Origin of the sequence: Vogesella amnigena, from assembly GCF_042648905.1 — a bacterium.
Lineage (GTDB): Bacteria > Pseudomonadota > Gammaproteobacteria > Burkholderiales > Chromobacteriaceae > Vogesella > Vogesella amnigena.
In genome coordinates this window covers 56,210-110,531 of the sequence record NZ_JBHRYH010000046.1, presented here as the reverse complement: position 1 = coordinate 110,531, position 54,322 = coordinate 56,210, and the positions used below count along the sequence as shown (strand labels likewise).

General features: G+C 62.1%; 56 protein-coding genes and 1 other RNA gene (2 of these 57 cut by a window edge). 25 read left to right on the top strand and 32 right to left on the bottom strand.

Annotation, left to right across the window (positions count from 1 at the left end):
* The 4 genes from waaF to glnE form a co-directional block, all read right to left on the bottom strand.
* On the bottom strand, window positions 1-593 hold the 5' portion of the coding sequence (gene waaF / locus ACFOKJ_RS16220; RefSeq protein WP_390281537.1) for a lipopolysaccharide heptosyltransferase II. Its footprint begins 451 nt before the window's first position; only the first 593 of its 1,044 coding nucleotides appear in the window; it begins with the start codon at window positions 591-593; its stop codon lies beyond the left edge, outside the window.
* A gap of 62 nt (window positions 594-655) precedes the next feature.
* On the bottom strand, window positions 656-862 hold the full coding sequence (locus tag ACFOKJ_RS16215; RefSeq protein WP_390281536.1) for a zinc-finger domain-containing protein: 207 nt from the start codon (window positions 860-862) through the stop codon (window positions 656-658).
* A 58-nt stretch (window positions 863-920) separates the two neighbouring features.
* On the bottom strand, window positions 921-1,844 hold the full coding sequence (locus ACFOKJ_RS16210; protein ID WP_390281534.1) for a branched-chain amino acid transaminase: 924 nt from the start codon (window positions 1,842-1,844) through the stop codon (window positions 921-923).
* A gap of 77 nt (window positions 1,845-1,921) precedes the next feature.
* Window positions 1,922-4,594, bottom strand: a complete 2,673-nt coding sequence (glnE, locus tag ACFOKJ_RS16205; protein WP_390281531.1) for a bifunctional [glutamate--ammonia ligase]-adenylyl-L-tyrosine phosphorylase/[glutamate--ammonia-ligase] adenylyltransferase — start codon at window positions 4,592-4,594, stop codon at window positions 1,922-1,924.
* A 28-nt stretch (window positions 4,595-4,622) separates the two neighbouring features.
* Here glnE and ACFOKJ_RS16200 point away from each other — a divergent pair, with 28 nt between their 5' ends.
* The 3 genes from ACFOKJ_RS16200 to tldD are packed head-to-tail and all read left to right on the top strand — an operon-like array spanning window position 4,623 to window position 10,738.
* Window positions 4,623-8,462 (top strand): YhdP family protein, encoded by a 3,840-nt coding sequence (locus ACFOKJ_RS16200; protein ID WP_390281529.1) that lies wholly within the window; start codon window positions 4,623-4,625, stop codon window positions 8,460-8,462.
* Window positions 8,463-8,474: 12 nt separating this feature from the next.
* Entirely contained in the window at window positions 8,475-9,284 is an 810-nt protein-coding gene (locus tag ACFOKJ_RS16195) for a carbon-nitrogen hydrolase family protein (protein ID WP_390281528.1), read from the top strand.
* A gap of 11 nt (window positions 9,285-9,295) precedes the next feature.
* Window positions 9,296-10,738, top strand: a complete 1,443-nt coding sequence (tldD, locus tag ACFOKJ_RS16190) for a metalloprotease TldD (RefSeq protein WP_390281878.1) — start codon at window positions 9,296-9,298, stop codon at window positions 10,736-10,738.
* Here tldD and ACFOKJ_RS16185 read toward each other — a convergent pair.
* A complete protein-coding gene (locus ACFOKJ_RS16185; protein ID WP_390281525.1) occupies window positions 10,735-11,853 on the bottom strand; it encodes a YbdK family carboxylate-amine ligase in 1,119 nt (372 codons plus the stop codon). The genes tldD and ACFOKJ_RS16185 overlap by 4 nt on opposite strands.
* A gap of 49 nt (window positions 11,854-11,902) precedes the next feature.
* Here ACFOKJ_RS16185 and ACFOKJ_RS16180 point away from each other — a divergent pair, with 49 nt between their 5' ends.
* The gene (locus ACFOKJ_RS16180) at window positions 11,903-12,385 is read left to right on the top strand and encodes a MarR family winged helix-turn-helix transcriptional regulator (RefSeq protein WP_390281523.1); all 483 of its coding nucleotides are present in this window, start codon (window positions 11,903-11,905) and stop codon (window positions 12,383-12,385) included.
* Window positions 12,386-12,424: 39 nt separating this feature from the next.
* Here the strand turns inward: ACFOKJ_RS16180 and ACFOKJ_RS16175 are convergent, their stop codons facing one another.
* Together ACFOKJ_RS16175 and ACFOKJ_RS16170 are read right to left on the bottom strand one after the other, a co-directional pair.
* A complete protein-coding gene (locus tag ACFOKJ_RS16175; RefSeq protein ID WP_390281521.1) occupies window positions 12,425-12,988 on the bottom strand; it encodes a DUF1415 domain-containing protein in 564 nt (187 codons plus the stop codon).
* A gap of 86 nt (window positions 12,989-13,074) precedes the next feature.
* Complete coding sequence (locus tag ACFOKJ_RS16170) at window positions 13,075-13,278, bottom strand: cold-shock protein (protein ID WP_088967529.1); 204 nt, start codon at window positions 13,276-13,278, stop codon at window positions 13,075-13,077.
* Window positions 13,279-13,575: 297 nt separating this feature from the next.
* Here ACFOKJ_RS16170 and ACFOKJ_RS16165 point away from each other — a divergent pair, with 297 nt between their 5' ends.
* Together ACFOKJ_RS16165 and ppnP are read left to right on the top strand one after the other, a co-directional pair.
* Window positions 13,576-14,679, top strand: a complete 1,104-nt coding sequence (locus tag ACFOKJ_RS16165) for an HD-GYP domain-containing protein (RefSeq protein WP_390281519.1) — start codon at window positions 13,576-13,578, stop codon at window positions 14,677-14,679.
* Window positions 14,680-14,779: 100 nt separating this feature from the next.
* Window positions 14,780-15,091, top strand: coding sequence for a pyrimidine/purine nucleoside phosphorylase (gene ppnP / locus ACFOKJ_RS16160; RefSeq protein WP_390281517.1), 312 nt, complete (start codon window positions 14,780-14,782; stop codon window positions 15,089-15,091).
* Window positions 15,092-15,325: 234 nt separating this feature from the next.
* Here ppnP and ACFOKJ_RS16155 read toward each other — a convergent pair whose 3' ends face one another.
* Together ACFOKJ_RS16155 and ACFOKJ_RS16150 are read right to left on the bottom strand one after the other, a co-directional pair.
* Window positions 15,326-16,342, bottom strand: a complete 1,017-nt coding sequence (locus tag ACFOKJ_RS16155; protein WP_390281515.1) for a potassium channel family protein — start codon at window positions 16,340-16,342, stop codon at window positions 15,326-15,328.
* 122 nt (window positions 16,343-16,464) lie between these two features.
* Entirely contained in the window at window positions 16,465-16,779 is a 315-nt protein-coding gene (locus ACFOKJ_RS16150) for a DUF2249 domain-containing protein (protein ID WP_390281513.1), read from the bottom strand.
* 203 nt (window positions 16,780-16,982) lie between these two features.
* On the opposite strand from ACFOKJ_RS16150, the gene ACFOKJ_RS16145 reads away from it, so the two are divergent.
* Window positions 16,983-18,236: an Hsp70 family protein gene (locus tag ACFOKJ_RS16145; RefSeq protein ID WP_390281512.1), complete on the top strand. Its 1,254-nt coding sequence runs from the start codon at window positions 16,983-16,985 to the stop codon at window positions 18,234-18,236.
* A 9-nt stretch (window positions 18,237-18,245) separates the two neighbouring features.
* Here ACFOKJ_RS16145 and msrB read toward each other — a convergent pair whose 3' ends face one another.
* The 4 genes from msrB to ACFOKJ_RS16125 form a co-directional block, all read right to left on the bottom strand.
* Window positions 18,246-18,647, bottom strand: coding sequence for a peptide-methionine (R)-S-oxide reductase MsrB (gene msrB / locus ACFOKJ_RS16140; protein WP_390281510.1), 402 nt, complete (start codon window positions 18,645-18,647; stop codon window positions 18,246-18,248).
* Window positions 18,648-18,676: 29 nt separating this feature from the next.
* Window positions 18,677-19,315, bottom strand: a complete 639-nt coding sequence (locus ACFOKJ_RS16135; RefSeq protein ID WP_390281508.1) for a histidine phosphatase family protein — start codon at window positions 19,313-19,315, stop codon at window positions 18,677-18,679.
* Window positions 19,316-19,390: 75 nt separating this feature from the next.
* Window positions 19,391-20,263: an AEC family transporter gene (locus ACFOKJ_RS16130; RefSeq protein ID WP_390281505.1), complete on the bottom strand. Its 873-nt coding sequence runs from the start codon at window positions 20,261-20,263 to the stop codon at window positions 19,391-19,393.
* Window positions 20,264-20,376: 113 nt separating this feature from the next.
* Window positions 20,377-21,741, bottom strand: coding sequence for a deoxyguanosinetriphosphate triphosphohydrolase (locus ACFOKJ_RS16125; RefSeq protein ID WP_390281502.1), 1,365 nt, complete (start codon window positions 21,739-21,741; stop codon window positions 20,377-20,379).
* Window positions 21,742-21,899: 158 nt separating this feature from the next.
* Between ACFOKJ_RS16125 and ACFOKJ_RS16120 the strand changes: the two genes are divergently transcribed.
* Entirely contained in the window at window positions 21,900-23,129 is a 1,230-nt protein-coding gene (locus tag ACFOKJ_RS16120) for an MFS transporter (RefSeq protein ID WP_390281500.1), read from the top strand.
* Between the two features lie 231 nt (window positions 23,130-23,360).
* Here ACFOKJ_RS16120 and ACFOKJ_RS16115 read toward each other — a convergent pair whose 3' ends face one another.
* Window positions 23,361-24,236, bottom strand: coding sequence for a hypothetical protein (locus tag ACFOKJ_RS16115; protein ID WP_390281497.1), 876 nt, complete (start codon window positions 24,234-24,236; stop codon window positions 23,361-23,363).
* A gap of 310 nt (window positions 24,237-24,546) precedes the next feature.
* Here ACFOKJ_RS16115 and ACFOKJ_RS16110 point away from each other — a divergent pair, with 310 nt between their 5' ends.
* The gene (locus tag ACFOKJ_RS16110; RefSeq protein ID WP_390281496.1) at window positions 24,547-25,041 is read left to right on the top strand and encodes an AtaL-like protein; all 495 of its coding nucleotides are present in this window, start codon (window positions 24,547-24,549) and stop codon (window positions 25,039-25,041) included.
* Between the two features lie 448 nt (window positions 25,042-25,489).
* The gene (locus ACFOKJ_RS16105) at window positions 25,490-26,554 is read left to right on the top strand and encodes a DNA-binding protein (RefSeq protein ID WP_390281494.1); all 1,065 of its coding nucleotides are present in this window, start codon (window positions 25,490-25,492) and stop codon (window positions 26,552-26,554) included.
* On the opposite strand, the gene ACFOKJ_RS16100 is transcribed toward ACFOKJ_RS16105, so the two are convergent.
* The 5 genes from ACFOKJ_RS16100 to ACFOKJ_RS16080 all read right to left on the bottom strand — a co-directional run bounded on the left by ACFOKJ_RS16100 (window position 26,534) and on the right by ACFOKJ_RS16080 (window position 30,402).
* Window positions 26,534-27,019: a GAF domain-containing protein gene (locus ACFOKJ_RS16100; protein WP_390281492.1), complete on the bottom strand. Its 486-nt coding sequence runs from the start codon at window positions 27,017-27,019 to the stop codon at window positions 26,534-26,536. The two genes, ACFOKJ_RS16105 and ACFOKJ_RS16100, sit on opposite strands and share 21 nt — an antisense overlap.
* An 88-nt stretch (window positions 27,020-27,107) precedes the next feature.
* A complete protein-coding gene (gene phbB / locus ACFOKJ_RS16095) occupies window positions 27,108-27,845 on the bottom strand; it encodes a beta-ketoacyl-ACP reductase (protein ID WP_390281491.1) in 738 nt (245 codons plus the stop codon).
* Between the two features lie 126 nt (window positions 27,846-27,971).
* Window positions 27,972-28,838 carry a ribosome small subunit-dependent GTPase A gene (gene rsgA, locus ACFOKJ_RS16090; RefSeq protein WP_390281489.1) on the bottom strand — a complete coding sequence of 289 codons (867 nt, stop codon included), beginning with the start codon at window positions 28,836-28,838 and terminating at the stop codon, window positions 27,972-27,974.
* Window positions 28,835-29,161, bottom strand: coding sequence for a 4a-hydroxytetrahydrobiopterin dehydratase (locus tag ACFOKJ_RS16085; protein WP_390281487.1), 327 nt, complete (start codon window positions 29,159-29,161; stop codon window positions 28,835-28,837). The genes rsgA and ACFOKJ_RS16085 overlap by 4 nt, the downstream gene beginning before the upstream one ends.
* A complete protein-coding gene (locus ACFOKJ_RS16080) occupies window positions 29,158-30,402 on the bottom strand; it encodes a M48 family metallopeptidase (RefSeq protein ID WP_390281486.1) in 1,245 nt (414 codons plus the stop codon). The genes ACFOKJ_RS16085 and ACFOKJ_RS16080 overlap by 4 nt, the downstream gene beginning before the upstream one ends.
* 64 nt (window positions 30,403-30,466) lie before the next feature.
* Between ACFOKJ_RS16080 and orn the strand changes: the two genes are divergently transcribed.
* The 7 genes from orn (at window position 30,467) to ACFOKJ_RS16045 (ending at window position 38,208) form a co-directional block, all read left to right on the top strand.
* Complete coding sequence (gene orn / locus ACFOKJ_RS16075) at window positions 30,467-31,012, top strand: oligoribonuclease (protein WP_390281485.1); 546 nt, start codon at window positions 30,467-30,469, stop codon at window positions 31,010-31,012.
* 117 nt (window positions 31,013-31,129) lie between these two features.
* Complete coding sequence (gene pgi, locus ACFOKJ_RS16070; protein WP_390281483.1) at window positions 31,130-32,779, top strand: glucose-6-phosphate isomerase; 1,650 nt, start codon at window positions 31,130-31,132, stop codon at window positions 32,777-32,779.
* Complete coding sequence (locus ACFOKJ_RS16065) at window positions 32,772-33,257, top strand: CinA family protein (protein ID WP_390281481.1); 486 nt, start codon at window positions 32,772-32,774, stop codon at window positions 33,255-33,257. The genes pgi and ACFOKJ_RS16065 overlap by 8 nt, the downstream gene beginning before the upstream one ends.
* A gap of 248 nt (window positions 33,258-33,505) precedes the next feature.
* Window positions 33,506-34,507, top strand: a complete 1,002-nt coding sequence (locus ACFOKJ_RS16060) for a BMP family lipoprotein (RefSeq protein ID WP_390281479.1) — start codon at window positions 33,506-33,508, stop codon at window positions 34,505-34,507.
* A gap of 124 nt (window positions 34,508-34,631) precedes the next feature.
* Complete coding sequence (locus tag ACFOKJ_RS16055; protein ID WP_390281478.1) at window positions 34,632-36,155, top strand: ABC transporter ATP-binding protein; 1,524 nt, start codon at window positions 34,632-34,634, stop codon at window positions 36,153-36,155.
* Window positions 36,152-37,249, top strand: coding sequence for an ABC transporter permease (locus ACFOKJ_RS16050; protein WP_390281476.1), 1,098 nt, complete (start codon window positions 36,152-36,154; stop codon window positions 37,247-37,249). The genes ACFOKJ_RS16055 and ACFOKJ_RS16050 overlap by 4 nt, the downstream gene beginning before the upstream one ends.
* Window positions 37,250-37,260: 11 nt before the next feature.
* Window positions 37,261-38,208, top strand: coding sequence for an ABC transporter permease (locus tag ACFOKJ_RS16045; protein WP_390281474.1), 948 nt, complete (start codon window positions 37,261-37,263; stop codon window positions 38,206-38,208).
* Between the two features lie 48 nt (window positions 38,209-38,256).
* Here the strand turns inward: ACFOKJ_RS16045 and xerC are convergent, their stop codons facing one another.
* From xerC to ACFOKJ_RS16025, 4 genes are all read right to left on the bottom strand, one after another.
* Window positions 38,257-39,153 carry a tyrosine recombinase XerC gene (gene xerC, locus ACFOKJ_RS16040; RefSeq protein WP_390281471.1) on the bottom strand — a complete coding sequence of 299 codons (897 nt, stop codon included), beginning with the start codon at window positions 39,151-39,153 and terminating at the stop codon, window positions 38,257-38,259.
* Complete coding sequence (locus ACFOKJ_RS16035) at window positions 39,153-40,004, bottom strand: AAA family ATPase (RefSeq protein ID WP_390281468.1); 852 nt, start codon at window positions 40,002-40,004, stop codon at window positions 39,153-39,155. The genes xerC and ACFOKJ_RS16035 overlap by 1 nt, the downstream gene beginning before the upstream one ends.
* A gap of 76 nt (window positions 40,005-40,080) precedes the next feature.
* Window positions 40,081-40,497, bottom strand: coding sequence for a hypothetical protein (locus tag ACFOKJ_RS16030; protein WP_390281465.1), 417 nt, complete (start codon window positions 40,495-40,497; stop codon window positions 40,081-40,083).
* Entirely contained in the window at window positions 40,494-40,940 is a 447-nt protein-coding gene (locus ACFOKJ_RS16025) for an acyl-CoA thioesterase (protein ID WP_390281463.1), read from the bottom strand. The genes ACFOKJ_RS16030 and ACFOKJ_RS16025 overlap by 4 nt, the downstream gene beginning before the upstream one ends.
* A 124-nt stretch (window positions 40,941-41,064) precedes the next feature.
* On the opposite strand from ACFOKJ_RS16025, the gene ACFOKJ_RS16020 reads away from it, so the two are divergent.
* The gene (locus ACFOKJ_RS16020) at window positions 41,065-41,517 is read left to right on the top strand and encodes a universal stress protein (protein ID WP_390281461.1); all 453 of its coding nucleotides are present in this window, start codon (window positions 41,065-41,067) and stop codon (window positions 41,515-41,517) included.
* A 71-nt stretch (window positions 41,518-41,588) separates the two neighbouring features.
* On the opposite strand, the gene ACFOKJ_RS16015 is transcribed toward ACFOKJ_RS16020, so the two are convergent.
* Window positions 41,589-41,915 (bottom strand): helix-turn-helix domain-containing protein, encoded by a 327-nt coding sequence (locus ACFOKJ_RS16015; RefSeq protein ID WP_390281459.1) that lies wholly within the window; start codon window positions 41,913-41,915, stop codon window positions 41,589-41,591.
* 232 nt (window positions 41,916-42,147) lie between these two features.
* An RNA gene (ffs, locus tag ACFOKJ_RS16010) (signal recognition particle sRNA small type) lies at window positions 42,148-42,246 on the bottom strand.
* A 145-nt stretch (window positions 42,247-42,391) separates the two neighbouring features.
* Between ffs and argE the strand changes: the two genes are divergently transcribed.
* From argE to ACFOKJ_RS15990, 4 genes are all read left to right on the top strand, one after another.
* The gene (gene argE, locus ACFOKJ_RS16005) at window positions 42,392-43,573 is read left to right on the top strand and encodes an acetylornithine deacetylase (RefSeq protein WP_390281457.1); all 1,182 of its coding nucleotides are present in this window, start codon (window positions 42,392-42,394) and stop codon (window positions 43,571-43,573) included.
* A gap of 127 nt (window positions 43,574-43,700) precedes the next feature.
* Entirely contained in the window at window positions 43,701-45,089 is a 1,389-nt protein-coding gene (locus ACFOKJ_RS16000; RefSeq protein WP_390281455.1) for a sodium-dependent transporter, read from the top strand.
* Between the two features lie 18 nt (window positions 45,090-45,107).
* A complete protein-coding gene (locus tag ACFOKJ_RS15995) occupies window positions 45,108-45,587 on the top strand; it encodes a hypothetical protein (protein ID WP_390281453.1) in 480 nt (159 codons plus the stop codon).
* Between the two features lie 11 nt (window positions 45,588-45,598).
* Window positions 45,599-45,955 (top strand): cupin domain-containing protein, encoded by a 357-nt coding sequence (locus ACFOKJ_RS15990; protein WP_390281451.1) that lies wholly within the window; start codon window positions 45,599-45,601, stop codon window positions 45,953-45,955.
* A 72-nt stretch (window positions 45,956-46,027) separates the two neighbouring features.
* On the opposite strand, the gene ACFOKJ_RS15985 is transcribed toward ACFOKJ_RS15990, so the two are convergent.
* From ACFOKJ_RS15985 to ACFOKJ_RS15955, 7 genes are all read right to left on the bottom strand, one after another.
* A complete protein-coding gene (locus tag ACFOKJ_RS15985; RefSeq protein ID WP_390281450.1) occupies window positions 46,028-46,312 on the bottom strand; it encodes a hypothetical protein in 285 nt (94 codons plus the stop codon).
* Window positions 46,313-46,406: 94 nt separating this feature from the next.
* Entirely contained in the window at window positions 46,407-47,495 is a 1,089-nt protein-coding gene (locus ACFOKJ_RS15980; RefSeq protein ID WP_390281448.1) for a TRAP transporter substrate-binding protein, read from the bottom strand.
* 102 nt (window positions 47,496-47,597) lie between these two features.
* Window positions 47,598-49,088 (bottom strand): TRAP transporter large permease, encoded by a 1,491-nt coding sequence (locus tag ACFOKJ_RS15975; protein ID WP_390281445.1) that lies wholly within the window; start codon window positions 49,086-49,088, stop codon window positions 47,598-47,600.
* On the bottom strand, window positions 49,085-49,639 hold the full coding sequence (locus ACFOKJ_RS15970) for a TRAP transporter small permease subunit (protein WP_390281442.1): 555 nt from the start codon (window positions 49,637-49,639) through the stop codon (window positions 49,085-49,087). Before ACFOKJ_RS15970 ends, ACFOKJ_RS15975 begins: the two co-directional genes overlap by 4 nt.
* 158 nt (window positions 49,640-49,797) lie before the next feature.
* Window positions 49,798-50,385 (bottom strand): hypothetical protein, encoded by a 588-nt coding sequence (locus tag ACFOKJ_RS15965; RefSeq protein ID WP_390281440.1) that lies wholly within the window; start codon window positions 50,383-50,385, stop codon window positions 49,798-49,800.
* The gene (locus tag ACFOKJ_RS15960; RefSeq protein WP_390281437.1) at window positions 50,385-50,885 is read right to left on the bottom strand and encodes a C40 family peptidase; all 501 of its coding nucleotides are present in this window, start codon (window positions 50,883-50,885) and stop codon (window positions 50,385-50,387) included. Before ACFOKJ_RS15960 ends, ACFOKJ_RS15965 begins: the two co-directional genes overlap by 1 nt.
* Complete coding sequence (locus ACFOKJ_RS15955; RefSeq protein WP_390281876.1) at window positions 50,882-52,798, bottom strand: ATP-binding cassette domain-containing protein; 1,917 nt, start codon at window positions 52,796-52,798, stop codon at window positions 50,882-50,884. Before ACFOKJ_RS15955 ends, ACFOKJ_RS15960 begins: the two co-directional genes overlap by 4 nt.
* Window positions 52,799-52,946: 148 nt before the next feature.
* Between ACFOKJ_RS15955 and ACFOKJ_RS15950 the strand changes: the two genes are divergently transcribed.
* The 3 genes from ACFOKJ_RS15950 to folC form a co-directional block, all read left to right on the top strand.
* On the top strand, window positions 52,947-53,303 hold the full coding sequence (locus ACFOKJ_RS15950) for a hypothetical protein (RefSeq protein WP_390281435.1): 357 nt from the start codon (window positions 52,947-52,949) through the stop codon (window positions 53,301-53,303).
* Between the two features lie 7 nt (window positions 53,304-53,310).
* Window positions 53,311-53,769 (top strand): protein YgfX, encoded by a 459-nt coding sequence (locus ACFOKJ_RS15945; RefSeq protein WP_390281433.1) that lies wholly within the window; start codon window positions 53,311-53,313, stop codon window positions 53,767-53,769.
* A gap of 67 nt (window positions 53,770-53,836) precedes the next feature.
* Window positions 53,837-54,322, top strand: the 5' end (the start) of a protein-coding gene (gene folC, locus ACFOKJ_RS15940; RefSeq protein WP_390281875.1) for a bifunctional tetrahydrofolate synthase/dihydrofolate synthase. It continues 768 nt past the right edge of the window; 486 of the gene's 1,254 nt are visible here — the first part of the coding sequence; it begins with the start codon at window positions 53,837-53,839; its stop codon lies off the right edge, out of view.

Here is a 54,322-nt window from a genome sequence, read left to right as displayed (position 1 = left end):
TGCCGTGCCGGCCAGCGCTTGGCCGGGCCGTACTCGGCGCCGGGGCACATCGCCACGATGGGGCGGGCAAGGTCGATGCCCAGCTTGCGGGCGGTAGCTTCCTGTTGCTCGCGGCGCGAGGCCAGTCGCGGGTGTGGAATCGGGCGCGGCAGGGGCTGGCCCGGTGCTTCGGCCAGTGCGCAGAAACGCTCCACCATGGTGGGCAGCGCGTGCTCGTCCAGGTCGCGGGTGTCGTTGAGCAAGCCGTAGCGCAGCTCGCCGGTAAAGCCGGTGCGCGTGGGAATGCCAGCCAGGAAGGGGATAAGTGCCGCCTTCAGCGAGTTGGGTAGTACCACCACCTGGTCGAACTGTTCGGTATGCAGCTGACGCGCCACCTTCCAGCGCTGTTTCAGGCGCAGCTGGCCATGGCCGAAGGGGTTGAGGTGTGCTTTGGCCACTTCCGGCATGCGCGACAGCAGCGGCAGAGTCCAGGCTGGGGCGAATACATGCAGCTCCAGGCCGGGGTGTCGTTCGTGCAGCCGCCGGTACAGGGGTTGCGCCATGACGCTGTCGCCCACCCAGGAGGGGCCGATCACCAGTATTTTCTTGATCATGTACAGAAGCAAAAAAGGTGCAGCAAGGCTACACCTTCGATTCGGGCTATGGGTTGAATGGCTTAATGATGGCCATGCGGCAGCGGGCCGGTCAGCTGGTAGCGGGTGCCACAGTACGGGCACAGCGCTTCGCCGCCGTTCTTGACGATGGGCAGGAACACGCGCGGATGGGAGTTCCACTTGACCTGATCCGGGGTCGGACAGTGCAGTGGCAGGTCCTTGGCGGTAACTTCGATGACGCGGGCGGTGTTTTCTTTCAGTTCAGCCATGCTAGCTTGCTTTCGATTTGGTCGAAGATCGGCGACCTGGGCCGCCGGGTGTCGTAGTTTAGCCGACGTAGGTCAGCCAGTTCTGTTTGCTGCTGTCGAGGCCTTTCACGCAGTCGAAGTAGCGCTTCTGAATCTCGGTGGTAATCGGGCCGCGCATGCCTTCGCCAATAGCGCGGCGATCCAGTTCGCGAATCGGGGTGACTTCAGCGGCGGTGCCGGTGAAGAAGGCTTCGTCGGCGCTGTAGACTTCATCGCGAGTGATGCGTTTTTCGATGACCTGCAGGCCCATTTCACCGGCAATCTGTACCACGGTGTCGCGGGTGATGCCTTCCAGCGCGCTGGTCAGGTCCGGGGTGTACATCTTGCCATTGCGGATGATGAAGATGTTCTCGCCGGAGCCTTCGGCCACGAAACCATCCACATCCAGCAGCAGCGCCTCGTCGTAGCCATCGGCGGTGGCTTCGTTATTGGCCAGGATGGAGTTCATGTAGTTGCCGTTGGCCTTGGCCTTGCACATGGTGATATTCACGTGGTGGCGGGTGAAGGAGCTGGTCTTCACGCGGATGCCTTTTTCCAGGCCTTCTTCGCCCAGGTAGGCACCCCATGGCCACGCAGCCACGATCACCTGCACATCATCCTGCTTCGGAGCCACGCCCAGCTTGCCGGAGCCGTAGAAGGCCATCGGGCGGAAGTAGCAGGAGCTGAGCTTGTTGGCTTTCACCACGTCGAGGTGGGCCTGGTTGATCTGCTCCTTGCTGAACGGCAGATTCATGCCCAGGATCTTGGCGGAGCGGAACAGACGGTCGGTATGGTCCTGCAGGCGGAAGATCGTCGGGCCGTTGGCGGTTTCGTAGGCACGTACGCCTTCGAACACGCCCATGCCGTAGTGCAGGGTGTGGGTCAGCACGTGGGTGGTGGCATTGCGCCATTCCACGAGTTCGCCGTTGTACCAGATGAATCCGTCGCGATCTGCCATCGACATGGTGAGTTCTCCGTAAGTCCCGTTATTTGTAATGTGCGGCGATTATACCGTTGCACATCGGCAATGTGTTATGGCTTTCACGGTGCTGGCGGTGCGCCAAATACCGCCTGCCACAGCGCCTGCACGTGCTGGTAGTGTTCCAGCGGCGCGTGGCTCACCTTGCTGCTGTCATTCAGCCGGCTGGCGTGCTGCAGGCGGCGGTAGCTGCGGTAGGCGTCGCGTGCCTGGTTCGCCAGTTGGGCGGGAATCAGGCCAGCTTCGGCGGCGGTGGCCAGTAGTGCGATATTGCCGCTGTTGGCCAGCAGGCCGGGCACCTGGTGGGCATGGGCCAGAATCAGGTACTGCACGATGAACTCCACGTCGACGATGCCGCCGCGCGCATGCTTGACGTCATCCTCGCGTGCCGGGTGGGTTTCCAGCATCTTGTTGCGCATGCTGATGACCTCTGCGGCCAACGCTGGCAGTTCGCGTGGCAGCGACAGCACCTCCTGGCGAATTTCCTCGAAGCGCTGACCGATGGCGGCGTCGCCGCAGACAAAGCGGGCGCGGGTCAGCGCCTGGTGCTCCCACAGCCAGGCGTCGTGGTGCTGATAGTGGCGGAAGGCCTCGGTGGTGCTGACCAGCAGGCCGCTGGAGCCATTGGGGCGCAGGCGCAGGTCGATGTCGTACAGCACGCCAGCCGAGGTGGTGCTGGTGAGCCAGGTGGTGATCTTGCGGGCAAGCCGGGAGTACAGCTCGGCGGCGTCCTGATCCTCGTCGTCATACAGGAAGATCACGTCCAGGTCGGAGGCGTAGCCCAGCTCCTTGCCGCCCAGCTTGCCGTAGCCGATGGCGGCGAACAGCGGCACCGCGCGGTGGCGCTTGGGAATGTCCAGCCAGGCATGCTGGATGGTGGCGTCCAGTACCAGGTCGGCAAGACGCGACAGCTCGTCGGACAGTGCTTCCAGCGTCCACATGCCGGCCAGGTCCTGTGCCACCAGGCGGAAGGTCTGCGCATGCTGGAAGTGGCGCAGGGTGTCCATTTTGGCTTCCACGTCGCCCTGACAGTCTTCCAACTGCTGTTGCAGCTGTGCGGCCAACTGTGGCCAGTCCGGGCTGGCGTATAGCACGCGCGCATCCAGCAGTTCGTCCAGCAGGATGGGGTGCTGGGTCAGGTAGACGGATACCCAGGCGCTGGCGGAGCACAGCGAGGCCAGTCGCTGCAGCGTCTGCGGATATTCCTGCAGTAGCGCGAGGTAGGAGGCGCGGCGGCTGATGGCTTCGATCAGGGTCAGTACCCGCGACAGCGTGGTGTCCGGGTTTTCGAAACCGCCTGCCACCTCGATTAGCGGCCCCATCAGAGCGTCCATTTTCTTGCGGCTGCCATCCGGCAGCTGCTGATAGCGCTGGCTGGCCTGCAGGCTGCGCAATTGCTGCTGGATCGCTTCGGCATCTAGGTAGCCAAGCGCGGCAAGTTGGCCGCAGGCATCGGTGTCGGCAATGTCGCGCCACAGCCCGGTGAGCGGGTGCGCCGGAGCGCCTTCGGTGGGCAGGAAGAACACCTGCTCGAAGTGGCGTGTGACCTTGCGCCGGTGCTGGTTCAGTTCATCCAGAAAACTCTGCCAGTCGGCAAAGCCCATACTGCCGGCAATGCGCTGACGGTTGTCGTCGCTGGTCGGCAGGCTTTGCGTCTGCTGGTCGTCCAGGTATTGCAGCCGGTGTTCCAGGTTGCGCAGGAAGGTGTAGGCCTGCAGCAGCTCTGCCACCGTGTCCGGCTCCAGTAGCCGCAATTCGGCCAGCACTGCATAGGTGTCGCGGGTGCTCTTGAGTTGCAGCCGGCGCTCGCGCCCGCCACGGATCAGCTGGAACACCTGGGCGATGAACTCCACCTCGCGGATGCCGCCCGGCCCCAGCTTGATGTTCTCTGCCATATCACGGCGTGCCACTTCGCGGCGGATCTGCGCGTGCAGCTCGCGCATGGCGCCGTAGGCGCCGTAATCCAGATACTTGCGATACACGAAGGGGCGGGTGAACGGCTCCATCTGACTGGCATCGCCGGCAATCACCCGCGCCTTGATCCAGGCGTAGCGCTCCCACTCGCGGCCCTGGGTCAGCAGGTAGTTTTCCAGCGCCGCCAGGCTCATTACCAGCGGGCCGGAATCGCCGTAGGGGCGCAGGCGCATGTCGACGCGGAACACCTGGCCGTCGAAGGTGATGTCGTTGAGCGCGCCGATCAGCAGCTTGCCCAGACGGGTAAAGTACTCGTGGTTGGCCAGCTTGCGACTGCCGTTGGTATCGCCGCCTTCCGGGTACAGAAAGATCAGGTCGATGTCGGAGGAGACATTCAGCTCATGGCCGCCGAGCTTGCCCATGCCGACCACGATCATTTCCTGCACCTCGCCACTGTCTTCGCCGATCGGGTCGCCAAAGTGAGCCAGGCTGCGGCGGGCAATCGGTAGCGTGGTGTTGATGGCAAAATCGGCTAGCAGGCTGATGGTGCGTACCACTTCATCAAGATCGGTCAGCCCGCCCACGTCGCGGGCAATCAACCGCGCCATTACCGCGCTGCGCAGCTTGCGCAGGCATGGTTGCAGCACTTCCACGCTGTCCATGCTGTCCCAATCGCTGAAGGCCTGCATTTCCTGCAGGTCGAACGGGTGGTGCAGCCGACTTTCCAGCAGGGCGAGTTGTTCCGGATGGGCGGCGAGCTGGCGCTCCAGGTAGTAACTGAATGTTCTGGCGGCTGGGATGGCGGCGAGGTTTGCTGGCATAATGCGCCTTCAACGCTATGACGAAATCGTGACTCTGCATTCTAACCCTTCTTCCGACTCCGACGCAGTGCGCGAAGATCGCAGCCTGCGCATCGTGCAGCTGACGCGACGCGTGCTGCGCGTGGTGTTCCTGTTGCTGGCGCTGGCAGCTGTGCTGTTGGCGAGCGCTTTCCTGCTGTTCCGTTTTGCCTTTCTCCCCAATATCGACCGCCTGCGACCGGATATCGAGCGCTGGGCTGGCGACAGCATCGGCATGCCGGTCAAGGTTGGCCGCATCAGCGGCCAGTGGCTGCTATGGGCGCCGCAGATCACCTTGAATGATGTGGTGCTGCGTCCGCGGCCGGATAGCCCGCCGATGCGCTTGCGCGAGGCGCGGCTGGTACCGGCCTGGAAAAGCTTGCTGTATCTGGAGCCGCGGTTGTCGCTGATCAGTCTGCGTGGCCTGGCGCTGGATCTGCAGCGCTTGCCGGATGGCCGCCTGCGGCTGAACGGTATCGCGCTGGATGAAGGGCGTGGCGATGGCGCGGCGCTGGATTGGCTATTGCGACAGGACACGGTGGATGTGCAGTTGCAGCGCTTCAGCTGGCACGACCAGTTGCTGGGCCTGCCGCCGCTGTCGGCGCGCGATATGCGTTTGCAGCTGGTGGATACCTTACTCGGGCATCGCCTGCAGGTGCGGGCGCGGCCGGAAAGCGCGCTGCTGTCGCGCCTGGATATGGATGCCAGCTGGCGTGGCAGCCGCAGTCGCGAGTGGCGCAGCTGGCGCGGCGAGCTGGCATTGCAGGCGGATGCGCCGGAACTGAACTGGCTGCAGCGCTACTGGCCGAATGCGCCGGTCAGTGTCGGCGGCGCTGCCTCGTCGCAACTGGCGCTGGCGTTTGCCGATGGTCGCATCACCCGGCTTGGCGGCAAGTGGCAGGTGGAAAAGGTGGCGCTGTCGCTATCGGGTCAGAATGTCCCGCTACCGCATCTGGCTGGCGAGGTGGACTACCGCAGCGACGAGCCGGGGCGGCATGTATTGCAGGCCAGCCACCTGGTGGTGAATACCCAGTATGGCAAGTTGCTGGCGGATGCCGTGGTCGGGGCGAGCTGGCATGATGCCGAAGGTGGCAGTGCCCGCATCAGCCGGCTGTCGCTGGCACCGCTGCTGCCATTGCTGCGTCCCCAGGTGCCGGCGCTGGCCAATAGCGCGCTGGCCGAACTTGGTGGCGATCTGCAGCAAGTCGACCTGCGCTGGCAGGGGCCGCTGCGCGCGCCGCGTGATTACCAGCTTGCCACCGGTTTCCGGCAGCTGTCGTTCGGCTTGCACAATGGCGTGCGGCTGGAGGGTGGTGTGGATGGTCGTGTCGACATGGCCGCCAACGGCGGTCGACTTACCCTGGCTGCGCGCGATTCGCGCCTGCAGGTGCCGGGCGAACTGTCGCAGCCGGTAAGCGTGCAGCAGTTTGCCGCCAAGCTGGACTGGCAGCGTGCCGGCGCCGGCTGGCAGATCAATGTGCCGGACGTGGCGCTGCAAACACCGGATGTGACTGCCAATATTCACGGCGATCTGCAACTGGCTGCCGATGGCAGCGTGCGCAGTGATTTGCAGCTGGCAGCTGACCGCATGCCGGCGGCGCGCGTGCCGGCGTACCTGCCGGCGCTGATCGGTCGAGAAACCGTGAGCTGGTTGCGCCGGGCGCTGCAAGGTGGCGAGGCGCGGCAGATTCGTGCCAGCCTGCAGGGAAGGTTGGCCGCATTTCCGTTTGCCGATGGTCGGGACGGGCGCTTCGAGGTATCTGCCGATATTCATGATGGCAAGCTGCAGTTCGAACCGGGCTGGCCGGCAATCGATGCCATCCAGGGGCGCTTTGCCATGCGCAACGACGATATCAGCATCAGTGCCGATCGGGCGCGAACAGCCGACGTGGCGCTGGACAAGGTCGAGGTGCTGCTGCCAGCCACCAGTCGTGGCGACAGCAAGTTGTTGATCAATGGCCAGGCACAGGCAGCGCTGGCGCAGATGCTGGCCTATACCCGTGCCAGCCCGGTGGATCGCTGGCTGAGTGGCTTCCTGTCGCAGATCGATAGCAGCGGGCAGGCCAGCCTGCAGCTGGGGCTGACGATTCCGCTGGCGCATGCCGAAGACAGCAAGGTGGACGGCAGCCTGCGCTTGCAGGGCAACCGGCTGCAGTTCCGTGAGCTGCCGTTGCCGGCGCTGGAAAACGTCAGTGGCCTGCTGCGCTTCAATGAGCGCGGGGCGTTCAGCCCAGGCATCGACTACAGCGCTTTTGGCGGCCGCAGTCACCTGACTGCCACGCTGGATGCCGCCGGCAAGATGCACTTTGCCAGCAGTGGCGAGCTGGAAATGCCGCAAGTCACCGCGCGTTACGTGCCGCTGCTGCAGGAGTATCTGAGCGGACGCACCCCTTATCAGGCCAGTTTCGTGGTGGGCGACAAGCTGGAGGAGCTGCTGGTGAGCAGCAATCTGCAGGGTATTGCCAGCAGCGCACCGGCGCCGCTGGGCAAGCCGGCGGATGATGCCTGGCCGCTGCAGCTGGTCTTGCGGCCAAGCTTGCGTGGCTGGCGGCTGGAGTGGCAGCAACAGGCGCGCGCCAGCGGCGTGGTGACCTTGCGCCAGGATGGCAGCCTGCTGGGTGTGGGGGTTGGTGTGGGTGGCGGCTCGCCGGAGCCGCTGGACAATATCAGCATCCATGTCCGCAGCCCGCAACTGCAGCTGGACCCGTGGCTGCAACAGGTGCAGGCCAGTGGCGCCAGTGCCGATACCGTGATGCCGCCGCTGCAGGTGCGGGTCGAGGCGGCGGCGCTGCAGCTGCAGGGCAAGCAGCTGCACGATGTGGATGGCAGGTTTGACTGGCAGGGCGGTACGGCGCCGTTCGCGCTACGGCTGAATGCCCGCGAACTGCAGGGGGAACTGAACTACCAGCCTTACGGCAAGGGAGTGCTGCATGCACGCATGCAGCGTTTGGCCTTGCCCTTGCCGGCAGCTGCCGAGCCAGTGACTGAGGATGGTGCGCAGTCGCTACCGGCGCTGGATGTCAATGTGGAGCGCTTCGCGCTGGCTGGCCATGAGCTGGGCGCGTTGTCGCTGCAGGCGCACCATCAGCCCAGGCTGTGGCTGCTGGATGAGGTGGTGCTGACCACGCCGGAAGCGCAGCTGCAGATCAAGGGTTCGGCGCCGGAAGGCAGTAGCAGCGCGGCGCGCAATACCGAGCTGGAGTTTTCCCTCAAGGCGGCCAATGCCGGCGCCTTGCTCGACCGGGTTGGCCTGCCCGGCATGCTCAAGGGCGGAGCCGGCGAGATGTCCGGCAAGGTGCAGTGGCTGGGGCAGCTGCTGGCGTTCGACCTTGCCCGCCTGAGCGGCGCGGTAAAGCTGGATCTCGGCAAGGGGCAGTTCGCCCAGGTGGAGCCAGGCGCCGGGCGGCTGCTGGGCTTGCTGAGTCTGCAGTCGCTGACGCGGCGTATCCGCCTGGATTTTACCGATGTGTTCAGCAGCGGCTTTGCCTTCGATAGCTTACGCGGTACGGCCAGCATCGATGCCGGCGTGTTCCGCTCCAGCGATATTGCCATCCAGGGGCCAGCGGCCAAGGTGGCAATGCGCGGCGAGGCAGACCTGGCGGCCAACCGGCAGCAGGTGCTGGTGCGCATTACCCCTACCATTTCGGAGAGCGTGGCAGTGATTACCGGTGCCACCTTGCTCAACCCGGTGGCCGGCGCGGTGGCGTTTGCCGCACAAAAACTGTTGCAGGACCCGGTAAGTCAGATACTGTCCTATGAATATGAAGTCACTGGCAGCCTGACCGAGCCGCAAGTACGGAAAATCGGTCAGCAGGTGGAAAAACAGCCGGCGGCAGTGCCGCCACGCTAGCGGGAGGAAGCAATGAGCAAGAATTTCAGGGTGGCAGCGGTGCAGATGGTGTCTGGCACCGATCCGCAGCAGAACCTGCAACGAGCCGCCGAACTGGTGGCGGAGGCCGCAGGGCAAGGCGCGGAGTTGATCGTGCTGCCGGAGTATTTCTGCCTGATGGGGCGGCAGGATAGCGACAAGGTGGCGATCAGCGAACCGTACGGCAATGGCCCGTTGCAGCAGGCGCTGGCCGCGCTGGCGCGCGAGCATGGTGTGTGGCTGGTGGGCGGTACCGTGCCGCTGGTCAGCCAGCAGCCGGGCAAGGTGCTCAATACCTTGCTGCTGTTTGCGCCAGATGGCAGCGTGGCAGGCCGCTACGACAAGATTCACCTGTTCGGCTTTACCGGACAGGGCGAGCGCTATTGCGAATCGGACAGCATCGTGGCCGGCAGCGAGCCGCTGAAGATCAGCACCCCGCTGGCCGACATCGCTTTCGGCATCTGCTACGACCTGCGCTTCCCCGAGCTGTTCCGCCAGATGGCGCCGTTCGACCTGTTGGTGCTGCCGGCGGCGTTTACCGCTACCACCGGCGCGGCGCACTGGGAAGTGTTGTTGCGTGCCAGGGCCATCGAAAACCAGTGCTATGTACTGGCTTCCGCTCAGGGTGGCATGCATGAGAACGGCCGCAGCACGCATGGCCAGAGCATCGTCATCGACCCGTGGGGTCGCATTGTGGCGCAGCTCGACAAGGGCGAGGGCGTGGTGCTGGCCGATATTGACCAAGAATTGATCCACTCGGTACGCGAGCGTCTGCCTGCGTTGGCGCACCGGGTGTTTTCCTGAAAGACATCATGATGAGTAACGCAATCGCCATTGCCGACAACCTGCTGCTGTCCCCGTACGGGGTGGATGAAGGCGTGATCGACGCCACGCTGGGGCGCATGCTGGCGCACCAGGTGGATTATGCCGACCTGTATTTCCAGTACACCCGCACCGAGGGTTGGAGCCTGGAGGAAGGTATCGTCAAGGCGGGTAGTTTCAGCATCGATCAAGGGGTGGGGGTGCGCGCGGTATCCGGTGACAAGACCGCGTTTGCCTACTCCGACGATATCAGTGCTTTTGCGCTGGGCCAGGCTGCCGATGCGGTGCGCGCCATTGGCGCTGCCGGCGGCAATGGCAGCGCCGGTGCGGTGCAGCGACGTCAACCCGGTGCGCTGTATCCGGCGCTGGACCCGGTGGACAGCCTGCCGGCGGAGGCCAAGGTGGAGCTGCTGGAAAAAGTGGAGCGCCTGGCCCGCGCCAGCGACCCGCGGGTGATCCAGGTGATGGCCGGGGTGGTGGCAGAGTACGACGTGATCTACCTGGCGCGGCACGATGGCGTGCGCGCGGCCGATGTGCGTCCGCTGGTGCGGCTGTCTGTAACGGTGATTGCCGAGCAGGCCGGCCGTCGTGAAATGGGCAGCAGCGGCGGCGGCGGCCGCTACGATCTGACCGGTTTCAGCGATGACTTCATCGCCCACCATGTGGACAAGGCGGTACGTCAGGCGCTGATCAATCTGGAGTCGCGCCCGGCGCCGGCTGGTGCCATGACCGTGGTGCTGGGCTCCGGCTGGCCCGGCGTGCTGCTGCACGAGGCCATCGGCCACGGTCTGGAGGGCGACTTCAACCGCAAGGGTACATCGGCATTCAGTGGCCGCATCGGCCAGCGCGTGGCGGCCCCGGGTGTGACCGTGGTGGACGATGGCACCTTGCCGGGGCGTCGTGGCTCCCTGTCCATCGACGACGAGGGTAATGCCACCAACTGCACCACGCTGATCGAGGATGGCATCCTGAAGGCTTACATGCAGGACGCGATGAACTCGCGGCTGATGGGCATGGCTCCTACCGGCAACGGTCGGCGCGAGTCCTACGCGCATATCCCGATGCCGCGCATGACCAACACCTATATGCTGGCCGGCGACAAATCGCCGGAGGAAATCATCGCTTCGGTGAAAGACGGTATCTATGCGGCCAACTTTGGCGGCGGCCAGGTGGATATCACCAGTGGCAAGTTCGTGTTCTCCGCCTCCGAGGCATGGAAGATCGAGAACGGCAAGCTGGCCTACCCGGTAAAGGGCGCCACCCTGATCGGCAATGGCCCCGATGTGCTCAACTACGTGGGCATGATCGGTAATGATCTGGCGCTGGACGAAGGCGTTGGCGTGTGCGGCAAGGAAGGCCAGAGCGTGCCGGTGGGTGTGGGTCAGCCTACGCTGCGTATTGACGGTGGGCTGACCGTGGGCGGTACTGCCGTCTAATCGGCCCAATTGCCGGCCAGGGTTTGCTGCACATGTTGCAGACTCTGGCTGTCAGCTGCCAGCTGTGTGGCCTGTTGGTAGTCGAGGCGGTTGCTGACGATGGCTGCTTCCAGCTCCTGCAGGCAACTACGGCCGTAATCGCTGCTGCTGTACGGGGCTAGCATCTGCAGCATTTCCAGCAGGCTGGCACGCAGGCTGCGACGTTGGCCGCAACGTATGTCGATGAACTCGGCATCGCAGCCGAAGCGTGCCGCCTGGAAACGGTTGTAGTCGTACACGCTGTATAGCGCCGCTCGCCCGGGCAGAGTGGGGCGGGTGGTGACAAAATACAGCCCCAGTGCCTGGGTCAGCGCCGCAAGCTGCGTGGCGCGGCTGATGTTGTACGGGGTGTCGAACACCCGCAGTTCCACGGTGCCGTATTCCGGCTTGGGGCGAATGTCCCAGTACAAATCCTTGAGCGACTGAATCACGCCGCAACTGGCCAGCTGTTCCGCATGTTGCTGGAAGTCCCGCCAGTTCCTGACGCCCGCCGGCAGATGGCCGCTGTTGGGAAAGGCCAGCACGGTATTGCTGCGCGAGGAGGCAAAGGCGGTGGCTTCGCCCTGCACAAAGGGCGATGCCGACGACAGCGCAATCAGGTGCGGGATGTAATAGCCCAGCGCATGGCACAGCCAGATCGCGGTGTCACCGTCCGGGCAGCCAATATGGATGTGCTGGCCAAACACGGTAAACTGCCGTGCCAGGTAACCGTAGTGCTCGGCAAAGGCGTGATAGCGCTGCTGGTTGCTGATCTGGCGCTGGCGCCAGTCCTGGAACGGGTGTGTGCCGCCACCGCAGGCAATGGCGTCGCAGTCTGCGGCCAACTGTTGCAATTGCCTGGCCAGAGATTGCAGCTCGGTTTGCAGGGTGGCGCTGTCGTCATGGATGCCGCTGTTGATTTCCAGCATCGAACAGGTGACTTCCTGCTTGAAGTGCGCCAACTGGTGTGGCTGTCGAAGCGCCAGCAACTCGCTGGCGCAAGGTTTCAGGTCCAGGGTCTGGCGATCCAGTAGCTGTACCTCCAGCTCGACGCCTATGGTGCCCAGTTCCGAGCGGGTGAACTCTGCGATCTGCATGCTATCTCCATATTGTTTTGTATAAAAATATATTTACAGATCTGATGCGATGACTGATACAAAAGTTCCGCTGGCGCCATTGCAGGTGCTGCAGCAATTCCGGGTGGTGTTTCGTGCTGCGCAACAGCATTCGGCGGGAATCGAGAAGCAACTGGGTATTCCTGGTGCTCAGGCATGGGTGCTGGCCGAGCTGCGCGAGGCGGGGGCACTGAAGGCTGGTGAACTGGCGGCGCGCATGTCGATCAAGCCGGCAACGCTCAGCAATATGCTGCTACGGCTGGAGGAGCTGGGATATGTGCAGCGCGAGCGTAATGCGCGAGATCAGCGCGTGGTGGAGGTAATGCTGACCGAAGCTGGAAGGCAATTGATGGCACAGGCGGATTTTGCGCCGCGCGGCTGGTTACCCGAGGCGCTGTCGCGGTTGGGGCCGTCGCAGTTGCAGGCCTTGTCCGAAGGGCTGTGTGCCTTGCTGGATGGCATGGGGGTGGAAGACCGGGCGGCGGCCAGTGCCCCGTTGCCGTTCACCGAGTAGCTTGCTGGTAACGAGCGGCCGCTGCCTGGTGTATCCGGCTTAAGTGCCGGACTTGTGCGGGCCAACCTGCAGGGCATCCCAGCCGGCGCGCCCCAGTTGTTCCATGGTTTCGATATTGCGTTCGTAGATGGCTGCCGGATCCGGGAAGGCCTCCACGGCACGGGCAATGCTGGCTTCGCGCAACAGGTGCAGGGTGGGGTATGGCGAGCGGTTGGTGTTGTTGCTGACATCGTTGATGGTGGTGCCATCAAACTGGAATTTGGGGTGAAACTCGGCAACTTGCAGTATGCCTTCCAGTTGCATCTCGCTTACTACGGCGTCGACAACACCAAGGAATTCATTGAAATCCATGAAACGCTGTAGTACCAGCGGGTGTACCAGCAGGGTGGTGTCTATTTCTTCCGGGTCGGAGTCGGCCAGTAGCTGCAACTCGGTTACCAGGTGCTCCAGTAGCTGTTCCGGAGTGCTGGCATCGCTCACCACGATGCGAACTTGTTCCTTGACGTAAACCGACTTGGCGAACGGGCACAGGTTGAGGCCGATAACGGCCTTTTCCAGCCAGTTGCGGGTGGCGGCAACGATGTCGTCGTGATTGCTGTCCATGATTCGTATCTGTTGGTGATGGCGCTAAAAAACAAAAAACCCGGATGCATGCATCCAGGTTTTTCAGATTCCTGATTCGAACCGAATTAGATCGGCTGAATGTTGGAAGCTTGCTTGCCCTTCGGGCCTTCAACGATGTCGAAGCTTACGCGCTGGTTTTCTGCCAGGGAGCGGAAGCCCTTGGAGTTGATCTGGGAGAAGTGAGCGAATACGTCGTCACCGCCGTTGTCCGGAGTAATGAAGCCGAAACCTTTAGCGTCGTTGAACCATTTTACGGTACCGGTTGCCATGTTCTATTCCCTTATTGAGAAAGCGTTGAGTATGAGAAAAGCGCATGTCAATCAAGGGAAAAGACAAACTGTGGTACGGCGATAGCCTTTACAACAACTGTACAGATCACGACTTGAAAAACTGCAATACGCAGTCTGCCTGCGCTTATCGCCGCAGGCAAGTCTTTTTTGTGAAGATTCTCCAAAAAACTGGGGGTTTTTGTGCCATGTCATGTGATGGATGAGTGATCAGGCTGGGTGGCAGCGGGGACAAGCTCTATAGTGCAGTCAGCCAGGAGTAATGAGGAGAGCATGGCCATGACGGAGACTGCACTACAGTATCGTATTGAGGATGAAGAAAGTTTTGCCGATTTCCTCTATGCGCTGAATGATTACGCGCCACGCGGCGCCAATCTGCTGCATCGCTTGCGGCAGCAGCCGCGTGATGTCGCCGTGCAGGCGGAGCTGATGCGGCTTTTTCACACCATCAAGGGCGATGCTGGCTTGTGCCGGCTGTATTTTGTCGAGCCGCTGGTGCATGCCGTGGAGGACATCCTGGCGCGCGTCAGGTCTGGCGAGCTGTTGTTCGGAGCGGCGCTGGAGCAGGTGGTGTTGTTGGCGTTGGACAGGCTGGAGCTATTGATTTCGCAGCTGGATAGCGGGCGCACCGTATCGCTGCAGGATTTCAACACGCTGGCGGATTCCCTGCATGTGCTGGCTCAGCAGCCCAAGCAGCAGATGCAGGAGGCTGCGTGGCAGCTGGTGCAGCAGCTCACCGGATTTGTGCCGCAACAGGCAGAGCAGGCGGCGGTGGCGCAGGCGACGCCGGCGCAGCAGGGCGATCTGGCTTTCTTCCACTCGCTGGCGTTGCAGTTCGAACAGCGCTCGGTGCTGTTTCAGGGGCGCACAGAACGCAACCTGATTCTGGCTTCGGCGTGTAACCGGGCTGCCGGCGTGCGCATTGATCCCTTGCAGCTGGAAGCGGCAGTCTACTTGCACGATGTCGGCATGATGTTCCTGCCGCAAGAGCTGTGGCTCAAGCAAGCGCGCCTGAGTGAAGAGGAGCGGGTGCAGCTGGCGGCGCACCCGGTGTGGGCTGCCGAACTGCTGGTGCGCATGCCTGGCTGGGAGTTGGCCGCGCGCATCGTGCGTGAGCATCATGAGCGGCCGGACGGGCAGGGTTATCCGGCGGGGCTGCGCGGGGAGTTGATCTGTGATGGCGCCAAGCTGCTGGCGATCATCGATACGTTTGAAGCGGTGATTCTGCGGCATGGGCAGCGGCAACAGGTTCGCTCTCTGCTGCGGGCGGTGGCGGAGGTGAATGCCAGCGAGGCGCAGTTCGATGCGCAATGGATTGCCTGCTTCAACGAGGTGGTGCGGGAACTGATGCAGCAAGGGGAGCCGCTGCCGCATGTGCGTTGACTGCCGCCTGGTGTTTCCATGCATTGACGCTGCAAAGCCGCCGCAGGCATGATGCAACGCAAGAGCCGTAAACGGCCGTGCCCAGTGACAAGGAAAACTCATGGAACAGTTTGACAATGTGAGCGTGGTAAAACGCGCCAATGTGTACTTCGATGGCAAGTGTGTGAGCCACAACGTGATTCTGCCGGATGGCACCCGCAAGTCGGTGGGCGTGATCCTGCCGGCCAAGCTGTTGTTCAGTACCGGTGCGCCGGAGATCATGGAAGTGCTGGCTGGCGAGTGCAAGGTGACCCTGGCTGGCGACAGCGAGGCCAAGCGCTATCAGGCTGGTGATTCGTTCGCAGTGCCGGGCGAGAGCAGCTTCCAGATCGAGGTGCTCGACACGCTGCACTACGTCTGCCACTTTGGCTGAAGCGTCGCTGTATAAAGCACAAGGCCGGGTCCAATGGACCCGGCCTTGTGCTTTTGAGGGTGTTGACAAAGCGCTTTTGCGGCGCAAAAGCGCTTTGTTCTGCAAACAGGAAGGCTGCCGATTGCAGTGCTTGGCCGGAGCGGCCCGGCTTTGCCGGGTCCGGTGGCGCGTAAACGATTGGTTTGTCCGCAGCCTGAAAGCACAAGGCCGAGTCTTGGAACTCGGCCTTGTGCTTTATACGGCATCGGCTGGAACATGCCGCCGGATCACCATCAGCGATTCGTCGTGATGCAGTTTCGTCTCGGGCCCCGGGTTGAACTGTACCTCGCCGCCTGGCAGTTCCACGGCAATCACGATCACGCTGCCATCGCTTACCGGCAGGCACTCCCCGATGCTGCGGCCAACCCAGGCAACCTCCACGGGCAGCAGTTCGGCACGGAAAGCGTGAGGGTAGCGGTTGTGCAATCGCTCGAAAAAGTGCATTGCCTGCGGGTTGACCACCAGCGAAGCCATGTTCATGCCACCCAGGTAAGACGGGATCACCACGTGGTCGGCGCCGACCGCCAGCAGCTTTTTGCGGGCGCTCTCGGTCTCGGCTTTGGAGACTATGGTCAGCCCAGGGTTGAGGCTGCGCGCGGTCACGGTAACGAAGGCGTTGTCGGCGTCCGATGTCAGGCAGGTGATCAGTGCGCGGGCACGCGTGATGCCGGCGGCCAGCAGGTTGTCGTCTTCGGTGGCATCGCCGGAAATATAGGGGTGGCCATAAGACGTCAGAAACTGTGTGGCACGCGAGGCATCTTTTTCAATCACCACGATCTTGTGCCCCGCACGGTGGAGTTCGTCCAGAACATATAAACCGCTTCGACTCAGGCCGCAGATGACGACGTGCTTTTCCAGCCGGGAGATGATCTTGTCCATTTTTCTTTTACGCAGGTAGGCAGGCAGGTCGCCCTGGAACAGCATCAGCGTCAGGGAAGACAGGCCGTAGCCCACCACGCCGGTGCCAAATACGATCAGCAGGATGGTGAATATCCGGCCGGCCAAGTCCAGTGGGTGTGTCTCGCCATAGCCAATGGTGGCCAGGGTGATGATGGTCATGTACAGACTGTCGAACAGTGACCAGTGCTCCAGCAGGTGGTAGCCGATGGTGCCTGAGGCCACAACTGCCAGGATAAGCCCGAGCAGCGAGAGCAGTTTGCGGGCGAGAGCGTGGCCCATGGTGGGGGTGCGGGTAGGTGGAAACCTGTGCATTCTAGGAAATGCGCGCCGCGGTGCAAAGCGTATTTGTCGCCAATGACAAAGGCTGCCATAGGCAGCCCGGGAATATTCTGAAAAGACAGCGCTCAATTGGCAGTTTGTCTTTGTGTGCTGCGTTAGCCACCGGAGCAGCCGCAGCCACCGCCGCCACCACAACCGCCTTGCTGCGGGGCCGGTTCGGCTTCCGCCAGCTGGATGGTGAAGTCGATCACCACCTGATTGCTATCGCGCTGCTGGTAGCTGTAGCGCACCTGGGCGCCATAGCGTTGCTGGATCTGGCCCAGCAGCGGCAGCGGGTCGTGATCATTGATGAAACGCATGGTTTCGCCATGGTGCAGGGCTTCGAGCGCACCAAAGATGGCCGCATGGCGGAAGCGCTTGGCAACGCCACGGGCGTCAAACGGGAACACGGTATCGGTAAGAACTTGCATGGGAGTCTCCTGCGGAAGATGTGCGCACTTTGCCATGCTGCGGCTGCTTGCCACCTTGAGCGCGGATAAGAAATCCCGGCCAGGCGGTGGCTGCGCCGCTGCCGGCGCTTTGGCGCAATGCCCGGCACGGGGGGGCGCAATAATCACCGCCGCATGCCGGCATTCGCTATAATCCCGCTCCTTTTTGCGCCGGGAGCGGGAACATGACGGTAAATGCCTGTGGGGTGGACTTCGGTACCTCCAATTCCACGGTTGGTTGGTGGCGGCCAGGGCAGCCGGCATTGCTTGCGCTGGAAGAGGGCAGGACCACCTTGCCGTCGGTGGTGTTCTTCAATGCCGACGAAGAAAGCGTGGCGTTTGGCCGTGCCGCGCTGACCGAATACCTGGAAGGCTACGAAGGCCGCCTGATGCGCTCACTGAAGAGCATTCTCGGTACCGGGCTGATGCAGGGGCAGACCGAAGTGCAGGGCCGTCCGCTGCGGTTTCTCGATCTGCTGTCCTATTTCATCTCCGCGCTGAAACAGCGCGCCGAACTGTCGGCCGGTCGTGGTTTTGACCGAGCGGTATTTGGCCGGCCGGTGTTTTTTGTGGATGACGATGCCGCCGCCGACCAATTGGCGCAGGACACGCTGGCGGACATTGCGCGTCGTGCCGGTTTTGCCGAAGTGGCATTCCAGTACGAGCCGATAGCTGCCGCCTTCGACTATGAAAGCCGTATCCAGCGCGAAGAACTGGTGCTGATCGTGGATATCGGCGGCGGCACCTCCGACTTTTCACTGCTGCGCCTGTCGCCGCAGCGCCTAGCGCAGGTGGAGCGGGTGGACGATATTCTGGCCAATGGCGGCGTGCATATCGGTGGTACCGATTTCGACAAGCAGCTCAGCCTCAAAGCGGTGATGCCGCAGCTGGGTTACCGCACCCGCTTGCGCAACAACGCCGAGGTGCCATCCAGCTATTACTTCAACCTGGCAACCTGGCACACCATCAACTTTGCCTACAGCCGCAAGGTATGGTCCGAATTGCAGGGCGTGTATGCCGATGCGCTGGAGCGTGACAAGCTGGATCGCCTGTTCAATCTGATCAGCAAGCGTGCCGGTCACTGGCTGGCCATCCAGGTGGAGGCGGCCAAGATCGCGCTCAGCGAGCAGGACAGCACCATGCTGTCGCTGCAGGAAATCGAGGACGGCTTGCAGCATGAGGTTGGCCGCGAGGCATTCCACGAGTCGATTCACCAGCTGCTGTGCAGCATTGAAACCACCATCGGCCGCTTGCTGCAGGACGCGCAGCTGCAGGCGCCACAGGTGGATACCCTGTTTTTTACCGGTGGTTCCAGTGGTGTGCCGCTGTTGCGGCAGCGAGTGGCAGCCATGTTCCCCAACGCCACCGTGGTGGAAGGGGACCGCTATGGCAGTATCGGCACCGGGCTGGCGCTGGATGCTGCAAGACGCTTTGGCTGAGCGCGCAAACTAACTGTCTTGTGGCACGAAGTGCAATGCCACGGAGTTGATGCAGTAGCGCTCGCCGGTGGGGGGCGGTCCGTCATCGAAGACATGGCCCAGGTGGGCGTCGCACTGCGCGCAGCGTACCTCGGTGCGGATCATGCCGTGGCTGCTGTCACGGATGCGCACGATGCTGCCGGGGACGGCTTCTTCCCAAAAGCTGGGCCAGCCGCAGCCAGCATCGAACTTGGTGGTGGATTCGAAGAGCAGCGCGTTGCAGCAGATGCAGTGGTAGCGGCCGAGTCGGTTATGAAAGTAATGCTCGCCACTGAACGGCCGCTCGGTGCCGGCTTCGCGGGTAATGCGATACTGCTCGACCGTCAGCTGTTCGCGCCATTGCTGCGGGGTCTTGAAGATTTTTGCGCTCATGCAGTTCTCCTGGCTATTTCGAGGCGCCTTTATAGTTCGTCCAGCGATGCGGCAAGGTGTGATTCATCTGCCCAGCTGTCCACCTGCCAGTGTGTGCCGTCATGGCTCAGCCAGTTGAGGGCGGCATTGGGTATCGGCACCCGGCGCTGCTCGTGCAGGGGTTGGCCGCTGGCAATGCGGTACATCACGTCCAGCACGCCACCATGGCTGACCAGCAGCACGGTTTCGCCGCGGTGATCGGCTGCCAGGCGCTCCAGTGCGTTGCGCACGCGCTGGGCAAACTGCAGCAGGCTTTCGCCACCATTCAGTTCATGGTGGACGTCGCGCTGCGCGTAGGCTTGCCATGCTTCCGGCTGCAGTGCCGGGCCCTCATGCAGCGCAACCCCCTGCAGCGCGCCAAAGTGGCGTTCGCGCAAGTCCGGCAGCAGCGTGACGTTCAGCTGCAGGCAGTGCCCAAGTGGCTGGGCGGTACTGTGCGCGCGGGAGAGATCGCTGCTGTACAAGGCGTCGAAAAGTTGGCCGCGACGCTGTAGTGCCAAGGCCAGGCTGCTGGCCTGGTCTTCTCCTTGCCGGTTCAGTGGAATGTCGGTCTGGCCCTGCAGGCGGCGTTCAACATTCCAGGCGGTTTCTCCGTGGCGTACCAGGCAAAAGCGGGTCAGTGCGGTCACGCGGCCTCCGTAGCAGCAGATGAAAAAACGGCGTTTGGTCGCCGTCGTGTAGCTCCGACTGTAGCGTGCCACGGGCTACAGTGCAAAAGCCAGCCCCAGCGGTACGAACAGCAGGCTCAGCAGGTTGCCGATCAATACGATGGAGGCCATGCGCTCCGGTTCCTGCTGGTACAGCTCGGCCATCAGGAAGTTCAGCACGGCCGGCGGCAGGGCGCCGAACAGCACCAGCAGCGCCGCCTGCGACTGATCCAGCTGCAGCAGCGGGGTGGTGATGGCGGCGGCGGCCAGGCCGGTAAGCGGACACAGCACGGCGCCCAGCAGGCCGATATGCCAACCCTTGAAGCTGACATCCAGCATGCGCACCCCCAGGGCAAACAGCATCAGCGGGATGGTGATCTCGCTCAGCATTTTCAGCCCGCCCATCAGCCAGTCCGGCAGGTGCCAGCCGGCCAGGCCGAACAGCATGCCCAGTGCCGTGGCCTGCACGATGGGATTCCGGCCCAGCCCGCGCAGGCTGGTGCGGCTGCTGAAAATATAGGCGCCCAGCGTGAAATGCAGCAGATTGGAGATCACGAACAGCACCACGAAGGCGGAGAATCCCTGTGGCCCAAAGGCCAGCAGCGCCAGTGGCAGCCCCATATTGCCGCAGTTGTTGAACATTACCGGCGGCAGCAGGGTGCGCGGGCTGATGTGACACAGCCGGGCCAGCGGCCAGGCCAGCAGGCCGGACAGCAACACCACCAGTGCCGCGGCCGGAATCAGCTTCCACTGTGCTGCCAGCTGAAAATCCCTGGACGCCAGGGCGGTGAACACCAGCAGCGGCACGCAGACATCCATGTTCAGCTTGTTGGTGGCGCGCATGTCCGGCCGGGCATGGCGGGCATATAGCCAGCCGGCCAGCACAATGACCAGTACTGGCAGGATGATGGTGAGGATGCGTGTAAACATGGTGATGAAGGCGGCGGTGTAAAGCAGTCATTGTCGCCGCGTGGGCAGCGGTCGCAGCAAGGGTTTCCCCTTGCCGCGTCGCTGGTGGCCAGAACGCAGTGTTCTGCGGGAGCTTACAGGATGCCTACGCCGGAGATTTCGCGCGCCAGGTTGGCCGCATAGTTGTCGGTCATGGCGCCGATGTAGTCGAGCACGCGCATATAGGCCTGGTACAGCGTGATGTCCTCGGGCAGCGGCTGCGGCAGCAGCCCCAGTGCCAGGTTCTGGCGTGCATTCAGGGCCGTGCCGCCTTGCGTGACGCGTGTGTGCACAGCTGGTGCCAGCACATCCAGTACGGTGGCAATGCAGGGGTAGGAGGCCAGCTCGGTCACCAGCTTGGTGCGGTGGCGATAGACCTTGTGGCTGGCCAGATCCTTGGCTGCGAGCAGTGTTTCCTTGATGTCCGGCGCGCAGGCGTCGATCAGGTCCTTGCCCTGGAAGCTGCCGGTCAGCAGGGTGTCCTGATGTAGCATGAATTTCTCGGCCACTTCCGCCACGCAGCGGCCAATGGCGATGCCGCGCAGCATCGCGCATTTCTGACGAACGTCATCGGTCTGCCACACGCGTTCGGTTTCGCCGAAGTGGTTGAACAGGCGCTCGAACTCGTGCACGTCCAGAATGCCGATTTCCACCGCGTCTTCCAGGTCGAGAATGGCATAGCAGATATCGTCGGCGGCTTCCATCAGATAGGACAGCGGGTGGCGCGCCCACTCGTGCGGCCCTTTCTGAAGCAAGCCAAGCTCCAGGGCCACGCGTTCGAAATAGGGCAGTTCGGTACGGTAGAAGTTGAACTTGCCGCGCGCCTGGGCGCGTGGCGCATCGGAGGCCCAGGGGTACTTGATTAGCGCCCCCAGTGCCGCGCTGGTCAGGCGCATGCCACCTTCGCCGCGGTACATCTCCAGGCTGGCAACCATGCGCAGGCCGTGGGCGTTGCCTTCGTAGGTCTGGATGTCGGCGCGCTCGGCGGCTGTCAGATCGTCCAGCAAGTGGCCATGGCGCGGGTCACGAAACCAGTCGCGCAGGGCTTCCTCACCAGTGTGGCCAAAGGGCGGGTTGCCGATGTCGTGCGCCAGGCAGGCAACCTGCACCACACCGCCGATATCGAACGGGGTATAGCCGGCAGGCAGCAGCCCGGCTGACTGCATCATGGCGCCCACCCGGTTGCCCAGGCTGCGGCCAACGCTGGCGACTTCCACGCTGTGCGTCAGCCGGTTGTGGGTGTGGTCATTGGCAGCCAGCGGGTGAACCTGGGTCTTGCGCCCCAGGCGGCGAAAGGCACTGGAGAACACCAGCCGGTCGTGGTCGATGTGAAAGTCGCTGCGCAGCCCCGCAGCGCCTTCCAGTGTGGCGGGGGTATGGGTTTCGCAGACCACGCCATCCTGTACCTTGAATCGGCGGGTGGAGAGCAGTTGTTCCCACTGCATGCGCTTATGGCTCATGACAATCTTCCTGTGCTGGCGTTGGCTGGCATGATGCCAGAAACATGCCGCCCACGGGCCTGTGATTCTGCCGACAAGGCAGGCGCATGACGGGCTGATGTACACTGCACCTTTGTTGTGCGCCCGTGCGCCTTTCCACTCCCCAGATTTCTGCTTTCATGACTGTTGCACATCCCAAACTGATACTGCTGGCCGTATGCCTGGTGGCGTTGATGAGTACCGCCGGCGTTGCCATGCCATACCCGATCCTGGCGCCTATTTTCGTTAATGCGCCAGCCGATGGTTTCAATCATTTTCTCGGTCTGCCGCCCAAGCTGTTGCTGGGGCTGGCGCTGGCGGCCAACCCCCTGGGTATCCTGGTGGGTAGCGCCTTTATCGGCGGCTTGTCGGATAGCCTGGGGCGGCGGCGTATCCTGCTGTCCACTCTCAGTCTCACCTTGCTGGGTTATCTGTTGACGGCATGGTCGCTGGATATGCGCTGGTATCTGTTGTTCGTGTTCTCGCGCTTTCTTACCGGGCTGACCGAGGGCAACGTGGCCGTGGCACGTGCCATTGTGGCCGACTTGCATCCGCAGCTCGATCGGGCGCGCAGCTTTGCATTGCTCAACGCCGTGCTGTACATGGGGTGGCTGGTAGGGCCGATGATCGGTGGCTTTACCTTGCCACTGGGCGAGCCGGTGCCGTTTCTGATTGGCGCCTGTGCCTTGTTGCCCTGCCTTGCCATCCTGTTGTGGGTATTGCCAGAAACCGGCGAGGCGCATGGTCTGCAGGGGCGTTCATTGTTGAGCGTGGTGCGGCAGCAGCATGCGTTCAGCCTGCTGCGGCAGAACCGGTTGTTGGCCGCATTGTTCTGGATGCAGCTGTTGTTTGCGCTGGGGGTAAATGCGTTCTACGAGTTTTACCCGCTATGGCTGGTGGAGTATGCCGGCATGGACAGTACTGGCATTGCCTGGGTAACGGCAGGTTTGTGCCTGTTGATGGCTGCCTCCAGCGCACTGCTGGGGCAGCGTGGCCACAACAGCGAGCCGTTGCGGCTGGCCAGACGCCATGCCTTGCTGACTGCCTGTGGTTTGCTGTTGCTGGCGGTGTCGCCGGCTCAGCTCGGTCTCTGGCTGGTGGTGGCGCTTGGCTTGCCATTGGCGATCTACAACGCCTTGTTGCCGGCCTGGTGTGCCGAGCAGTTCGCGCACCTTGGGCAGGGTGCGGTGATGGGTTTGCTCTCCACCGTGTTCTGCATCAGCAACGTGCTGGTGGCGGTGCTGGGGGGCGGTCTTACCCTGCTGGATACCAGGTTGACGATAGCGATCGGCGGCGGCATGTGTCTGTTGGCGGTATGGCAGCTTGGCCGGTTGGCACGTTGGCCGCATTCGCTGCAGGTGCAGTCCTGATGGTGAGCGGCAGTTGCGGTTTATCTGGATAGGCAGTGAGGCTGCCGACAGAGGTGAACTGGCAAGGTGCCGGGGTTGGGCTCTACGAGTGCGGTAGGTCCTGCTTCATCCGGTGTCGGCGGCGGCGGAGCGACTGCCATCCCGCCTGAATTAAATCAGCGCCCGACATGGCCGGGCGCTGCTCTGGGTGCGGATTGTCACATCCGCTAGGAGGGGCGCTGCTTGGTCTGCTCAGGCGCCCATCATGGAGCGCTGCTTCAGCACCTTGCGTCGCGCGATGGGTATTTCGTAACCCAGCATGAATAGTGCGGCTTCAAAACGGCGCAAGCCGTTCGGCCCCTGGCACCAGGCCGACTTGGTCAGGCGCAGAGCCTCGCTGGCAATCCAGCTGGCGCGGATTTTCCATTCGGCATGAAAGCGGCTGCGATTGGCCAGCTGCTTGAAGTGCAGCAGTTCGGTGCTGGGGTTGCGGTTCATGGTGGAAGCTCCCGGCGCCCATGGAAAGCAGAGCGCTTCCGGCAGCATCATGCGGCGGCTTTCGCAGAACTGGCGCACCAGATAACCCATTGCCGCGCCAATCCTGCCGTCATACATCATGACCTGGTCGCCGGTCAGCGCATACACCTTGGTAAAGCCGGCATTCATGCGCAATTCGCCATCGAAAGGCGAGGTGTCAGGGTCTTCCGATTGCAGGATGTCCAGGCTGTGCTGCAGCTTGCTGGCGAGCAGCTGCTGATTGTGGGCTGACCAGTCACGGTTGTAGGTATACAGCTTGATGACCTTGCCGCCGGAGCCCCAGAGCAATACATCATCGATGACCCTGAGCAGCAACTCTGCATCCTTACGCTGCAGGGAGTCGCGCAGCCGGGTCCTGTAGTTGTCGAGCAGCGCCTGGGAATCGTCGAAGTACTGACCGTTCCAGTAGAAGCGCTGGAATGCCTCTTCCAGCGTGCTGGCGTGAAAATCCCGGTCGTAGTTGGCTGGCAGTATCTTGTCGCGAACCTTGAACTGGTGCTCGCCGAAGCTCTCGCCGTCCATCCAGCTGGCTAGTTGCTGGATAAAGTCGGTTACCGCAGCCTGCTGCAGGTATTGATTCTTGCTTGTCATCTTCGTGTGGGCGCCCATGATTGCTTGTTAGCTTTGCTTGCATGTGGTCGTGCAGCTTGCTGTGCAAAGCATATGTTTGAATTCTCTCATAAGCAGGCGACGCTACGAAACCACTGATATGACAACAAAATTTATAGAAATGTCAATAAATGACAAATGAAATCAAAAATAAACTAAACGGTTGAATATCCATTAGCTGGGTGTTGAAATTAAAGTGGTTGCTATTAAATTACCCTGGTTGCAAATGGGGTTTTGTTGTTTTTTGGCAACCGACTTACAATGCAAGCTCAGCTTCAATAGGTAGCGCTAGATGAAATACGAGCATTTGGTACAGATGTTCAATCCGCAGCAGGAGCATGGCGGTTTGAACCGTTTGCAGTTATGGCAGGGCCTGGTGATGCGCGCCGAGAACCCGCAACGTTTTGATGAAAACATCAGCAGCGCGACAGTGCTGCGGCGTGAAGAGGGGGAGCTGGTGCGAGAGGTACGCTTTGGTGAGCTGGTTGTGCGGGAGCGTATCCAGTTCGCCGAGATGGAGGCGGTGCATTATCACACTGAGCCCAGCGATCAGCACATCGGTGGTCAGATGAGCATGACCATCGAGGAGCCGCAGGCCGGGCAGTTGTTTATCCGGTTTACCTATATCAACGACCTGCCAGAGCAGGCGGGAGTGACGGATAGCAATGACCCCAGCTATTTCGTACCGTATCTGAAGTCTGCATATCACCAGGCCGACATGCAGACTGCCAGGCGCATCCTGGAGCTGTTGGCGGAAGGGGCGTTGGATAGCTATCGCATGCAGTGATTGACTGGGCGTTCATCCAGGCCTGCGCTTGTGGCGCGGTGCGATTGCCGGTTAGTACAACAAGGTTCCATGCCGGTACAGGGTCTACGCAGCCAGCCGCCACGCAACGGTTGCGTAACTCAAGCAGATGGAGCGAATCAAAATCGCGCACTCGATGGGCCATGCCATGATCGCCAGCCTGGAGGCCATTTAATCAGGGCTTCTATGGTATAGTTGCAAATATCTATAGATAATGAATGAATGTAATTCATTGATCTTTAATGCTTGTTTTGGATTTTTGAGAGTGGTGCGGGGGTGTGTTGTCGGCGGGTACTGCTTTCGCCGCAAAATCTAAGGCCATTGAATTGAGTCAATTCAATGGCTTTTTGCTTTTGTCGTGGCGAATATGGCGGCACTAGCCAAATCCGCTAAGTCACTACACCACAAACCAGGGTTTTTCAGAGAGTTTATGGACATTTATGCACGTATCCGCCAGGTGGCATTCGAGTTGGTTGCCGAAGGTGTGTGGCCAACCGTGGTGGAAGTGCGCGCTCGGCTTGGCACTGGTTCCAATACCACCATCAATAACACCCTGAAGCAGTGGCGCCAGGAGTTCCTGGCGCGCATGGCCAGCAATGTGCGCCGGCCGGACTGGCCGGCGGGTCTGGCCGAGGCGGTGGACCAGCTGTGGCAGCGCGCCTGCGATCAGGCCGAGGGGCATCTGGAAGCGTTGCGTGAAGAGGCGAAGGCCGAGGTGGCTCGGCTGGTGGGCGAGCTGGCGGAGCAGCATCGGCAGCAGGATGCGCGCGATGCACAGTTGGCCGCATTGGTGCAGGAGCACGAGGCGCTGAAGCAGCAGCATCAGCAGCTGCAGCAACAGCATGCCGAGGAAAATCGCCGCCGCCTGGTGTTGGAAGAAAGCCTGACTGGCTTGACGGCTTCGCTGGACGAGGCACGCCAGCAGCTGCTGGCGGTGCAGAAGGATGCAGATGCACGGGTGGTGGCACTGGAGCAGCGCCACGATGAGCGCCTGCAGCAGGCAGCTACGGAGGCACAGCAGCGCGAGGCACTGGCCTACGAGCGTTTCGAAGGCATGCGCGTGCGCTTGTATGAGCAGGTAGAGGAAGAGCGGGCGTCGTTCAAACAGCAGCTGGCGCAAAGCCAGGCGCAGCACCAGCAGGCACAGCAGGATCTGGAGAGTGTGCGGCAATTGCAGCGTGAGCAGACCGCCGATGCCGCGCGCGAACAGGGCCGGCTACAGGCACTGAGCGAGCTGGCGCAGCAACGGCAGCTTGTCCTGGAGGCCGAATTGCAGCAGATGCGGGAACAAGGCATGCTGCAGCAGGCGCAACTACTGCAGCTGACGGCGGAACTGGCAACGTTGGCCGCACAGCAACAATCGCGCCAGCAGCAGCTGCCATTGTTGTTGCAGTGGCTGCAGCAGGAACGCGATGCGTTGCAGCAGTTGTCGGCGGAAGAGTATGTCGACCGGCTGCAGCAGCGTTTTGCCGCTTTACTCGAACAAGCGCCCTAGCGCGGAGCAGATCTGCTCCAGGTAGTGGCGATCGGTGTCGTCGAAGCTGGCAAGCTCGATGGAGTCCACGTCCAGTACTGCGCGCACGTTGCCGCTAGCGTCGAGTACCGGCACCACGATCTCGGAGCGCGACAGCGAGGAGCAGGCAATGTGGCCGGGGAAGGCATCCACATCCGGCACCACCAGCGTCTGTGCCTGTGCCCAGGCGCTGCCGCAGACACCCTTGCCCTTGCGGATGCGGGTGCAGGCGATTGGCCCCTGGAACGGCCCCAATACCAGTTCCTCGTTTTTCACCAGATAAAATCCGGTCCACAGCCAGTTGAAGGTCTGCTGGATGGCGGCGCAGCTGTTGGCCATTGCCGCGATCAGGTCACTTTCGCTGTCGATCAGCGCCAGGGCTTGCGGCAGCAGTTGCTGGTAGCGCTCCTGCTTGCTTTCGCCAGCAATGATGAGGTTCTCGGCCACGTGAAATCCTTTGCTGATGGAGTGGGGGCGTGAGCATAACAAAAAAAGCCGACGCGTTGCGTCGGCTTTTTGCTGCCCAATATGGCGCTTACATCATGTGCTGGCCGCCGTTGATGGCGAAATCCGCGCCGGTCACGAAGCCGGCGATATCGGATGCCAGGTAGCCCACCAGACCGGCGATTTCTTCCGGCTTGCCCAGGCGGCCTACCGGAATGTTGGCGATGATCTTGTTGCGCACGTCTTCCGGTACTGCCATCACCATGTCGGTGCCGATATAGCCCGGGCTGATGGTGTTCACGGTTACGCCCTTGCGTGCCACTTCCTGTGCCAGCGCCATGGTGAAACCATGCATGCCGGCCTTGGCGGCGGAGTAGTTGGTCTGACCGAACTGGCCTTTCTGGCCGTTGATCGACGAGATGTTGATGATGCGGCCAAAGCCACGATCGGTCATACCATCCACTACTGGTTTGCACAGGTTGAACAGCGAATCCAGGTTGGTGCTGATCACGGCATCCCAGTCGGTCTTGCCCAGCTTGCGGAAGGACGCGTCACGGGTGATGCCGGCATTGTTGACCAGTACGTCGATCGGGCCGATCTCGGCCTGAATTTTGGCTACTGCAGCCTGGCAGGCATCAAAGTCGGTCACGTCGCACTGTACGGCGTGCACGTCGTAGCCCAGACCCTTCATGTCGGACAGCCAGGCGCCTTCCTTGCCGGGGCGGCTGTAGGTGGTCACTACAGTGTGGCCGGCTTCCGCCAGTGCCTTGCAGATGGCGGTGCCGATGCCGCCCATGCCCCCTGATACCAATGCGATACGTTTGCTCATAGTGCTGGCTCCTTGTCTGTTTGTAGTCCGCGGTTCGCAGACTACGGCTTGCATATTTTGTTTTAATGACAGATTAAGAGCGCTATCAACAAATGTAAATCGGCTGTAACAATTAATTTTTATGACTTAGGCATTTAGTGCGCGATTGGTGAGCTTCTGCAACAGCTCCAGTCGCATCGGCCGGACATGCCCGTCCTTGCTGGCTTGCTTGATGGCGCAATCCGGCTCCTGACGATGGGTGCAGTTGTGAAAGCGGCAGTGGCCGATGAAGTCACGCATTTCCGGAAACAGCCCGGCAAGCTCGGTTGCACCAATATGGGACAGGCCAAATTCCTGCAGGCCGGGGGAGTCGATCAGCTGGCTATCGGCATCGAGGTGGTACAGTGCGGCGTGGGTGGTGGTATGGCGGCCGGCGTCCAGTGCGGTGGAAATTTCGCCGACACGGGCCGCAGCGTCAGGCAGCAGGGCGTTGGTAATGGTGGATTTGCCCATGCCGGATTGTCCGACAAGAACGCTGGTCTGCCCCTGCAGTAGCGGCAGCAGGGCTTCGGCACCCTGTTTGGCACTGATGGTGACCAGTTTGTAGCCCAGCTGCTGATAGGGCTGCAGCTTGTCCAGCCAGGCGGCAGTTTCCGGCAGGTCGCTCTTGTTCACCACGATCACCGGGTCGATATCGGCGGCTTCGGCGGCCAGCAGGCAGCGGTTGAGCAGCTCTTCGCTGGGGCTGGGCACTGCCGCGGTAACGAAGAAAATGCGTGTCACGTTGGCCGCAATCAGCTTGGTACGCCAGTCGTCCTGGCGGTAGAGCAGGCTTTGGCGCGGCTGCTGGGCCTCGATCACGGCCTGCTTGTCGTTGAGTACGGTAATGTCCACGCGGTCGCCGCAGGCGTAATCCACGCGCTTGCCGCGGCTGGTGCAATCGTAAGTGTGCTCGCCGCTTTCCACGATGAAGCGACGGCCATAGGAACGGACGATCTGACCGGTCTGCTTCATGCGCGGCCGATCAGCGCTTCGGTTTTGGCGGCGCAGATGAAATCGTTGAGGGTGATGCCGGCAGCGTCGTGGGTGGAGAAGCGCACCACGGCACGGTTGTAGTGCACGGACATGTCCGGGTGGTGATCTTCGGCGTGGGCGATCCAGGCCAGTGCGTTCACGAAGGCCATGGTCTTGTAGTAATCGGCAAAGCGGAAGGTTTTCACCAGTTCGATGCCTTCCAGCTGCCAGCCCGGCAGGTGTGCCAGCAGTTCGCTGACAGTGTCGTTGCTCAGCGGGTGTTGGCCGTGTTGCGGCTCGCAGTGCATGTCGAGCAGGTTCATGGTGTGCTTCCTTGCAGGTGGGCGATGCGCAGGCTCGCCGGTGGGTGTGAGTCGTAGAAAGTGGAATGCAGCGGGTCCGGTGTCAGGGTGCTGGCATTGTCACGATAGAGCTTGGTCAGCGCGCTCACCAGTGCACTGGCGTTGCTGTGCTTGGCCGCAAAGTCATCGGCCTGGTATTCATGGCGGCGCGACAGCATGCTGGACAGCGGGTGCAGGATGAAGGTGAACACCGGCATGCACAGCATGAACAGCAACAGGCCGGTGGCGGCGGTCATTTCGCTGCTGCCCAGGCCCAGGTAAAACGCCGGCTGGTATAACAGCTGGGCAAACAGCCACAGCAACAGCAGCGAGCTGGCAAAAGTCAGCGCGATGCGGCTGCGGATGTGGCCGTGGTGGAAGTGGCCCAGCTCGTGCGCCAGTACTGCTTCGATTTCCTCTGGCTCCAGCTGCTCCAGCAGGGTATCGAAAAACACGATGCGCTTGGATTTGCCGAGGCCGGTGAAGTAGGCATTGCCGTGACTGGATCGGCGCGAGCCATCCATCACGAACACGCCGTTGCTGGCAAAGCCGCAGCGCGCCAGCAACTGGTTGATGCGTTGCAGCAGCTCGCTGTCGGCCAGTGGGGTGAAGCGGTTGAAGCGTGGCGCAATCAGCGTCGGGTAGGCCCACACCATCAGCAGGCTGAAGCTGCACCAGGTCAGCCAGGTCCACAGCCAGAAATACTGTCCGCCATGCTGGATCAGCCACAGCACCGCCGCCAGGATGGGCGTGCCGATCAGCAGCGACAGCACGGTACCTTTGGCAAGGTCGCTGATGAACAGCCGGGCATCCACCTTGCTGAAGCCGAAGCGGCGCTCCACCACGAAGGTGCTATACAGCGACAGGGGCAGGCTGATGATGCTCATCGCCAGCATGCACAGGCCAACGGTGGCCAGCTGCGCCAGCATGCCGGCACCAAGCAGATTGCCGGCCAACCGGCTGGCCAGCTCGATGCCGCCACCCAGGGTGAAAGCCAGCAGCAACAGGGCATCCAGCAGGCTGCCCACCATGCCCAGGCGCACCCGGGCGCAGCTGTAGTCGGCGGCTTTCTGGTGTTGCTCCAGGGTGATGCCGGCGGCAAAGGCGGCGGGGACGGTGCCGCGGTGGCGGCGGATATGGCTGATGTGGCGTGCGGCCAACCACCAGCGCAGCCAGCTGTTCAATAGCAGAGCGAGCAGCAGGCTCCAGGTAAATGCATTCATCAAGTCGTTTGCCCTGTGGCGGTCAAATCGCGGAAAATGGGCGCATTTTGAAAGACACCGACTTATGCCGCAAGATCAAAACAACCTCATCTGGCTCGACATGGAAATGACGGGCCTGAACCCGGACAGCGATCGCATCATCGAAATCGCTGTTATCGTTACCGATTCCCAGCTCAATACCGTGGCCGAATCGCCGGTCATCGCCATTCATCAGCCGGATAGCGTGCTGGATGCCATGGACGACTGGAACAAGAATACCCACGGCAAATCCGGCCTGATCGACCGCGTCAAGGCGTCCACCGTGGACGAGGCCCAGGCCACTGCGCAGCTGCTGGCCTTCCTGCAGGAGCATGTGCCCAGCGGCAAGTCGCCGATGTGCGGCAACTCCATCTGCCAGGATCGCCGTTTCATGGCGCGTTGGATGCCGCAGCTGGAAGCGTACTTCCATTATCGCAACCTGGACGTGTCCACGCTGAAGGAACTGTGCCGCCGCTGGAAGCCGGAAATCGCCAAGGGCGTGGTGAAAAAGGGCAAGCACGAGGCGCTGGCCGATATCCAGGAATCCATCGACGAGCTGCGCTACTACCGCGAGCATTTCCTCAAGGTATAAGCGCCTGTTCATGACCTTTTTGCGACTGCGCTGGCAAGCCCGAGCTTCGCGGAGGTCATGTGCAGGCCAGTCCTCCGCAGCCGTAAAAAAACTATGAATAGGCCCTGAGCCCTCCGCATGATCAGCGAACGACTTCACCCCATCAACGAATCGCCGGTGTGGGCGCGGCTGCACCAGCATCAGCGCGCCACCCGGCATGTGCACATGCGCGAGCTGTTCGCGCAGGACCCGCAGCGCTTTGACCGTTACTCGCTGGCGCTGGACGGTCTGCTGCTGGATTACTCCAAGAACCGCATCACTGACCGCACGCTGGAGTTGCTGCTGGAGCTGGCCGATGCGGCCAACCTCGGGCAGTGGATGCAGTGGATGCGCAGCGGCGAGCGCATCAATGTCAGCGAAGGCCGCGCCGTGTTGCACACCGCGCTGCGCCTGCCGCCGGATGCCAGCCTGACCCTGGAGGGCGTGGATGTGGTGCCGCAGGTGCAGGCCGAGCTGCAGCGAGTGATAGCCTTTGCCGAGCGGGTGCGCAGCGGTGCCTGGCTGGGGCATGACGGTCAGCCGATACGGCGGGTGGTGAATATCGGCATTGGCGGCTCCGATCTGGGGCCGTTGATGGTGGCCGAGGCGCTGAAGCCGTATGCGCAGCCCGGACTGGCGGTGGACTTTGTGTCGAACGTCGATGGCCAGCACCTGGCGCAGGTGCTGGCGCAGTGCGACCCGGCCAGCACGCTGTTCATCGTGGCATCCAAATCCTTCACCACCCCGGAGACGCTGCTCAACGCCCAGGCGGCGCGGCGCTGGCTGGTGGCTGCCGCTGGCGAAGCGGCGGTGCCGCGGCATTTTGTTGCCGTTTCCACCAATGCCGCCGCGGTGCGGGCGTTCGGCATCGATACCGCCAATATGTTCGGCTTCTGGGACTGGGTGGGCGGGCGTTACTCGGTATGGTCGGCCATCGGCCTGCCGGTGGTGCTGGCGATTGGAGGAGACAACTTCCGCCAGTTCCTGGCCGGTGGCGCGCGCATGGATTGCCACTTCTTCGAGACACCATTCGCCCGCAATATGCCGGTGCTGCTGGGGCTGATCGGCATCTGGTACAACACCTTCTACGGTGCGCATACCCACGCCATCATGCCTTACGACCACGGCCTGCGCCGCCTGCCGGCGCACATCCAGCAGATGGACATGGAGTCCAACGGCAAACGGGTGGGGCGCTGTGGCGAGCGGCTGGATTTCGATACCGGCCCGGTGATCTGGGGTGAGGAGGGGGTGAACAGCCAGCATGCCTTCTTCCAGTTGCTGCACCAGGGTACGCGGCTGGTGCCTTGCGACTTCATCGTGCCGATGAACAGCCACTACCCGCTGGAAGGGCAGCACCGGGTGCTGGTGGCCAACTGCTTTGCACAGAGCGAGGCGCTGATGCGTGGCAAGACCGAGGCCGAAGCGCTGCGCGAATTGAGCCATGTCAGTGGCGACGAGCTGGACATGCTGCTGCCGCAGAAGCTGTTCCCGGGCAACCAGCCTTCCAACACCATTGCGCTGGAGCAGGTGACGCCCTACACCCTGGGCATGCTGCTGGCCTTGTACGAGCACAAGGTGTTCGTGCAGGGGGCGATCTGGGGGGTGAACTCCTTCGACCAGTGGGGCGTGGAATACGGCAAGCAGCTGGCCAAGCGGCTGCTGGCGGAAATGGATGCCGGCACAGCGGGCGAGCACGATGCATCCACCTGGGGCTTGATGCGCCACTACCTGGAGCACAGGCATGGATAAATGGCAGCTGGCCGCCGAACTGGGCGCAAGGTTGGCCGCGTGCGGCCAACGGGTTACCACGGCGGAATCCTGCACCGGTGGTGGTGTGGCGGCGGCCATTACCGAGATCGCTGGCAGCTCCGGCTGGTTCGACATGGCGGTGGTGAGTTACAGCAACCAGGTGAAGCAGCGCGTGCTGGGCGTGCCGGAGGCCTTGCTGCAACAGCATGGCGCGGTCAGCGAGCCGGTAGCGGCGGCCATGGCGGCTGGTGCCTTGCAGCTGGCGGGGGCTGATTGGGCGCTGGCGGTATCCGGCGTGGCCGGTCCTGGCGGTGGCACCAGGGACAAGCCGGTGGGCATGGTGTGTTTTGCCATTGCCGGCGCTACGCTTGCCCGGCCGCTGACATGGACGCAACACTTTGCCGGCGACCGCCACGCGGTGCGTGAACAGTCGGTGTGCGCACTGCTGTCGGCACTGCTGCAACAGCTGGCAGCCTAGGGTCAGGCTTATTGCCATGCTTGGCCGCAACCTGTTCCATCGGCCTGGTGGTGAGTGGCAAAAATCCCCTGATAACTTTTGACGCTATGCGTATAATCACGCCCCTGCCTGAAAATCGGGCGGTGTCGGCGTGCGTCACTGCCGGCATTGCCGCAAGAGAAAAAACGCTGCGGGCATGTCGCGGCCGCGGATAGCGGCTACCATGCCAGAGCCAATCCAAACGATATGCACACTGGGAGATACATCTCATGCTGAATGCCAAGAAACGGGGTTTTGCCATTGCTGCTGCCATGCTGGTGGCTGCGTCCTCCAGCTTTGCCTTCACCCCGGCCGTGGTCTACGACCAGGCCGGCAAGTTCGACAAGAGCTTCAACGAAGCCGCCTACACCGGCGCTGAGCGCTTCAAGAAGACCAGCGGCATTGCTTACCGCGAGGCACAGATCGCCAACGAAGCACAAAAAGAACAAGTGCTGCGCAACCTGGCCCGCAAGAACGTAGACCTGATCGTGGCGGTGGGTTTCTCCTTCACCCAGGCGGTGCAGACCGTGGCTGCCGAGTTCCCGAAGGTGAAGTTCGCCATCGTTGACGACGTGGCCAAGGGCGCCAACGTGCAATCGGTGGTATTCAAGGAACAGGAAGGCTCCTACCTGGTGGGCCTGGCTGCCGCCATGGCTTCCAAGTCCGGCAAGGTCGGCTTCATTGGTGGCATGGATGTGCCGCTGATCCGCGCCTTTGGCTGCGGCTACGCCCAGGGCGCCAAGGCGGCCAATGGCAAGGTGGAAGTGGTATCCAACATGACCGGCACCACCCCGCAGGCATTCAATGACCCGGCTCGCGGTGGCGAGCTGGCACGCAGCCAGTTCGACCGTGGCGTCGACGTGGTATTCCACGCTGCCGGCGGTACCGGCATGGGCGTGCTGCAGGCGGCCAAGGACAAGAACAAGCTGGGCATCGGCGTGGATTCCAACCAGAACCACCTGTTCCCGGGCTTCGTGCTGACTTCCATGCTCAAGCGCGTGGATAACGCCGTCTACGATCTGTTCATGGCCGGCAAGAACGGCACCTGGAAACCGGGCGTGGTAAGCATGGGCCTGAAAGAAGGCGGCGTGGACTGGGCGCTGGATGCCAACAACCGCAAGCTGATCAGCAAGGATATCGAGGCCAAGGTAAACCAGGCCAAGAAGGACATCATTGCCGGCAAGGTGAAAGTGGTTGATTACCGTGCGGCCAACAGCTGCCCGGTGAAGTAAGCCAGCAGAATCCGATTTCCGGACAGCAAGCGCGGCAAGCGGGCAAGGCCTGCTTGCCGCGCTTTCGTGTAGCGGCATCCCGCCGCTACGGGCCGGACTGCATTTTGAGCGAAAGCATACAGATATGGCCGAACTTGCCATCGAGCTTATCGGCGTGAACAAGCGCTTCGGTGAAGTGCACGCCAACAAGAACATCAGCTTCGGGATTCGCAAAGGCGCCATTCACGGCATCATCGGTGAAAATGGCGCCGGCAAATCCACCCTGATGAGTATCCTCTACGGCTACTACCAGGCGGATTCCGGCAGCATCCGCATCAACGGTCAGGAACAGCGCATACGTTCCAGCCAGGATGCGATTGCCAAGGGCATCGGCATGGTGCATCAGCACTTCATGCTGGTGGACCCGTTTACGGTGCTGGAAAACATCGTGCTGGGCGCCGAAGAGGGCGTGAGCCTGGAGTCCAGTCTGGCCGCCGCGCGCCGCCACCTGGCCGAGCTGAACCGCGACTATGGCCTGCAGGTCGACCCGGACGCCATCGTCGGCGAACTGGGCGTGGGTAGTCAGCAGCGGGTGGAAATCCTCAAGGCGCTGTATCGCGGTGCCGATGTGCTGATCCTGGACGAACCCACCGCGGTGCTGACGCCGCAGGAAGCCGATGACCTGTTCCGCATCCTGCGGCTGCTGAAACAGCAGGGCAAGACGGTGATCCTGATCACCCACAAGCTGCGCGAAGTGCTGGACATCACCGATGCGGTGACCGTGATGCGCGCCGGCGAGGTAGTGGGGCAGGTGGTTACCGCCGAGGTGGGCAAGGAAGACCTGGCCGACCTGATGGTTGGCCGCAAAGTGAACCTGCAGCTGAACAAGACGCCGGCCAAGCCGGGCAAAGTGGTGCTGTCGGTATCCGGCCTGAACCTGGTGGACGAGCGCGGCGTGGCGCTGCTGAAAGATGTCGGCTTCGAGCTGCGTGCCGGCGAGATCGTCGGTATTGCCGGCGTATCCGGCAACGGCCAGTCCGAACTGCTGGAAGTACTGTCCGGCATGCGTGAGGCAACCTCCGGCTCGGTGAACTTCAATGGCACCGAGCTGAGTACGCTGAAAACCCGTGAGCCCAAGGCGGCTGCCTACCGCAAGCTGGGCATTGCCCATGTGCCGGAAGACCGTTCGCGTGAAGGCCTGGTGAAGGACTTAGCCACCTTCGAAAACGCCATTCTCGGACAGCACAACGACAAATCGATCCGCCGCGGCTGGCTGTTCAACCGCCAGGCCATCGTCGAGCGTTGTCGCCGCTTCATCGAGGAATTCGATGTGCGCCCGGCGTTGACGCATCGCCGCATCGGTCTGTTTTCCGGAGGCAACCAGCAGAAGGTGATCCTGGCGCGGGAAATCCATGCCAATCCACAGCTGATGCTGATCGGTCAGCCGACGCGCGGCGTGGATATCGGCGCCATCGAGTTCATTCACCAGCGCCTGCTGCAGCTGCGCGACGAGGGCAAGGCCCTGTTGCTGGTATCGGTGGAGCTGGACGAGATTCTGGCCTTGAGCGACCGCATCATCGTGATGAATGCCGGCGCGATTTCCGGCGAGCTGCCGGCGGCGGAAGCCACCGCTACCTCGCTGGGTCTGTTGATGGGGGGGCATAAATGAGTCAGCCTGCCAATTTGCCGCGCTGGGCGGCACTGTGGCTGATGCCGCTACTGAACCTGCTGGCGGCACTGCTGGTGTCCGGGCTGGTGATCGCACTGATCGGTGAAGACCCGATCGAGTGCCTGCAATTGATGATCAACGGCGCCTTCGGTTATCCGGAAGGCATCGGTTACACCTTGTTCTATACCACCAGCTTCATCTTTACCGGGCTGGCGGTAGCGGCGGCATTTCATGCCGGCTTGTTCAATATCGGTGGCGAGGGCCAGATGTACCTGGCCGGCCTGGGGGTAACGCTGGTGTGCCTGCAGTTCGGCGGCTTGCCCGGCTGGCTGCTGATTCCGCTGGCAATCGGTGCCGCCATGCTGTTCGGTGCCGGCTGGGCGCTGGTACCGGCCTGGCTGCAGGCGCGCCGTGGCAGCCACATCGTGGTGACCACCATCATGTTCAACTTCATCGCCAGCTCGCTGATGACCTGGCTGCTGGTGGACAAGCTGCGCATGGCAGGTTCGCAGACGCCGGCTACCGAGGAGTTCGCCAAGACCGCCTGGGTGCCGATGCTGCACGAGCTGCTGGCGCCGCTGGGGCTGGCGCTGCCGAATACGCCGCTGAACGCCAGCTTCTTCCTGGCGCTGCTGGCATTGCTGGGGTTCTACCTGGTGCTGTGGCACAGCCCGCAGGGTTTTGCCACCCGTACCGTCGGGCTGAATGAAAAGGCGGCACGCTATGCCGGCATTCCGGTAGACAAGGTGATCATCGCGGTGATGTGCGTATCCGGCGCGCTGGCCGGCATGGCGGCCATCAACGAGTTGCTGGGCTCCACTCACCGCATGAACATGGGCTTTACCAACGGTATTGGCTTTGTCGGCATTGCCGTGGCGCTGATGGGGCGCAACCACCCGGTAGGCATCCTGCTGTCGGCACTGCTGTTCGGTGCGCTGACCCAGGGCGGGCTGGATCTGTCGTTCGAAAAGCCGGCCATTACCCGCGAGATGATCATCTTCACCCAGGGCTTGATCATCCTGTTCTGCGGCGCACTGGAAAACCTGTTCCAGACGCCGCTGTCGTTCGCGTTCAAGCGCATGCTGAGAAAGTAAGGGGGGCTGCAATGGACATGTTCTTTAGTGTGCTGGATGCCACTTTGCGGGTAAGTACGCCGCTGGTGCTGGCAGCGCTGGCCGGGCTGTTCTCCGAGCGCTCCGGCATTGTCGACCTGGCGCTGGAGGGCAAGATGCTGGCCGCAGCGTTTGCCGCCGCCTGTGTCGCCTACCTTGCCGATTCGCCGTGGGCGGGCCTTGGCGCCGGCATCGTGGCCGGTATGCTGGTGGCGCTGCTGCATGGCGTGGTGTCGATCAGCTACAACGGTAACCAGCTGATCTCGGCCGTGGCTATCAACATGATGGTGGCCGGTGTGACGCCGGTGCTGGCGCTGGCCTGGTTTCAGCAAGGCGGCCGCACCCCGACGCTGAACGACGAGGCGCGCTTTACTGCCGTGCAGTGGCCGTTTGCCGACACCATTGCCCAGAGCGCAGCGCTGAAAACCTTTCTTGGACACAATGTATTGGTGTACCTGGCGGTGCTGCTGATCTTCGTGGTGAGCTGGGTGGTGTACAAGAGTCGTTTCGGCCTACGTCTGCGCGCAGTGGGCGAGAACCCGCACGCGGCAGATGCGGCCGGTATCAGTGTGCATGGTGTGCGATATCTGGCGCAGGCCATTAGCGGTGCGCTGTGTGGTGTGGCAGGCTCATACCTGGTGCTGGCGCAGACTGGCGCCTTCATCCAGGACATGACCGCAGGCAAGGGCTACCTGGCGCTGGCGGCGCTGATCTTCGGCAAGTGGCGGCCATGGGCGGCGGTATCCGGCTGCCTGCTGTTCGCCTTTACCGATGCGATCCAGATCCGCCTGCAGGGCGTGGAGCTGCCGTTGATCGGCAGCATCCCGGATGCCTTCATCCAGGCGATTCCTTACGTGTTGACCGTGGTGCTGCTGGCCGGTTTCATGGGGCGCGCGGTGGCGCCGAAGGCGATTGGCATTCCGTTCGTGAAGTCGCGCTGAGCTTGCGGCCAACCTTGATGTGTAAACGGCGCCCTGCGGCGCCGTTTCTTATTCCTCGTCCCGCGCCTTCTTGCGTGCCCGTGGATGGGCGCCGTCATACACCTTGGCCAGGTGCTGGAAGTCCAGGCTGGTGTAGATCTGGGTGGTGGCCAGGTTGGCGTGGCCGAGCAGCTCTTGCACCGCGCGCAGGTCGCCGGAAGATTGCAGCATGTGGCTGGCAAAGGAGTGGCGCAGCATGTGCGGGTGCACATGCTGCTCGCTGCCGCTGCGCAGCGCCCAGCTGTCCAGTCGGCGCGCCAGCTGCCGGCTGCTGATGCGTGTGCCGCGCCGCGACAGGAAGAGGGCCTCCTCGCCATCTGCTGGCTGGCGCAGTGGCAGCCAGCGCCGCAGTGCGGCCACTGCCTGCTTGCCCACCGGCAGGATGCGCTCGCGATTGCCCTTGCCATGCACCTTGATCAGCGCTTCGCTCAGATCGATATCACTGATGTTCAGCGCCACGGTTTCCGAAAGCCGCAGGCCTGAGGAATACATCAGCTCGAAGATGGCCTGGTCGCGGATGTCGTGCTCGTCTTCCGGCGCGCTGTCCAGTAGCTGCATGGCGCTGTCCACGCTTAGCACCTTGGGTAGCCGCTTGCCGGCGCGCGGCGCGCGCAGGCCGGCACAAGGGTTGGCCGCAACCCAGTCGCGGCGCAGCATCCAGTCGTACAGGCTGCGCCAGGTGGACAGCATGCGCGCCAGGGTGCGCGGCGACAGTTCCTGCCGTCGCAGCAGCCCCAGTGCGCGCTGTATCTGCGGACCGTCCACGCTGGCCGGCGGCGTGTCGGCCAGCAACTCGGCCAGCCGGGTTAGGTCGCGGCGGTAGGCGAGGCGGGTGTGCTCGCTGCGCGCGGCCAACCTTAGCTGGTCGTCGAAGGCGTCGATCAGGCCCTGCCAGTGCGCTTCCATCAGCCGCGTCGCATTTTGGCCATTTGCAGCAGCCGTTCGAACAGGTGTACGTCCTGTTCGTTCTTCAGTAGTGCCCCGGCCAGTGGTGGTAGCTGCTGCTGTGCCTGCTGTTCGCGCAAGGTGCCTGCCGGGATGGTTTCGTGCTGTAGCAGTTTTAGCCAGTCCAGCAGCTCGGAGGTGGATGGTTTTTTCTTCAGCCCCGGTAGTTCGCGGATGCCGGTGAATACCTCCAGCGCGGCCGAAACCAGTTCCTGTTCGATATCCGGGTAGTGCACATCGATGATGCTCTGCAGCGTGTCGCGATCCGGAAAACGGATGTAGTGGAAGAAGCAGCGGCGAAGAAAGGCGTCCGGCAGCTCTTTCTCGTTGTTGGAGGTGATGATGATGATGGGGCGCTGGCGCGCGCGCACGAACTCCTGCGTTTCATGCACGAAAAACTCCATCTGGTCCAGTTCGCGCAGCAGGTCGTTGGGGAACTCGATGTCGGCCTTGTCGATTTCGTCGATCAGCAGCACCGGCGCGGTGTCTGCCTCGAACGCCTGCCACAGCTTGCCCTTGATGATGTAGTTGCGGATGTCGTGCACCCGTTCGCTGCCCAGCTGCGAGTCGCGCAGCCGTGACACGGCATCATATTCGTACAGACCGTGCTGCGCCTTGGTGGTGGACTTGATCGGCCAGACGATCAGCTGCTTGCCCAACGCGGCCGCCAGTTCCTCAGCCAGCATGGTCTTGCCGGTGCCGGGTTCGCCCTTTACCAGCAGCGGGCGCTGCAAGGTGATGGCGGCGTTGACCGCCAGCATCAGGTCATCGGTGGCAACGTACTGCTCGCTGCCGGTAAAACGAGGGTTCATGCGGGTAGCCTTGTATTGTTATGGTGTTGCGGTAATGCAAACAGCCGCCTGCTGGCGGCTGTTGTGAGTGCGGGATTCAGCCCTTGCTCAATTCGGTCTGCAGGTCGTCCAGCGTGATGTGCCAGTGGCCCATCATGTGGCGCAGCAGCAGCATTTCGGAGTCGCTGATTTCCTTGTCGGCCTTGCAGATATCCAGCGCCAGCGCGCAGCACAGTATGCGCTTGTTGCGCTCGCTCACCGCGTCCAGGATGGCATTGATGCGCTCGGTACTCAGCAGGTGGATGGTGCCGTCGTCTTCGGCCTCGTCGGAAATGTCATCGCAGTACTCCATCAGCACATTGATGAAATCCTTGCGGGTCAGGCCGGCCAGTTCGTAGACATGCAGGCTTTCCAGCGTTTCGATTTCGCGCGGATCCATATTGCCATCGGTAATCATGAACATGGCAAGGATGCGGGCGATGGATTCCGGGCTATTGGGCGCATATTTTTTCATGGTGCGGCTCCTGTGTGTTGTTCTTCGAAGCGCAGGCGGAAGTCTGCGGGTATCGGGGCGATCTTGCGGGCTTGGTAGTCGAAGAAAACGATGCCTGTCTTCAATCTTGCCACTTCTTTACCGGTCTTGTCATCGCTCGCCAGGTAGACGATGTCGCAACCATATTGATTGAAGTCAATCAGCCCCAGCTGAAAATGCAGGGTATCACCATGGAATGCTTCGGCGCGGTAAACCACGGCGGCATCGGTCATGATCAGGCCAAGCCCGGAAATGTCCAGCTCGCTGTAGCCTTGGCTCTTCAGCCAGCGCAGCCGGGCCTCGTGCGCCAGCCGCAAAATGGCGTCGTTGCCCAGGTGACCGCCGTAATTGATGTCGCCAATGTGTATCTGGACGCGGGTGTCGAAAATGAAGCGTGGCGGTAGTGCCAGCTGGATGCGGGCCATATCTCCCTCTATGCGAAAATGCAAAGCTTGGCCATACTGCCTATGCGGTCAGTGTTAATCAATGGCCTTGTGCCGGGTGACGCCTGACATGGGCTGTTTCTGGATCAGCAGCAAGGAGGGGGATATGTATCAGCGAATTTTTGTCCCGGTGGATGACAGTGCGACATCGGCACTGGCTTTGGCCGAGGCCTGCAAGTTGGCACAGGAGGTTGGCGCGGCGGTACGCCTGGTGCACGTGGTGGACCTGGCGCAGTTTGGCTGGGGCGGTGCCGAATTTCTGGATGCCGCCGAGCTGCAGGATTCCATCAAGAAGGCGGGCGAGCAGGTGCTGGCCGCGTGTCGCAGCAAGGTGGAGGCGCAGGGAATCAAGCCAGATTCCGCCATTCTGGAGAGCTGGGGCGACCGAATTGCCAGCGTGATTGTCGAAGATGCCAACAAATGGGGTGCCGACCTGCTGGTAATGGGAACCCACGGCCTGGGCGGGCTGATGCACCTGCTGATGGGTAGTGTGGCCGAAGGGGTGCTGAAGCAAGCCGATGTGCCGGTATTGCTGGTGCGCAACCCGGATGCGGATTAAGTCTGGCAGTTGGTCAGAACAATAAAAAAACACCCGCCGCGGCGGGTGTTTCTGTTTTGCAGTGCTGGAGATCAGGCTTCCACACTGTCGGCGCTGGTATCGCCCTGGGTTTCCATGCGGGCGCGTACTGCCTTGCGCAGGCTCTTGTACAGGTCCGGATGGGTCTCTTTCAGGTATTCCACGATTTCAAAGTCTTCGCGACGTACCTTGGAGAGGTCGATCTGCTCGACATGCACCAGGCGCAGCAACTCACGTACCGGCTTGGGCATGTTGCGGCCGCTTTCGTAGCGGCTGCCACCGGACTGGGTTACGCCGATGCGGCTCCAGAACTCCTGCTGGTTGAGCCCCAGCTTGCGACGGATTTCGCGCGGATTGGCGATTTTTTCAAACAGTTTCATGGCGTTCCTCGCTACATGTATGTTTGGGATTCGAGCTTGTGGCCCGAGTGACGATTCAAAATAAAACAGTGGGCGCAAGGTCTTTGCCTTGTGTCCTTTTGTACTGCATATGATAGCAGGATTTCGCCGAAACGGACGCAAAAAATGCTCGACGAATTATCGATAGATTTTGATCGACAGTCGGAGCTCGCTCAAATTTATGAAATGAGCAAGAAAACGCAGAAGGGGGAGGGGTGGCGAGCCTGAACCCCGGCACTTGCACTAAGTAGCTGTGGCTGCTTCCTTCCGGACCTGACCAGGTTGACTACCGTGCAATGCGGGGGGGCCCGCCATAGAGATGCGGATAATACCCGTTGCCCCGCAGCTTGCCAAGGGCGTCCGGCATTTTCTTTGGCTGTCGACAGTGCTTGGCGTTTGCAGCTGACAGGCAATTGGTTATGCTGGTTGCCCTGTTCCGAGTTTGCCGGGTTGCCGCCATGTCCACTCAGCCTTCTGCCAGCGTCCTGGCCATTCTGCAGCGATTGTTGTCCTTTGATACCACCAGTCGCGAATCCAATCTTGATTTGATCCACTGGGTGGTTGGCTATCTGGCCGAGCACGGCGTGGCCGCCACGCTGACGCATAATGATGATGGCAGCAAGGCTAACCTCTATGCCGCGATAGGCGATGCCACACTGCCAGCGATTGTCCTGTCCGGCCATACCGACGTGGTGCCGGTGGATGGGCAGCGGTGGCAATACCCGGCGTTTGAAATGAGCCAGGCGGACGGCCGGGTGTATGGTCGCGGCAGTGCCGACATGAAGGGCTTTATCGCCTGCGTGCTGGCGCAGGTGCCGCAGTGGGTGCGGCTGGCTGCCGAGCAGCGTTGGCAGCGCAGTATCGGCATTGCCCTGTCCTATGACGAGGAGGTCGGTTGCCTGGGCGTGGGCCGGCTGATTGCCGATCTGCAGGCGCGGCAGGTGCCGGTGGCGGGCTGCATCATCGGCGAGCCCACCAACATGCGCCCGGTGATCGCCCACAAGGGTATCGCGCATTACCGCTGCAGTGTGCAGGGGCGGGCGGCGCACTCCTCGCTGACCCCGCAGGGTGTGAACGCCATCGAGTATGCAGCCAGGCTGATTACCCACATCCGCAAACTGGCCGATACCGAGGCTTCGTTCGGCAACCGGCATCCTTTGTACGATGTGCCGTTCACCACGCTGCAGACCGGGCTGATCAGCGGCGGCAATGCGGCCAACATTGTCCCCAAGAGCTGTGAGTTCGTGTTCGAGGTACGCTGGTTGCCCGGCGATCATCACGAGCGTTTTGTCAGCTCGGTCGGTGACTATGCCGCCAGCCTGATTCAGGAAATGCGCCAGGTGGCACCGGAGGCGGACATCAGCTTTGAACAACTGGTTAACTGCCCGCCGTTCCAGTCGGAGGAAGGCTGTGAAGTACGCGAGCATGCCGCGGTCCTGTGTGGCTGCCATGGCGGCGATGCGGTGGCCTACACCACCGAGGCTGGCCGCTTTGCCGAGGCCGGCATCGCCTGCGTGGTGTGTGGCCCGGGCTCCATCGTGCAGGCGCACCGGCCGGACGAGTTCGTGGAATTGGCCCAGCTGGCGGCTTGCGAGGAATGGCTGTCTGCGCTACAGAGTCGTCTTGTTCTTATTGTATAAAGTCTACAAAGCGCTTTACGTCCTGGTTGCTGCACTGCAAAATCCGCGCTCCCCTGCCAGACGCAGGGTGGTTGCTCCCTTGCCACAAGCAAGGCGGGCGTGAGTTCGGTTTTCTGTGGGACCTGACATGAGCAAGCAAAACAGCCCCGCGCCCAATGAGGCGGCGGGCAAATCCCGTGATGGTTTTACTTCCAGCTTTGGCGTGTTGGCCGCAACCCTGGGTTCGGCAGTAGGGCTGGGTAATATCTGGAAATTTCCCTATGTGACCGGTGCCAACGGTGGCGCCGGCTTCCTGGTGGTGTACCTGCTGGCAACCTTGCTGGTCGGGCTGCCGGTGATGATTGCCGAGATCACCCTGGGCCGCAAGGCACGGGCCGATGCAGTCAGCACCTTGCGTACCCTGGCGCCGGCGGGGCAGTGGTGGTGGCTGGTGGGGCTGTCCGGCGTGGTGGCGGCATTCCTGATCATGTCGTTCTATTCCGAAGTGGCGGCCTGGGTATTTGCCTACGTGTTCAAGGCCATGCGCGGCGACATTCTGTCCAGTGACCCAGCCGTCACCTCCGCCGCCTTTGGTGCGCTGATCAGCGACCCGTGGCAGGCATTGCTGTGGCAGTGGGGCGTGCTGCTGTTGATCGGCGGCATTCTGGTATGTGGCGTGGCCAAGGGTATCGAGGCGGTGACCAAACGCTTGATGCCGCTGCTGTTCGTGTTGCTGCTGGTGATCGGCGTGCGCAGCCTGATGCTGCCTGGTGCCGCTGCTGGCCTCGCTTTCCTGTTCACGCCGGACTGGAGCAAGCTCAGCGCCAGCGTGGTACTGGTAGCCATGGGGCTGGCATTCTTCAAGCTGTCCATCGGCATGGGTACCATGATTACCTATGGCAGCTATTTCCGCGCCGAGCAGAATGTGCCTCTCACCACGGTGCGAGTGATGGCCGCCGACCTGTTCGTGTCGATGCTGGCCGGTATCGCCATTTTCCCGGCGGTATTCAGCTTCGGCTTCCAGCCGGCAGCCGGGCCGTCGCTGCTGTTCATCACCATCCCGGCTGTATTTGCCAGCATGCCGTTTGGCCATCTGTTCATGGTGCTGTTTTTTGTGCTGTCGGCCGTGGCTGCCACTGGTGCCATGTTGTCGCTGCTGGAGGTGCCGGTTTCGGTGATGGTGGGCCGCTTCGGCGTCAGCCGGCTGCGGGCGACTGGCATCAGCCTGCTGCTGCTGGCGCTGGTGGGGGCTAGTTGCGCGTTGTCCAATAGCGTACTGGCCGACGTTAAACCGTTCGGCATGACCTTCTTCGACCTGTTCGATTACCTCAGCTCCAATATCCTGCTGCCATTGGGTGGTATCTGCATCTGCCTGTTCGTGGCATGGGTGTGGGGGCGCCAGCAACTGGAAGAGGCACTGAGCAACCAGGGGGCTCTGGCCAATAAGCAGGTTGTCGCCATGGTCTACCTGCTGCTTAAATTCATTACCCCGGCGTTGATTGCGCTGGTGATGCTACGTGGGCTGGGCTGGCTGTAAGCGGCAAGCGGAGGTGATATGAAGCGCGTTGGCTGGTGGAGTCTTGCCATATTGCTGGCTGGCATGCTGTGGCTGCAGTGGCCGGCCGGCAGCGATGACGGGCTGTTTACGCCGGACAACGATGGCGACCTGATTCGCGATGATGTCGGTGCGCTTATCGCCAGCCGCTTTGCGGCCAACCCCGCCGCCAATGCCGCGTTGCGTCAACTGGCCCGTGCCTGGCAGCAAGGCGTGCAGCAGGACGAGGCACGTTGGCCGCAGGCGCAGTTGCACATGCGCCAGGCGGTGAGCTGTGTGCTGAGCGACGCGGTGTTGGGGCGGGCGCGGATGTCGGCGGAAACTATGTACCACTTCATGCAGCAGATGCATGGCAGCCTGTTTGACACACCGGCACGGCTGGCGCGCTGGCAACGATTCGAGGCGGCAACGGCTACACTGCCACACCAGGATCTGCCATTGAACCCGTGTGTATTCGACCCGGCCGCCCTGGCCGGCTGATGGAGCCTGATATGCAGCAGATTGTTGTCATTACCAGCGACGGCGCATTGCCGGCTATCGATTACCCCAGGCCGGATCGGCTGGTGGCCGGCAACCCGCAACGCTTGACCTGGAGCCGCTTCGACAGTGCTGACGGCTTGTGCTCGGCCGGCATCTGGTCGTGCGAAACCGGAGCTTGGCGCATCGTGTTCGCGGATGGCAAGGATGAGTTCTTTTGCGTGCTCAGCGGAAGGGTGGGGCTTAGTAATGAAGCGGGGCAAAGCTGGGAGTTCGGCCCCGGCGAGGCGGCGGTGATTCCGGGAGGCTTTCGTGGCGAGTTCCGTGTGCTGGAGGCGGTGCGCAAGTACTACGTGATCATCGAACGCTAATGCTCTTGCCACTGCAAGCAAGATGGCCATGCGCGACAGTGCATGGCCATTTTTTCATTGTGCGGCGGCTGCTCATTCCGGCTCCGGGTCGTAGCGAGCATCCGGGTCTACCGGCGGTGGCGCAAAGCCGTTGATGTCGCGCTCGTCGCGTGCCAGCAGCAGGATCAGCGCGGCATTGAGGGTGCCAAAACCCCAGGCGCAGAGGAAGAACACCGAATAGGCGGTGAGCTTGTCTTCAAAAAGGCGGGCGCCGTGCAGGGTGAGTTCGTGCGGGTCAAATACCGAGAAGAAGCTGGCGGTAGCCAGTGCGGCGGTAATGAAAGCCGGCCACAGGGTAAGAATGCGTTTATGCAGCATGGCTGTCTCCAACAGGTTTCTCTTAATGTAGCCAGAGTCGCCATAAAAGCAAAAAAGCCGCGACACTGCGCGGCTTTGGGCTTGCGGGAAACGCTTATTTAACCTTGTTGGCGTACATGAAGTTGTCCAGCTTGCTTTCCGCCAGGTTGAACCAGCCGTGTTGCAGGGTGCGGAACTTCTTCCATTCGCCATAGATTTTCTTGAAGTCCGGATTGCTGGCCGCTTCCTGTTCGTACAGCTCGAATGCCGCCTTCTGCGCCGCTTTCATCACGTCGGCCGGGTACTGGTGCAGCTTGGTACCTTTCTGCAGCAGGCTTACCAGTGCCACCGGGTTCTTGGCGTCGTACTCGGCCTGCATGCTCATGTTGGCCTCTGCGGCTGCCGCCTCGAATGCCGCCTTGTAATCTGCCGGCAGTTTGTCCCATTCCTTCTTGGAAACATAGAACGACACGTTGGGACCCGGCTCCCAGAAGCCCGGGTAGTAGTAGTGCTTGGCCACCTTGTAGAAGCCCAGTTTCTCGTCGTCATACGGGCCCACCCACTCGGTGGCGTCGATGGTGCCTTTTTCCAGTGCCGGGTAGATGTCGCCACCGGCCAGGGTCTGCGGAATGGCGCCCAGCTTGGCCATGATTTCGCCGCCAAAGCCCGGAATGCGCATCTTCAGGCCCTTGAGGTCTGCCAGCGACTTCACCTCGTTGCGGAACCAGCCGCCCATCTGCGTGCCGGTGTTGCCGCCGGGGAAGTTGACGATGTTGTACTTGGCGAAGAATTCACGCAGCAGTTTCATGCCGCCGCCGTAGTACAGCCAGGCATTCTGCTGGCGGGAATTCAGGCCGAAGGGCATGGTGGTGTCGAAGGCGAAGGTCTTGTTCTTGCCCACGTAGTAGTAGCTGCAGGTGTGGCCGCATTCCACGGTACCGTTCTGTACCGCATCCAGCACCTGGGTGCCGGGCACGATCTCGCCACCAGGAAATACGCGAATCTGGAACTTGCCAGCGGTGAGCTCGGCAACACGTTTGGCCAGTTGCTCGGCGCCGCCGTAGATGGTGTCCAGGCTCTTGGGGAAGCTGGAGGCCAGGCGCCAGCGGATAGTCGGGTCTTCGGCAGCCATGGCGGCACCGGATACTCCGGCGGTGGCCAGGCCCACGGCGCCGGCTTTTTTCAGAAACGAACGTCTTTCCACTGTGATCTCCTTTGTGTTGTGTCTACTGCTGTTTTCTCGAACCGTGCTACGGCCCGAATCTTGCTGTTGTCCTTGCGGCTGGCGTTTGCGGCCAACCGGGTTTTATTGCTTGCCGGTCAGTTCCTGCAGCAGCTCGTTGCTCTGATCGCTATTGGCGGCAGAAGCATCGGCAGGAGGTGCGGTCTGTTCCAGCGTGTCTGGCAGGCTCGGGGCGCTGTTTTCCATTTGCTGCATGATGGCGGCGGCATCTTCCGCCTTGGTTTCTACCTCGGCGTGCAGGGAGTTGGTGACCAGTGCCGGGAAGGCGATCAGCAGTCCTACCATCACCAGTTGCAGCAACACGTAGGGAATGGCGCCCCAGTAGATCTCTGTACTCTTGACCTCTTTCGGCGCCACGCTGCGCAGATAGAACAGGGCAAAGCCGAACGGCGGGTGCATGAACGAGGTCTGCATGTTCACCCCCAGGATCACGCCGAACCAGATCAGGTTGATATCCAGGCTCTGTGCCACCGGGGCCAGCAAGGGCACCAGGATGAAGGCAATCTCGAAAAAGTCGAGGAAGAAGGCCAGGAAGAACACCATCAGGTTCACGGCGATCAGGAAGCCGGTGGCGCCACCGGGCAGGCTGGTGAGCAGGTGTTCCACCCACTTGTCGCCATCCACGCCCAGGAAGGCGATACGGAACACGCGGGCGCCGATCAGGATGAACACCACGAAGGTGGACAGCTTGACGGTGGAGTCCATGGCCTGCTGCAGCAGCTTGATATCCAGCTTGCGGTTTAGCAGCGCCAGGATGATGGCGCCCACCGCGCCCATGGCGCCGCCTTCGGTTGGGGTGGCAATACCCAGGAAGATGGTGCCCAGCACCAGGAAAATCAGCAGCAGTGGCGGGATCATCACCAGCACCACGCGGCGCGCCAGGGCCAGGCCACGCAGGGTGCGCGCCTCTGGCGGCAGTGCCGGCGCCCATTGCGGCCGGAACAGGGTGACCGCGAAGATGAAGGCGGCGTAGAACACCACCAGCAGCAGGCCAGGGGCCATGGCGCCGGCGTACATGTCGCCCACCGAGGTGCCCAGCTGGTCGGCCAGCACGATCAGCACCAGGCTGGGCGGAATGATCTGCGCCAGTGTGCCGGAGGCGGCAATCACCCCGGTGGCGATGCGCGTGTCGTAGCCGTAGCGCAGCATGATGGGCAGCGAGATCAGCCCCATGGAGATCACCGATGCGGCCACCACGCCGGTGGTTGCGGCCAACAGTGCGCCGACAAAGATCACCGCGTAGGCAATGCCGCCGCGCACGCTGCCGAACAGCTGGCCGATGGTGTCCAGCATCTCCTCGGCCATGCCGGAGCGTTCCAGTATCAGCCCCATGAAGGTGAAGAACGGAATCGCCAGCAAGGTGTCGTTACGCATGATGTCGTACACCTGGTTGGGCAGGGCCTGCAGCAACTCGGGGCGCAACAGTTCGAAATGGATGCCGATCCAGCTGAACAGCAGGCCGACAGCGGACAGGGCAAATGCAACCGGGTAGCCGATCAGCAGGAAGCCGATCAGCGCGCAGAACATGATTGGTGCCATCAGTTCGAGGTTCATACGTGCTCCTCCTGATGCGGGTCTGCCTTGCCGGCAGCTGGGTCTGCGCCTTGTCCGGCCAGGAAGGCCAGGCGCTTGATGATTTCCGAGCAGCCTTGTGCCAGCAGCAGGCTGAAGCCCACCGGAATCAGCAGGAAGGCAGGCCAGCGGATCAGGCCGCCGGCGTCGGAGGACATTTCTCCACTTGTCCAGGCGTTCATGAACATCGGCCAGCCGAACTTGATCAGCAGTCCGCAGGTGGGCAGCAGGAATAGCAGGGTGCAGACAATATCGACGATGGCGCGTCCGCGCGGGCTGAGCTTGCTGTTCAGCAGATCAATGCGGATGTGCTCGTTTTTTTGCAGGGTGTAGGCGGCCGCCAGCAGAAATACGGCGGAGAACAGATACCACTGGACTTCCAGAAAGGCGTTGGAGCTGAAGTTGAAGGCTTTGCGCACGACGGCATTGCCGGCGCTGATGAGCACGACGATGAGCACCAGCCATGATGCGGCCTTGCCCACGCGTGCAGTGATCGCGTCGATCAGACGCGACAATGCAAGCAGTGATTGCACTGTGATCTCCTCTGTGTTGTGTTCGGGCTCTGTGGCCCTGTGCGTGACTTCTCCGTGTCACGTGCCGACGCAGCTGTGAATGCTTATTGATGCTGTCAGTCGGCTGTTTTAATGAAAACACAGCCACACCGGCTTGCAAAGCACATTGGAATAGGGGATTACCCTTGGTCGATGGGGGTGGTGCGAGCCAGACGCAGGCGCAGTGCGCCATCCGTGGTGTCGATGGCGGCCAGGCGCAGCCGCTCGGCCAGTGGCTTGCCGAGCACTGGCTGCTGCAGCCAGCGGGCAATGCCCGGGATTTGCTGCAGGTGCACACTGGCAAGGCCGTCCTGCAACTGCAGCCAGTCCAGTGGCGCGGCCAGCTTTTGCAATGCACGCAGGCCGAGGCCGCTTTCCAGCCCCAGCAGCACCAGCTTGCCCAGCGCGCGGCCAGCCAGGGTGGGGTCGCGATTTTCGCCGCCGCTCAGGCAGAAGTGGATGTCGATGCGCCGTGCAGGCCAGTCCACTGGCGCAAACTGGAAGTGGATGTGCAGCAGGCGCTGGCCTGGTTTTTTCAGCAGTAGCTGCAGCTCGCCGCCCGCGTCGCCCAGTTGTAGCGCTTGCACTTCCAGCTCGTCACCATCCAGCGCCTTGCGCAGCTGCGCCAGTAGCAGCGGGGCGGGCAGGCTGATGCCGTCGCGATGCAGGGCGGGGAGTTGCGGTCGGAGTTGCTGCCAGCGCTCGCGCCAGTTGGATGCGCTAGCCATCAATCGAACAGGGTGCGGCCGCCCTGGTAGCGGGCGGCAAAGTAGCTGTTGTCCAGCCGCTCGACGCGGATGGTGCTGTTGCTGCGCGGCGCATGTACGAACTTGCCGTCGCCGATGTAGATGCCCATGTGTGAGAACGGCCGTCCCAAGGTATTGAAGAACACCAGGTCGCCAACCCGCAGCTGGTTGTTGCTCACTGGCCGCGCCAGGTTGGCGATCTGCGCGGCGTTGTGCGGCAGGCTGACGCCGGCCGCGTTCTTGTAGATGTAGGCCACCAGCCCGCTGCAATCCAGGCCGGCTTCCGGGTTGCTGCCGCCGAACTGGTAATCGATATCCAGCATGCTCATGGTGTAGAGCAGGATCTCGCGGCCAACGCCGTCGGCCTGCAGGGCGGATAGTGTCACCGTGCGCGCCGGCGCCTTGGCCTTCTTCGGCGGCTGGCTGGTGCTGCAGGCAGTCATGATGACGGCTAGCATCAGCACGGTGACGGCGTTTCTCATCCCTGTTTGGCCTCCAGCACTTCCCAGCGCTCCAGTTTCTCCAGCAACGCCAGTTCGATTTCCTCGATGCGCCCCTGCATGCTGCGCGCGTCCTGCGGCGCATCGCGGTAGATGTTCGGGTCTTGCAGCCGGGTTTGCAACTCGGCCTGTTCGGCCTCCAGTGCGGCAATCTCTTCCGGCAGTCGCTCTAGCTCGCGCTTTTCATTAAAGCTCAGCTTTTGCGTGCGGTTGCTGCGGTCGCGCTCCTGCTTGGCTGGTTCAGGGTTGGCCGCAGCCGCCTTGCGCTGGGTGTCCTGCTTCATCGCCGCCATGCGCGCACGGGTGTCTACCCAGTCCTGGTAGCCGCCCGGGTATTCCTCCAGCTGGCCGTTGCCTTCGAAGGCAATCACCTGCGTCACCACGTTGTCGAGGAAGGCGCGGTCGTGGCTCACCAGGAACACGGTGCCGGCGTAGTTGGTGATCACGTCCTCCAGCAGCTCAAGGGTGTCGATGTCCAGGTCGTTGGTGGGTTCGTCCAGTACCAGCACGTTGGCAGGGCGGGTGAACAGGCGAGCCAGCAGCAGGCGGTTGCGCTCGCCGCCGGACAACGAACGCACCGGGCTGCGCGCGCGCTGCGGCGAGAACAGGAAATCTTCCAGGTAGCTCATCACGTGCTTCTTCTGGCCGGCGATTTCCACGTAGTCATTGCCCTGGCTGATGATGTCGGCCACGCTGGCTTCCTCGTCCAGCTGGGTGCGGAACTGGTCGAAGTAGGCCACTTCCAGCTTGGTACCCTGTTTCACCGTGCCGCTGTCCGGCTGCAGTTCGCCGAGGATCAGCTTCAGCAACGTGGTCTTGCCGGCGCCGTTGGGGCCGATCAGGCCGATCTTGTCACCGCGCAGGATGCGGGTGGTGAAGTCGCGGATCAGCACCTTGTCGCCATAGGCCTTGCTGACGTGCTCCAGTTCGGCGATCAGCTTGCCGGAACGCTCGCCGGCGTCGAGCTGGAAATTTACCTGGCCCACGCGTTCGCGGCGTGCGTTGCGTTCGCGGCGAATCGCCTCCAGCCGGCGCACGCGGCCTTCGTTACGGGTGCGGCGCGCCTCGATGCCCTTGCGGATCCACACTTCTTCCTGGGCGTGGAATTTGTCGAAGATGCGGTTCTGTTCCTCTTCGATGGCGAGTTCTTCCGCCTTGCGCACCTGGTAGGCACTGAAGTTGCCGGGGTAGCTGCGCAGCAGGCCACGGTCCAGCTCCACGATGCGGGTGCAGACGTTATCGAGAAAGCGGCGGTCGTGGGTGATCAGCAGCACGCTGCCGGCAAAGTTGCGGATCAGTTCTTCCAGCCACTCGATGGCGCTCATGTCCAGGTGGTTGGTGGGTTCGTCCAGCAGCAGCACGTCCGGGCGCGAGGCCAGGGCGCGCGCCAGTGCTACGCGCTTCTTCCAGCCACCGGACAAATCGCTGACCTGGGTGTCGGCATCCAGCCCCAGGTGGCTGAGGGTGGAGCGGATCAGCGCATCGAACTGCCAGCCGTCGCGCGCTTCCAGCTGGTGCTGGATGTCGGTCATGTGCGCCATCATCGCTTCATGGTTGGCCGCAGGGTCGGCCAGTTGCTGCGTCAGATGGTGGTAATCGACGATCAGGGTCTTGAGGTCGCCCAGGCCTTCGGCCACGGCGTCGAATACGCTGTGGCCTTCGCTGAACACCGGCTCCTGCGGCACGTAGGCCACGCGCAGGTCGTTCTGCTGGTTGATGCGGCCATCGTCCAGTTTCACCGCGCCGGCAATGGCCTTGAGCAGCGAGGACTTGCCGGCGCCGTTGCGCCCGATGAGGGCGACCACTTCGCCACCTTCCAGCGCGAAATCCACGTTGTCGAGCAGGGCGTGGTGGCCAAAGGCAAGGCAGGCTTTTTCTACGGTAATCAGGGCCATGATGCGGACGGAGTGCATGTAGTGAATCGGTAAGGCGCGGATTGTAGCATGCGGACAAGCTGCCTTAGCCTTGCCGGACGCTGGCTGCTACAATGCGCGCCAAACCAGACCGGCTACCTGCCGTGCCGGTGTTTCTGAAAGGATTGCCATGTACTTTGTCGATCGCTCGGTTGCCGTGATCAAACCGAAAGCCCCGTTCCTGAACTGGCTGAACGCCGTGCCGGACAACGACATGATCGATCTGTCGCTGGATGCGCTGCGTGCCGACTGCACCGTGCTGCTGCTGCCGGAGTTCGACGAGCCGGAAGATGCCATCTCCCACATTGACGAGTTGTACGAACAGATCTTCCGCATGGAACTGGCGTCCTGGTACGAGGACGAAGATCTGTGGCCGAAGGACATGTCGCTGAAAACCTTCTGGGAGTGGTTCGATGTGGAAGTCCACTCCACGCTGCTGGACACCGTGGACGCCGACATCATGAACAGCCCGGCATCGCCGGTTTAAGCGAAGCATGCATCCGCAGCGCATCAGCCCATTCGGCGCCGAGTTGCGTGCCGGCAAGCTGCTGACGGCGGTGTTGCTGCTGGCCAGCCTGCAGTTTCTGCTGGCACTGACGGTGCTGGCCTGGTTGCCGGCCTTGCTGCTGTTGGTCGCATGGCTGGGTGCGTTGGCCATGGTGCTGCGTCAGAGTGGCCTGCTGGGGGCGCCGCTGCGTGCATTGCGGGTGGATGCCCGCGGCGCGCTGGCGGTGCAGCAGCGGGATGGCAATTGGCTGTCGGTGTACTTGATGTCCGGCAGTGCCGCCTTCATCTGGCTGGTAGTGCTGCAGTTGCGCGATGCTGGCGGCCGCCGTCAGCAGTTGCTGGTATGGCGCGGTGCGGTGCCGGAGGATGTGCATCGTGCGCTGCGGGTGTATGTGCAGTGGAGTCGGGATGCGTTGGCAGACCCGGCCGCAAATGAACAGCAGTAACCGTGACAACTGATTTGAAGAGCAGCGAGTGACAACAACCGTACAGGCTCCCGCAAGCGGAGCACCGCTGGCCGACTGGCTGGCTTACCTGGAAGCCGCCCACCCGGTGGGCATCGATATGGGGCTGACCCGTGTCGCCCGCGTGCGTGATGCCATGGGTCTGACGCCGGACTTCCCGCTGGTGATTGTTGGTGGCACCAATGGCAAGGGCTCGGTGTGCGCCATGCTGTCTACCATTTTGCAGCGTGCCGGCTTCAAGGTTGGCACCTACACCTCGCCGCACATTCTGCGCTACAACGAGCGCGTGGCTGTCGACATGCAGCCGCTGGATGATGCGGCCATCGTGGCCGGCTTTGCGGCGGTGGAAGCGGCGCGCGGCGATACTTCGCTTACCTATTTTGAGTACGGCACGCTGGGCGCCATGCATGCTTTCATGCAGCAGCGGGTGGACGTGGCGGTGCTGGAAGTCGGGCTGGGCGGCCGGCTGGACGCGATCAATGCATTCGAACCCACCGTGTCGGTGGTGGTGAGCGTGGACCTGGATCACCAGGCC

Bases quoted from the DNA above. Each gene is read 5' to 3' on its own strand.
- ppnP (WP_390281517.1), top strand. From the start codon at position 14,780: ATGGAACAGTTTGACAATGTGAGCGTGGTAAAACGCGCCAATGTGTAC.
- ACFOKJ_RS16045 (WP_390281474.1), top strand. From the start codon at position 37,261: ATGGACATGTTCTTTAGTGTGCTGGATGCCACTTTGCGGGTAAGTACG.
- phbB (WP_390281491.1), bottom strand. From the start codon at position 27,845: ATGAGCAAACGTATCGCATTGGTATCAGGGGGCATGGGCGGCATCGGC.
- ACFOKJ_RS16060 (WP_390281479.1), top strand. From the start codon at position 33,506: ATGCTGAATGCCAAGAAACGGGGTTTTGCCATTGCTGCTGCCATGCTG.
- ACFOKJ_RS16000 (WP_390281455.1), top strand. From the start codon at position 43,701: ATGAGCAAGCAAAACAGCCCCGCGCCCAATGAGGCGGCGGGCAAATCC.
- ACFOKJ_RS16105 (WP_390281494.1), top strand. From the start codon at position 25,490: ATGGACATTTATGCACGTATCCGCCAGGTGGCATTCGAGTTGGTTGCC.
- ACFOKJ_RS16215 (WP_390281536.1), bottom strand. From the start codon at position 862: ATGGCTGAACTGAAAGAAAACACCGCCCGCGTCATCGAAGTTACCGCC.
- ACFOKJ_RS15955 (WP_390281876.1), bottom strand. From the start codon at position 52,798: ATGGCCCTGATTACCGTAGAAAAAGCCTGCCTTGCCTTTGGCCACCAC.
- ACFOKJ_RS16195 (WP_390281528.1), top strand. From the start codon at position 8,475: ATGAGCAAGAATTTCAGGGTGGCAGCGGTGCAGATGGTGTCTGGCACC.
- ACFOKJ_RS16180 (WP_390281523.1), top strand. From the start codon at position 11,903: ATGACTGATACAAAAGTTCCGCTGGCGCCATTGCAGGTGCTGCAGCAA.
- argE (WP_390281457.1), top strand. From the start codon at position 42,392: ATGTCCACTCAGCCTTCTGCCAGCGTCCTGGCCATTCTGCAGCGATTG.
- ACFOKJ_RS15965 (WP_390281440.1), bottom strand. From the start codon at position 50,385: ATGGCTAGCGCATCCAACTGGCGCGAGCGCTGGCAGCAACTCCGACCG.
- ACFOKJ_RS15990 (WP_390281451.1), top strand. From the start codon at position 45,599: ATGCAGCAGATTGTTGTCATTACCAGCGACGGCGCATTGCCGGCTATC.
- ACFOKJ_RS16130 (WP_390281505.1), bottom strand. From the start codon at position 20,263: ATGTTTACACGCATCCTCACCATCATCCTGCCAGTACTGGTCATTGTG.
- glnE (WP_390281531.1), bottom strand. From the start codon at position 4,594: ATGCCAGCAAACCTCGCCGCCATCCCAGCCGCCAGAACATTCAGTTAC.
- ACFOKJ_RS16170 (WP_088967529.1), bottom strand. From the start codon at position 13,278: ATGGCAACCGGTACCGTAAAATGGTTCAACGACGCTAAAGGTTTCGGC.
- ACFOKJ_RS16015 (WP_390281459.1), bottom strand. From the start codon at position 41,915: ATGAAACTGTTTGAAAAAATCGCCAATCCGCGCGAAATCCGTCGCAAG.
- ACFOKJ_RS16120 (WP_390281500.1), top strand. From the start codon at position 21,900: ATGACTGTTGCACATCCCAAACTGATACTGCTGGCCGTATGCCTGGTG.
- ACFOKJ_RS15995 (WP_390281453.1), top strand. From the start codon at position 45,108: ATGAAGCGCGTTGGCTGGTGGAGTCTTGCCATATTGCTGGCTGGCATG.
- ACFOKJ_RS16155 (WP_390281515.1), bottom strand. From the start codon at position 16,342: ATGCACAGGTTTCCACCTACCCGCACCCCCACCATGGGCCACGCTCTC.
- ACFOKJ_RS16210 (WP_390281534.1), bottom strand. From the start codon at position 1,844: ATGTCGATGGCAGATCGCGACGGATTCATCTGGTACAACGGCGAACTC.
- ACFOKJ_RS16125 (WP_390281502.1), bottom strand. From the start codon at position 21,741: ATGAGCCATAAGCGCATGCAGTGGGAACAACTGCTCTCCACCCGCCGA.
- ACFOKJ_RS16165 (WP_390281519.1), top strand. From the start codon at position 13,576: ATGACGGAGACTGCACTACAGTATCGTATTGAGGATGAAGAAAGTTTT.
- msrB (WP_390281510.1), bottom strand. From the start codon at position 18,647: ATGAGCGCAAAAATCTTCAAGACCCCGCAGCAATGGCGCGAACAGCTG.
- ACFOKJ_RS16020 (WP_390281461.1), top strand. From the start codon at position 41,065: ATGTATCAGCGAATTTTTGTCCCGGTGGATGACAGTGCGACATCGGCA.
- ACFOKJ_RS16030 (WP_390281465.1), bottom strand. From the start codon at position 40,497: ATGAAAAAATATGCGCCCAATAGCCCGGAATCCATCGCCCGCATCCTT.
- ACFOKJ_RS16080 (WP_390281486.1), bottom strand. From the start codon at position 30,402: ATGAATGCATTTACCTGGAGCCTGCTGCTCGCTCTGCTATTGAACAGC.
- xerC (WP_390281471.1), bottom strand. From the start codon at position 39,153: ATGGAAGCGCACTGGCAGGGCCTGATCGACGCCTTCGACGACCAGCTA.
- ACFOKJ_RS15950 (WP_390281435.1), top strand. From the start codon at position 52,947: ATGTACTTTGTCGATCGCTCGGTTGCCGTGATCAAACCGAAAGCCCCG.
- ACFOKJ_RS15975 (WP_390281445.1), bottom strand. From the start codon at position 49,088: ATGAACCTCGAACTGATGGCACCAATCATGTTCTGCGCGCTGATCGGC.
- ACFOKJ_RS16065 (WP_390281481.1), top strand. From the start codon at position 32,772: ATGGATAAATGGCAGCTGGCCGCCGAACTGGGCGCAAGGTTGGCCGCG.
- ACFOKJ_RS16050 (WP_390281476.1), top strand. From the start codon at position 36,152: ATGAGTCAGCCTGCCAATTTGCCGCGCTGGGCGGCACTGTGGCTGATG.
- ACFOKJ_RS16085 (WP_390281487.1), bottom strand. From the start codon at position 29,161: ATGAACCTGCTCGACATGCACTGCGAGCCGCAACACGGCCAACACCCG.
- ACFOKJ_RS16175 (WP_390281521.1), bottom strand. From the start codon at position 12,988: ATGGACAGCAATCACGACGACATCGTTGCCGCCACCCGCAACTGGCTG.
- ACFOKJ_RS16025 (WP_390281463.1), bottom strand. From the start codon at position 40,940: ATGGCCCGCATCCAGCTGGCACTACCGCCACGCTTCATTTTCGACACC.
- ACFOKJ_RS16110 (WP_390281496.1), top strand. From the start codon at position 24,547: ATGAAATACGAGCATTTGGTACAGATGTTCAATCCGCAGCAGGAGCAT.
- ACFOKJ_RS15945 (WP_390281433.1), top strand. From the start codon at position 53,311: ATGCATCCGCAGCGCATCAGCCCATTCGGCGCCGAGTTGCGTGCCGGC.
- ACFOKJ_RS16055 (WP_390281478.1), top strand. From the start codon at position 34,632: ATGGCCGAACTTGCCATCGAGCTTATCGGCGTGAACAAGCGCTTCGGT.
- ACFOKJ_RS15985 (WP_390281450.1), bottom strand. From the start codon at position 46,312: ATGCTGCATAAACGCATTCTTACCCTGTGGCCGGCTTTCATTACCGCC.
- ACFOKJ_RS16150 (WP_390281513.1), bottom strand. From the start codon at position 16,779: ATGCAAGTTCTTACCGATACCGTGTTCCCGTTTGACGCCCGTGGCGTT.
- ACFOKJ_RS16115 (WP_390281497.1), bottom strand. From the start codon at position 24,236: ATGACAAGCAAGAATCAATACCTGCAGCAGGCTGCGGTAACCGACTTT.
- ACFOKJ_RS15960 (WP_390281437.1), bottom strand. From the start codon at position 50,885: ATGAGAAACGCCGTCACCGTGCTGATGCTAGCCGTCATCATGACTGCC.
- pgi (WP_390281483.1), top strand. From the start codon at position 31,130: ATGATCAGCGAACGACTTCACCCCATCAACGAATCGCCGGTGTGGGCG.
- rsgA (WP_390281489.1), bottom strand. From the start codon at position 28,838: ATGAAGCAGACCGGTCAGATCGTCCGTTCCTATGGCCGTCGCTTCATC.
- orn (WP_390281485.1), top strand. From the start codon at position 30,467: ATGCCGCAAGATCAAAACAACCTCATCTGGCTCGACATGGAAATGACG.
- ACFOKJ_RS16145 (WP_390281512.1), top strand. From the start codon at position 16,983: ATGACGGTAAATGCCTGTGGGGTGGACTTCGGTACCTCCAATTCCACG.
- ACFOKJ_RS16035 (WP_390281468.1), bottom strand. From the start codon at position 40,004: ATGAACCCTCGTTTTACCGGCAGCGAGCAGTACGTTGCCACCGATGAC.
- tldD (WP_390281878.1), top strand. From the start codon at position 9,296: ATGAGTAACGCAATCGCCATTGCCGACAACCTGCTGCTGTCCCCGTAC.
- ACFOKJ_RS16185 (WP_390281525.1), bottom strand. From the start codon at position 11,853: ATGCAGATCGCAGAGTTCACCCGCTCGGAACTGGGCACCATAGGCGTC.